This window comes from Aeromonas sp. RU39B, assembly GCF_900156095.1.
Lineage (GTDB): Bacteria > Pseudomonadota > Gammaproteobacteria > Enterobacterales > Aeromonadaceae > Aeromonas.
Genome location: NZ_FTMJ01000017.1, coordinates 1 through 57,671, shown reverse-complemented (window position 1 = coordinate 57,671; position 57,671 = coordinate 1). Strand labels below are relative to the sequence as shown.

Annotated in this window: 52 protein-coding genes and 1 other RNA gene (1 of these 53 running past the window's edge); 27 read left to right on the top strand and 26 right to left on the bottom strand. The window is 59.1% G+C overall.

The window, feature by feature from the left end:
• Together BW958_RS18600 and BW958_RS18595 are read right to left on the bottom strand one after the other, a co-directional pair.
• Positions 1-864, bottom strand: the 5' portion of a protein-coding gene (locus BW958_RS18600; protein ID WP_076577403.1) for an efflux transporter outer membrane subunit. Its footprint begins 573 nt before the window's first position; the window shows 864 of its 1,437 coding nt (coding positions 1-864); its start codon is at positions 862-864; the stop codon falls past the left edge of the window.
• Positions 865-881: 17 nt separating this feature from the next.
• On the bottom strand, positions 882-1,388 hold the full coding sequence (locus tag BW958_RS18595) for a MarR family winged helix-turn-helix transcriptional regulator (RefSeq protein ID WP_076577402.1): 507 nt from the start codon (positions 1,386-1,388) through the stop codon (positions 882-884).
• A 257-nt stretch (positions 1,389-1,645) separates the two neighbouring features.
• Between BW958_RS18595 and BW958_RS18590 the strand changes: the two genes are divergently transcribed.
• The 3 genes from BW958_RS18590 (at position 1,646) to BW958_RS18580 (ending at position 4,084) form a co-directional block, all read left to right on the top strand.
• Positions 1,646-2,347 carry a type 1 glutamine amidotransferase domain-containing protein gene (locus BW958_RS18590; protein ID WP_076577422.1) on the top strand — a complete coding sequence of 234 codons (702 nt, stop codon included), beginning with the start codon at positions 1,646-1,648 and terminating at the stop codon, positions 2,345-2,347.
• Between the two features lie 36 nt (positions 2,348-2,383).
• Positions 2,384-3,493 (top strand): NADH:flavin oxidoreductase/NADH oxidase, encoded by a 1,110-nt coding sequence (locus BW958_RS18585; protein ID WP_076577401.1) that lies wholly within the window; start codon positions 2,384-2,386, stop codon positions 3,491-3,493.
• 123 nt (positions 3,494-3,616) lie between these two features.
• Positions 3,617-4,084: a DMT family transporter gene (locus tag BW958_RS18580; RefSeq protein ID WP_143233145.1), complete on the top strand. Its 468-nt coding sequence runs from the start codon at positions 3,617-3,619 to the stop codon at positions 4,082-4,084.
• A 3-nt stretch (positions 4,085-4,087) separates the two neighbouring features.
• On the opposite strand, the gene BW958_RS18575 is transcribed toward BW958_RS18580, so the two are convergent.
• Positions 4,088-4,495 carry a winged helix-turn-helix transcriptional regulator gene (locus tag BW958_RS18575; RefSeq protein WP_076577400.1) on the bottom strand — a complete coding sequence of 136 codons (408 nt, stop codon included), beginning with the start codon at positions 4,493-4,495 and terminating at the stop codon, positions 4,088-4,090.
• Between the two features lie 87 nt (positions 4,496-4,582).
• Here BW958_RS18575 and BW958_RS18570 point away from each other — a divergent pair, with 87 nt between their 5' ends.
• On the top strand, positions 4,583-5,434 hold the full coding sequence (locus BW958_RS18570; RefSeq protein ID WP_076577399.1) for an SDR family oxidoreductase: 852 nt from the start codon (positions 4,583-4,585) through the stop codon (positions 5,432-5,434).
• Positions 5,435-5,494: 60 nt separating this feature from the next.
• Here BW958_RS18570 and BW958_RS18565 read toward each other — a convergent pair whose 3' ends face one another.
• Positions 5,495-6,715 (bottom strand): MFS transporter, encoded by a 1,221-nt coding sequence (locus BW958_RS18565; RefSeq protein ID WP_218641785.1) that lies wholly within the window; start codon positions 6,713-6,715, stop codon positions 5,495-5,497.
• 271 nt (positions 6,716-6,986) lie between these two features.
• On the opposite strand from BW958_RS18565, the gene BW958_RS18560 reads away from it, so the two are divergent.
• Together BW958_RS18560 and BW958_RS18555 are read left to right on the top strand one after the other, a co-directional pair.
• Entirely contained in the window at positions 6,987-7,970 is a 984-nt protein-coding gene (locus BW958_RS18560; RefSeq protein WP_083687404.1) for a quinone oxidoreductase family protein, read from the top strand.
• Between the two features lie 127 nt (positions 7,971-8,097).
• Complete coding sequence (locus BW958_RS18555) at positions 8,098-8,919, top strand: aldo/keto reductase (protein WP_076577398.1); 822 nt, start codon at positions 8,098-8,100, stop codon at positions 8,917-8,919.
• A gap of 75 nt (positions 8,920-8,994) precedes the next feature.
• On the opposite strand, the gene BW958_RS18550 is transcribed toward BW958_RS18555, so the two are convergent.
• From BW958_RS18550 to BW958_RS18510, 9 genes are all read right to left on the bottom strand, one after another.
• The gene (locus tag BW958_RS18550; RefSeq protein ID WP_076577397.1) at positions 8,995-10,017 is read right to left on the bottom strand and encodes an AraC family transcriptional regulator; all 1,023 of its coding nucleotides are present in this window, start codon (positions 10,015-10,017) and stop codon (positions 8,995-8,997) included.
• 403 nt (positions 10,018-10,420) lie between these two features.
• The gene (locus tag BW958_RS18545) at positions 10,421-11,890 is read right to left on the bottom strand and encodes an efflux transporter outer membrane subunit (RefSeq protein WP_076577396.1); all 1,470 of its coding nucleotides are present in this window, start codon (positions 11,888-11,890) and stop codon (positions 10,421-10,423) included.
• Positions 11,891-11,933: 43 nt separating this feature from the next.
• Entirely contained in the window at positions 11,934-15,101 is a 3,168-nt protein-coding gene (locus BW958_RS18540; RefSeq protein WP_076577395.1) for an efflux RND transporter permease subunit, read from the bottom strand.
• A 76-nt stretch (positions 15,102-15,177) separates the two neighbouring features.
• Positions 15,178-16,359 (bottom strand): efflux RND transporter periplasmic adaptor subunit, encoded by a 1,182-nt coding sequence (locus BW958_RS18535; protein WP_083687403.1) that lies wholly within the window; start codon positions 16,357-16,359, stop codon positions 15,178-15,180.
• A 354-nt stretch (positions 16,360-16,713) separates the two neighbouring features.
• Positions 16,714-17,463: an ABC transporter ATP-binding protein gene (locus BW958_RS18530; RefSeq protein ID WP_143233144.1), complete on the bottom strand. Its 750-nt coding sequence runs from the start codon at positions 17,461-17,463 to the stop codon at positions 16,714-16,716.
• Positions 17,456-18,307 carry an ABC transporter ATP-binding protein gene (locus BW958_RS18525; protein WP_076577394.1) on the bottom strand — a complete coding sequence of 284 codons (852 nt, stop codon included), beginning with the start codon at positions 18,305-18,307 and terminating at the stop codon, positions 17,456-17,458. Before BW958_RS18525 ends, BW958_RS18530 begins: the two co-directional genes overlap by 8 nt.
• On the bottom strand, positions 18,297-19,115 hold the full coding sequence (locus tag BW958_RS18520; protein ID WP_218641784.1) for an ABC transporter permease: 819 nt from the start codon (positions 19,113-19,115) through the stop codon (positions 18,297-18,299). Before BW958_RS18520 ends, BW958_RS18525 begins: the two co-directional genes overlap by 11 nt.
• A gap of 31 nt (positions 19,116-19,146) precedes the next feature.
• Positions 19,147-20,184: an ABC transporter permease gene (locus tag BW958_RS18515; RefSeq protein WP_076577392.1), complete on the bottom strand. Its 1,038-nt coding sequence runs from the start codon at positions 20,182-20,184 to the stop codon at positions 19,147-19,149.
• A complete protein-coding gene (locus BW958_RS18510) occupies positions 20,184-21,668 on the bottom strand; it encodes an ABC transporter substrate-binding protein (RefSeq protein WP_218641783.1) in 1,485 nt (494 codons plus the stop codon). The genes BW958_RS18515 and BW958_RS18510 overlap by 1 nt, the downstream gene beginning before the upstream one ends.
• Positions 21,669-22,170: 502 nt before the next feature.
• Between BW958_RS18510 and nudK the strand changes: the two genes are divergently transcribed.
• Entirely contained in the window at positions 22,171-22,749 is a 579-nt protein-coding gene (gene nudK / locus BW958_RS18505; protein ID WP_076577390.1) for a GDP-mannose pyrophosphatase NudK, read from the top strand.
• 252 nt (positions 22,750-23,001) lie between these two features.
• On the opposite strand, the gene ffs is transcribed toward nudK, so the two are convergent.
• The 3 genes from ffs to BW958_RS18490 form a co-directional block, all read right to left on the bottom strand.
• Positions 23,002-23,098: signal recognition particle sRNA small type (gene ffs / locus BW958_RS18500), an RNA gene on the bottom strand.
• A 108-nt stretch (positions 23,099-23,206) separates the two neighbouring features.
• Positions 23,207-23,995: a sulfite exporter TauE/SafE family protein gene (locus tag BW958_RS18495; RefSeq protein ID WP_076577389.1), complete on the bottom strand. Its 789-nt coding sequence runs from the start codon at positions 23,993-23,995 to the stop codon at positions 23,207-23,209.
• A gap of 56 nt (positions 23,996-24,051) precedes the next feature.
• Positions 24,052-25,488, bottom strand: a complete 1,437-nt coding sequence (locus BW958_RS18490) for a basic amino acid/polyamine antiporter (protein ID WP_076577388.1) — start codon at positions 25,486-25,488, stop codon at positions 24,052-24,054.
• Positions 25,489-25,957: 469 nt separating this feature from the next.
• Between BW958_RS18490 and BW958_RS18485 the strand changes: the two genes are divergently transcribed.
• Positions 25,958-28,930 (top strand): DUF748 domain-containing protein, encoded by a 2,973-nt coding sequence (locus BW958_RS18485; protein ID WP_179078882.1) that lies wholly within the window; start codon positions 25,958-25,960, stop codon positions 28,928-28,930.
• A 154-nt stretch (positions 28,931-29,084) separates the two neighbouring features.
• A complete protein-coding gene (locus BW958_RS18480; protein ID WP_076577386.1) occupies positions 29,085-29,678 on the top strand; it encodes an acetate uptake transporter in 594 nt (197 codons plus the stop codon).
• A 59-nt stretch (positions 29,679-29,737) separates the two neighbouring features.
• On the opposite strand, the gene BW958_RS18475 is transcribed toward BW958_RS18480, so the two are convergent.
• Positions 29,738-30,520 carry a M90 family metallopeptidase gene (locus BW958_RS18475; protein WP_143233143.1) on the bottom strand — a complete coding sequence of 261 codons (783 nt, stop codon included), beginning with the start codon at positions 30,518-30,520 and terminating at the stop codon, positions 29,738-29,740.
• On the bottom strand, positions 30,511-30,936 hold the full coding sequence (locus BW958_RS18470) for a GNAT family N-acetyltransferase (RefSeq protein WP_076577384.1): 426 nt from the start codon (positions 30,934-30,936) through the stop codon (positions 30,511-30,513). Before BW958_RS18470 ends, BW958_RS18475 begins: the two co-directional genes overlap by 10 nt.
• Before the next feature lie 283 nt (positions 30,937-31,219).
• Here BW958_RS18470 and BW958_RS18465 point away from each other — a divergent pair, with 283 nt between their 5' ends.
• Complete coding sequence (locus BW958_RS18465; RefSeq protein ID WP_076577383.1) at positions 31,220-32,713, top strand: alanine/glycine:cation symporter family protein; 1,494 nt, start codon at positions 31,220-31,222, stop codon at positions 32,711-32,713.
• Positions 32,714-32,775: 62 nt separating this feature from the next.
• Here BW958_RS18465 and BW958_RS18460 read toward each other — a convergent pair whose 3' ends face one another.
• A complete protein-coding gene (locus tag BW958_RS18460) occupies positions 32,776-33,582 on the bottom strand; it encodes a crotonase/enoyl-CoA hydratase family protein (RefSeq protein WP_076577382.1) in 807 nt (268 codons plus the stop codon).
• A gap of 205 nt (positions 33,583-33,787) precedes the next feature.
• On the opposite strand from BW958_RS18460, the gene BW958_RS18455 reads away from it, so the two are divergent.
• The 7 genes from BW958_RS18455 (at position 33,788) to BW958_RS18425 (ending at position 40,880) form a co-directional block, all read left to right on the top strand.
• The gene (locus tag BW958_RS18455; protein WP_076577381.1) at positions 33,788-35,581 is read left to right on the top strand and encodes a putative nucleotidyltransferase substrate binding domain-containing protein; all 1,794 of its coding nucleotides are present in this window, start codon (positions 33,788-33,790) and stop codon (positions 35,579-35,581) included.
• A gap of 2 nt (positions 35,582-35,583) precedes the next feature.
• Positions 35,584-36,210 (top strand): 3'-5' exonuclease, encoded by a 627-nt coding sequence (locus BW958_RS18450; protein ID WP_076577380.1) that lies wholly within the window; start codon positions 35,584-35,586, stop codon positions 36,208-36,210.
• A gap of 88 nt (positions 36,211-36,298) precedes the next feature.
• Positions 36,299-36,613 carry a DUF485 domain-containing protein gene (locus BW958_RS18445; RefSeq protein WP_076577379.1) on the top strand — a complete coding sequence of 105 codons (315 nt, stop codon included), beginning with the start codon at positions 36,299-36,301 and terminating at the stop codon, positions 36,611-36,613.
• Positions 36,610-38,268 carry a cation acetate symporter gene (locus BW958_RS18440; RefSeq protein WP_076577378.1) on the top strand — a complete coding sequence of 553 codons (1,659 nt, stop codon included), beginning with the start codon at positions 36,610-36,612 and terminating at the stop codon, positions 38,266-38,268. The genes BW958_RS18445 and BW958_RS18440 overlap by 4 nt, the downstream gene beginning before the upstream one ends.
• Positions 38,269-38,461: 193 nt before the next feature.
• Positions 38,462-38,674, top strand: a complete 213-nt coding sequence (locus tag BW958_RS18435; RefSeq protein ID WP_076577377.1) for a hypothetical protein — start codon at positions 38,462-38,464, stop codon at positions 38,672-38,674.
• Between the two features lie 63 nt (positions 38,675-38,737).
• Positions 38,738-39,184, top strand: a complete 447-nt coding sequence (locus BW958_RS18430; protein WP_076577376.1) for a hypothetical protein — start codon at positions 38,738-38,740, stop codon at positions 39,182-39,184.
• 103 nt (positions 39,185-39,287) lie between these two features.
• A complete protein-coding gene (locus BW958_RS18425; RefSeq protein ID WP_076577375.1) occupies positions 39,288-40,880 on the top strand; it encodes an ABC-F family ATPase in 1,593 nt (530 codons plus the stop codon).
• A 67-nt stretch (positions 40,881-40,947) separates the two neighbouring features.
• Here the strand turns inward: BW958_RS18425 and BW958_RS18420 are convergent, their stop codons facing one another.
• Entirely contained in the window at positions 40,948-41,283 is a 336-nt protein-coding gene (locus BW958_RS18420) for a tRNA-binding protein (protein WP_076577374.1), read from the bottom strand.
• A gap of 70 nt (positions 41,284-41,353) precedes the next feature.
• Complete coding sequence (locus BW958_RS18415) at positions 41,354-42,067, bottom strand: AraC family transcriptional regulator (protein ID WP_076577373.1); 714 nt, start codon at positions 42,065-42,067, stop codon at positions 41,354-41,356.
• A gap of 142 nt (positions 42,068-42,209) precedes the next feature.
• Between BW958_RS18415 and BW958_RS18410 the strand changes: the two genes are divergently transcribed.
• On the top strand, positions 42,210-42,590 hold the full coding sequence (locus tag BW958_RS18410; protein ID WP_076577372.1) for a RidA family protein: 381 nt from the start codon (positions 42,210-42,212) through the stop codon (positions 42,588-42,590).
• A 36-nt stretch (positions 42,591-42,626) separates the two neighbouring features.
• Here BW958_RS18410 and phoU read toward each other — a convergent pair whose 3' ends face one another.
• Genes phoU through BW958_RS18390 form a run of 4 tightly spaced genes read right to left on the bottom strand, consistent with a single transcriptional unit; the run spans position 42,627 to position 48,128 of the window.
• Positions 42,627-43,337 (bottom strand): phosphate signaling complex protein PhoU, encoded by a 711-nt coding sequence (gene phoU / locus BW958_RS18405; protein WP_076577371.1) that lies wholly within the window; start codon positions 43,335-43,337, stop codon positions 42,627-42,629.
• Between the two features lie 32 nt (positions 43,338-43,369).
• Positions 43,370-44,188 (bottom strand): phosphate ABC transporter ATP-binding protein PstB, encoded by an 819-nt coding sequence (gene pstB, locus BW958_RS18400; protein WP_076577370.1) that lies wholly within the window; start codon positions 44,186-44,188, stop codon positions 43,370-43,372.
• Positions 44,189-44,219: 31 nt separating this feature from the next.
• Entirely contained in the window at positions 44,220-45,872 is a 1,653-nt protein-coding gene (gene pstA, locus BW958_RS18395) for a phosphate ABC transporter permease PstA (protein ID WP_076577369.1), read from the bottom strand.
• Between the two features lie 18 nt (positions 45,873-45,890).
• Positions 45,891-48,128: an ABC transporter permease subunit gene (locus tag BW958_RS18390; RefSeq protein ID WP_076577368.1), complete on the bottom strand. Its 2,238-nt coding sequence runs from the start codon at positions 48,126-48,128 to the stop codon at positions 45,891-45,893.
• Between the two features lie 216 nt (positions 48,129-48,344).
• Here BW958_RS18390 and BW958_RS18385 point away from each other — a divergent pair, with 216 nt between their 5' ends.
• The 8 genes from BW958_RS18385 to BW958_RS18350 all read left to right on the top strand — a co-directional run bounded on the left by BW958_RS18385 (position 48,345) and on the right by BW958_RS18350 (position 56,422).
• Positions 48,345-48,551: a hypothetical protein gene (locus BW958_RS18385; protein ID WP_076577367.1), complete on the top strand. Its 207-nt coding sequence runs from the start codon at positions 48,345-48,347 to the stop codon at positions 48,549-48,551.
• 349 nt (positions 48,552-48,900) lie between these two features.
• A complete protein-coding gene (locus tag BW958_RS18380) occupies positions 48,901-49,851 on the top strand; it encodes an ABC transporter substrate-binding protein (RefSeq protein ID WP_306169668.1) in 951 nt (316 codons plus the stop codon).
• A 52-nt stretch (positions 49,852-49,903) separates the two neighbouring features.
• A complete protein-coding gene (locus BW958_RS18375) occupies positions 49,904-51,406 on the top strand; it encodes a sugar ABC transporter ATP-binding protein (protein WP_256702074.1) in 1,503 nt (500 codons plus the stop codon).
• Positions 51,403-52,470: an ABC transporter permease gene (locus BW958_RS18370; RefSeq protein ID WP_083687401.1), complete on the top strand. Its 1,068-nt coding sequence runs from the start codon at positions 51,403-51,405 to the stop codon at positions 52,468-52,470. The genes BW958_RS18375 and BW958_RS18370 overlap by 4 nt, the downstream gene beginning before the upstream one ends.
• On the top strand, positions 52,467-53,438 hold the full coding sequence (gene yjfF, locus BW958_RS18365) for a galactofuranose ABC transporter, permease protein YjfF (RefSeq protein WP_076577364.1): 972 nt from the start codon (positions 52,467-52,469) through the stop codon (positions 53,436-53,438). Before BW958_RS18370 ends, yjfF begins: the two co-directional genes overlap by 4 nt.
• A 138-nt stretch (positions 53,439-53,576) precedes the next feature.
• Complete coding sequence (locus tag BW958_RS18360; protein ID WP_076577363.1) at positions 53,577-54,797, top strand: RNA-guided endonuclease InsQ/TnpB family protein; 1,221 nt, start codon at positions 53,577-53,579, stop codon at positions 54,795-54,797.
• Between the two features lie 90 nt (positions 54,798-54,887).
• On the top strand, positions 54,888-55,124 hold the full coding sequence (locus BW958_RS18355; protein ID WP_076577362.1) for a hypothetical protein: 237 nt from the start codon (positions 54,888-54,890) through the stop codon (positions 55,122-55,124).
• A 143-nt stretch (positions 55,125-55,267) separates the two neighbouring features.
• Complete coding sequence (locus tag BW958_RS18350) at positions 55,268-56,422, top strand: 5-methyltetrahydropteroyltriglutamate--homocysteine S-methyltransferase (RefSeq protein ID WP_076577361.1); 1,155 nt, start codon at positions 55,268-55,270, stop codon at positions 56,420-56,422.
• Between the two features lies 1 nt (position 56,423).
• On the opposite strand, the gene BW958_RS18345 is transcribed toward BW958_RS18350, so the two are convergent.
• The gene (locus BW958_RS18345) at positions 56,424-56,846 is read right to left on the bottom strand and encodes a winged helix-turn-helix transcriptional regulator (protein ID WP_076577360.1); all 423 of its coding nucleotides are present in this window, start codon (positions 56,844-56,846) and stop codon (positions 56,424-56,426) included.
• 135 nt (positions 56,847-56,981) lie between these two features.
• On the opposite strand from BW958_RS18345, the gene BW958_RS18340 reads away from it, so the two are divergent.
• Positions 56,982-57,536 (top strand): flavodoxin family protein, encoded by a 555-nt coding sequence (locus BW958_RS18340; protein ID WP_076577359.1) that lies wholly within the window; start codon positions 56,982-56,984, stop codon positions 57,534-57,536.
• The last annotated feature ends 135 nt before the right edge of the window (positions 57,537-57,671 follow it).

The following is a 57,671-nucleotide window of genomic DNA, read 5'->3' as shown; positions in this document are numbered from 1 at the left end:
GCTCAACAGTTCAGCCGGCAGGTTGCCAGGCAGGGCCAGTGACGCATCGAGGGTCAGGGTCGGGCGGGCAATCGTCAGCGCGCGATCCGGGCCGGCACCGAGCAAGGCTGCCAGGGTGTTTTTGAACTGCTCGACACTTAAGCTGCGCTGCTTGAGCACCTGACGGGCCGACGCTTCGGCGCTTTGCGCAGTGTAGAGGCGGTCTTCCGAGGTCAGGCCGTTTTGCAGCAGACGCTCGGTGATAGAGGCCATGTTACCGGTGCGCTCCAGATCCTTTTTCGCCAGATCTTCCATCACATAGGCATTAGCCAGCTGCACATAGGTGCGCACTATGCTGCCAGTCAGCAGAATATCGGCGGCGCGGCGATCCACTTCGGCGGCCTTGGCGTTGTTTACGCTCGCTTCCCAGGCGGCACGCTTGCCACCCCACAGATCGAAGCTGTAGTTAAACGACAGGCCGAGATTGCGTTCGGTGCCGTAGACATGGCCAACCCCACGGTAGTCATCGAGCTTGGAGAGCCGCACTCGGGTCAGGCCGGCATTGGCGCCGAGCACCGGCTCAAGCAGGGCATCGCTGGCGTCGACACCGGCTTCGGCCTGGGCCAGCCGGGCATTGGCCAGCTGCAAGTCGGGGTTACTCTTGAGCGCCTCGGTAATCAGCGCATTGAGTTGGGTGTCGTGAAAACCGGACCACCACTGCTCATTGGGCCAGGCGGCCGCAGAGAGGTGAGAGAAGGATTGACCACTGGCCAGCTCGGTCATGGTCCCCGGCTGGTTGTGCGCCCGGATATTATCGGGGGCGGCACACCCTGCCAGAAGCAGGCTACCGGCAACCGCCGAAAGGAGAAAAATTCCACTACGCATGTGTCTCATCTGTCCTGTTAATTATCTGTTTCACTGTGATTGAGCGCAGCTTGAGCGGCGTGCTGGCAGTGGTGCGGGCCGCTAGCCCCTATCAACACTTTGCGTAGCAACTGCTTGAGCATGGCAAATTCATCGGGCTCGAGCCCGCGGGTCAGCTCGGCAAGGGCGTTTTGGGCCAGCGGCATCGACTGGCGCATGATGGCGTAGCCCTCGTCGGTGAGATCAATCAAGGTGGCCCGGCGATCTTCCGGTGACGGAATGCGCACCGTCAGCCCTTTTTTCTCAAGGCGATCGAGCATCCGGGTCACGGTGCTGGCATCGACCCCGAGGTAGTGGCCGATGTCACAGCCACGCGATTGGCCGCGATAGGCGATCATGAACAACACCTTGGCTTGAGCAGCCGTGATGCCCTGCGGGGCGAGGTGCTGATCGAGCAAGCGATCCTTGATCAGGTTGGTCTGCCCAAGCAGATAACCAATGCTTTCGGTCGGATCAATCAGAGGGAGGGACGTTTGCGTAGTCATCTTTTGCCTAATCATTAATTGACTATGCAAGTATTCTGCTCCTGCTCCTCACCAAGATCAATACGAATGTGATCTTTCTCTCACTTGGTTGTCGCAATAAAACCACCTGGTAACCTGTGACGGAAAAGAACCATCGGCGATCACCGATCGTGATATCAAAATTCGTGATAACGCCAATCAGAAATCAGCATTAGCCCCCGCCCTCCGACCTTTGCATGATGGCCCCCATCGCTAACCCCCACTGTCGGAGTATGACCATGATCAATACCGCTAAAATCCTGATAATCCTCACCTCTCACGCCACCTTGGGCAGCAGTGGGCAACCCACCGGCCTGTGGCTCGAAGAGTTCACCACCCCCTACTACGCCTTTATGGATGCCGGTGTGAAGGTGGATGTGGCCTCGGTGGCCGGCAATGTGGTGCCGGTGGATCCCCACTCCATCAAAGCGCAAGGACAAAACCCGGCCAGCGTCGAGCGCTACTTGAAAGACCCGGTCGCCACCGCACACCTAAAGCACTCGATTGCGCTTAAAGGGCTCAAGGCCGATGGCTATTCGGCTATCTTCCTGCCCGGTGGTCATGGCACCATGTGGGACCTGCCGAATAATCAGGATCTCGCCACCCTGCTCGGCAAAGCGTGGGCCGATGGCAAGGTGCTCTCTGCCGTCTGTCACGGTCCGGCCGGGCTGGTCAGCGTGAAAGATGAACACGGCAAGCCGCTGGTTGCCGGCCGCCACGTCGCGGCCTTTAGCAATAGCGAAGAGAAAATGGCCGGACTCGATCACACAGTGCCGTTTGCGCTGGAAACCCGCTTGCGTGAACTGGGTGCCCACTATGAATCCGGCCCGGACTTTGCCTCGTATGCGGTGCGCGATGGCCGCTTAGTCACAGGTCAAAACCCAGCGTCATCCGAGAAGGTGGCCGAGTTGGTCCTGCAGGCCCTGAGTGAGCAGAAGTAAGTCGTTATCGCATCAATATTGGAGACACAACACCCCATGAGTGCTCTGTTTACCCCGTTCAAACTCAAAGATGTCACCCTGCGTAACCGCATTGCCATCCCGCCCATGTGCCAATACAGCGCCGTCGATGGCATGACCAATGACTGGCACACGGTGCACTATGCCTCGCTGGCCCGCGGCGGCGCGGCGCTGGTGATTGTGGAAGCCACGGCCGTCTCGCCGGAGGGGCGTATCACCCCGGCCTGCCTGGGTCTGTGGGATGACAGCCAGATTGAAGGGTTGGCCCGTATCGCCCGCGCCATCAAAGCGGCCGGCGCCGTACCCGGCATTCAGATTGCCCACGCCGGACGCAAAGCCAATGCCCATCGGCCTTGGGAAGGCGATGATCATATCGCCAGCGATTCGCCCGATGCCTGGCAGACGCTGGCGCCATCAGCCATTGCTTACGGCGGCGGCCTGCCGCGCGTGCCCAAGGCCATGACGCTTGACGAAATTGCCCGGGTGCAGCGCGATTTTGCAGCCGCAGCCAAACGGGCCCGCGACGCCGGTTTTGAGTGGCTCGAGCTGCACTTTGCCCACGGTTATCTGGCCCAGAGCTTCTTCTCGGCGCACAGCAACCTGCGTGACGATAACTATGGGGGCAGCGTTGCCAACCGCAGCCGGTTTTTGCAAGAGAGCCTGGCCGCCGTGCGCGCCGTGTGGCCGGAGCACCTGCCGCTGACCGCCCGGTTTGGCGTGATTGAGTACGATGGACGCGATGAGCAGACGCTCACCGAATCCATTGAACTGGTGCGCTCACTCAAAGCGGGCGGGCTCGATTTTCTCAACGTCAGCGTCAATTTCACCATCGCCGAAACCCACATCCCGTGGGGACCGGCTTTCCTGGCGCCCATCTCGGAGCGAGTGCGCCGTGAGGCCGCGCTGCCGGTTGCCTCATCCTGGGGCATTGATGATCCCGCGTTGGCCGAGCAGGTGGTGGCCAACGGGCAGATGGATCTGGTGATGATTGGCCGCGCTCATCTGGCCAATCCGCACTACCCGCATCAGATGGCACTGGCGCTGGGTATCGAGCGGCCGGACTGGGTACTGCCCGCCCCTTATGCTCACTGGCTGGAGCGCTATAAGGGCAATGCCCGGCGCGCTTGATGTGACACACTTGAGCCAGCACTGATCGGAGTGGCATGATCGTGCATCCTGCCTATCAGTCTGACAGTCATTATGCGCAGGCGGCCTCGGGTCGCCTGCTTCATTTATTCCAAGGAGTGTTGCGTGAATCAGCTCTATTTGGTCATGGCGCTGGCCGGTGGCGCCGGTCTCTCCATTCAGGCCGCCATCAACAGCCGGCTCAGTGCCGGCGTGGGTGGCCAGCCACTGCTGGCGGCGCTTATTTCGTTTGCGGTCGGCACCCTGTGCCTTGGCGCCATCGCCTTGTGGCAGGCCGACTGGCAGAGTCTCGGCACGCAGCTTTCCAATCAGCCCTGGTGGCGTTGGCTCGGTGGTCTGCTGGGCGCCACCATCGTGTTTAGCTCGGTGTTTTTAGCGCCGCGCCTTGGGATCGCCAACACCATGTTCCTGTTTATTCTCGGGCAACTGGTGGCCGGCATGATCATCGACAGCCGCGGGCTGTTGCAGATGCCGGTGCGTCCACTCTATTGGTGGAAATTTGCCGGCCTTGGCATCATGTTTGGCGGACTGGCCCTGTTTATGTTTGGCGAGCGCTGGTTTGCCCGCAGCTGATGATTATGCCGAGGCTGCAGCCTCCCGACCGGCCAGCAGGCTCGGCAAATTAAGCTCAATCCAGTCGGCCAGCGCGGCCACGCGCTGCGCCGCCTCCTCGCCCAAGGGCGATAACGAATACTCCACGTGAGGCGGCACCACCGGATAAGCAATCCGGATCACTAACCCATCGCCTTCCAGCGCTTGCAGTGTCTGCGCCAGCATCTTCTCGCTCACCCCGTTAACCATGCGCCGCAGATCGCTAAAGCGCCGGGTATTTCCGCGCAGCGCCACCAGCACCAGTACGCCCCAGCGGCTGGTGATATGACGCAGGATCTCCCGTGACGGACACTCTTCGGCAAACACATTGCCCCGCGCCATCAGCTCGGCCAGGGTCAGCCCTTCTCTGTGGGTGTTCTCACTGTCACTCATTTCAATACTTACCTTTTTGTGCGTACTTGCTAAAAGTTAGTGTATCCAACATGCTGACCTCCGTCACCCATCTCAAGGAGTATTCACATGATTGTTGTTACTGGTGCGTCCGGCCAACTGGGCCGTCTGGTTATCGCCTCCCTGCTCAAGCGTGTCCCGGCCAACCAGATTGTGGCGGCGGTGCGCAGCCCCGAAAAAGTGGCCGATCTCGCCGCGCTGGGCGTTATCGTCAAGCAAGCCGATTACAGCCAACCGGACGCACTGGAGCAGGCCTTTGCTGGCGCCGATAAGGTGCTGCTGATCTCATCAAGCGAGGTCGGCCAGCGCTTGGCGCAGCACCGCAACGTGATTGATGCGGCCAAGCGCGCCGGGGTCTCGCTCATTGCCTACACCAGCTTGCTGCACGCCGACCGCTCCCCGTTGGCACTGGCCGATGAGCACAAGGCAACCGAAGCCTATCTCGCTGGCAGTGGCATACCCTTTGTGCTGCTGCGTAACGGCTGGTACAGCGAAAACTATCTGGCCAGTGTACCGGCGGCCCTGGCTCACGATGCCTTTATCGGTTGCGCCGGTGAAGGCCGTATCGCCTCCGCCGCCCGCGCCGACTATGCCGACGCGGCAGCCGTTGTGCTCACCCGTGCCGAGCAAGCCGGTAAGGTCTATGAGCTGGCCGGTGATGAGGCCTATACCCTGAGTGAGCTGGCCAGCGAGCTCAGCCGTCAGGCCGGCAAACCGGTGCCTTATGTCAATCTGCCGGAGGCTGAATTCAAGGGTGCCTTGCTCGGCGCCGGCCTGCCCGAGCCGCTGGCCGACCTGTTGGCCAACTCCGACAGCGGCGCCAGCCAGGGTGGTCTGTTCGATGACAGCCATACCCTGAGCGCCCTAATTGGCCGCCCCACCACGTCGCTCTCGACCCTCATCACGGCCGCACTGGCGTAACAGCCCAACAAGCAAAAGACCGGCGCAGGCCGGTCTTTTTCGTTGATATACAAAGGGCTATCACGCCGATTGCGCCGCGCTGGTTAAGGTCTGGCGCCGGGTCAGCAAGGGGAATATCTGCATCCAGACCCCCACCACCAGCAAGGTGCCAATGCCACCCAGCACAATGGCTGGCACCACACCAAACCAGGCTGCGGTCACACCCGATTCAAACTCCCCCAACTGGTTGGAGGTGCCGATGAAAATCGAGTTGGCGGCACTGACCCGCCCACGCATCTCATCGGGGGTCTCGAGTTGTACCAGCGAGGAGCGGATCACCACGCTCACCATGTCAGAGGCGCCAAGCACCAGCAGAGCCATCATCGACAGATAGAGGTTGCTGGACAGGCCAAAGACGATGGTGGCTACCCCAAACATCGCTACGGCGGCGAACATGATCTTGCCTACATTGCGTGTCAGCGGATGGCGCGCCAGATAGAGCGACATCAACACCGCCCCGAGCGCCGGCGAGCAGCGCAGCAGCCCCAGCCCCCACGGGCCGGTGTGCAGAATATCGCGCGCCACGATGGGCAGCAGCGCCGTAGCGCCCCCCAGCAGCACCGCCACCATGTCCAGCGAGATGGAGCCGAGGATCACCGGGTTACTGCGAATAAAGCGGATGCCACCAAACAGGGTGTCGAGGGTCACCGGTGTGCGGGCCCGCCCCTGATAGGCGTAGTGCAACTTGAACAAAAACAGCGACGAGATCAAAAAGCAGAGCGTGCTGGTGCCATACAGCACACCGGCGCCAAGCAGATAGATAAGCCCGCCCAGAGCTGGACCGGCAATGACAGTCGCTTCGCGGGCCGACGCATTGAGCGCCATAGCGCGTGGCAACACCTCGCGCTCGACCAGATTAGGCAGCAGCGCCTGAGTCGCCGGCATTTCAAAGGCGCGGGTCGCCCCAAGCATGGCGGCGCAGCCATAAATCAGGTGCGCCGAGATGGTGCCATTAAATGAGGTCACCGCCAGCACCAACACCGTCAACGCCATCACCACCCGGCACACCAACATGATGGTGCGGCGGTTGTACTGATCGATCACATGCCCGGCATAGAGGGTCAGCGCCAGTTGCGGTAAGAATTGGACCAAGCCGACCAGCCCCAGATTGAGCGCGCTGTTGGTCAGGTCATACATTTGCCAGCCGATGCCCACCACCAGCATCTGAAAGGCCAGCGAAGAAGCGATCTGGCCGAGCCAAAAGCGCATAAAGAGAGGGTGTTTAAACAGTGAGGAGTCCACAGCCATTCCATTGATGATCACGTCACAAGGTCGCTTAGTGTACTCCTCTGTCATACAAGTGAAACTATTCGATGCGCTTTCCTCATAGGCAGCGGCTCTGCGGGCTGACTCTTCTTATCGGGCCCCACTGATTATCAACTTGAAGTTGCAACCCCATAAACCTGGCCACACGTTCTCCAGAAAGGGGGATGCTGCGAAAATAAACGCATCGCCACTGCCCTGCCAAACATCAGCGCAGGAGGTGGCGCACCATTAATCCTCGCAACGGGTCATGACTATGCAACTGATGCAACGTGTTATCGTGCAAGCTCTCGGTGGACCCGAGAGCCTAACCCTCGAATCCGGGCTGGCCACGCCCACCCCAGCAGCCGGCGACATTCTGGTTGAGATCGAAGGGGCTGGCATCAACTTTCTGGACATCAATTTGCGCAAAGGTTCCGGGGTACATGCCCTGCCTGCCCCATTCACCCTGGGTCTTGAGGGGGTCGGCCGTATTCGCGCCATCGGCGCTGGCGTCTCGTTGTCGGTGGGGCAGCGGGTGGCCTGGATCAACGTGCGTGGTTCATACGCCAGCCATCTGACCATGAAGGCCGACGCCGTCGTCTTGCTGCCGGATCACTTCACTGTCTCGCAGGGGATGCTGTTTCAGGCCATGACAGCGCACTATCTGGCCACTGAATATGCCGCCATCAAACCGGGCGATCGCGTGTTGGTGCATGCGGCGGCGGGGGGCGTCGGGCAACTGCTGGTGCAGTGGCTCAAGCATCTGGGCGCCTGGGTGGTCGGCACGACATCCAGTGAGGAAAAAGCAGCGGTGGCACGCGCTGCCGGGGCCGATGCGGTGATCAACTACGGCCGTGACTACCAGTTTCTCGACGCGTTGCTGCGCCTGACCGACGGGCGCGGCGTCAACCTGGCATTTGATTCCGTTGGCGCAGCGACCTTTGCCAATTCGGTAAAAAGTCTCGCCCGCGGCGGCATGGCGGTCAGTTGCGGTATCTCGTCCGGCCCGCCCCCGGCCATCGCCCCTTCCCAATTGACGACGGCCTGCACCCGCATCGGCGCCGGTTCAGTGTTTAGCTATATCACCGAGCCGGGTGAGTACCAGCGCCGAGCTAACAGCATCATCGCTGGCATTCAAGACGGCTGGCTCAGGATGCCCGATGCCACCGCCTATCCGATGGAGCGGGTCAGCGATGCCCATCGGGATATAGAAAGTCGCTTGACTCATGGCAAGCTTTATTTGGTGCCGTAAACATAACGCGTTATTTTTACGTAGCAATTGCTCGGCTTAACCAACCTATTTTGATAATCTTTCAACACTCGTCATAAAGGGATGTTTGGCTCAATGTCCATTGTGCTAAATATCCCTTGGAGAACCTATGGAAAAACAGATTCGATTGGCTGATGGTCGTTATATTCCGGCATTAGGTATGGGATCATGGCACCTTGCTCAAGGGCGACATCCTATTTCGCAAGAGCTGGCTGCATTAAAACGTGGACTCGAGCTAAATATGTCTCTTATCGATACGGCGGAGGTGTATGGCAATGGCGAATCGGAAATCTTGGTCGGCAAAGCGATTGCTCGACAACGCGATGATGTTTTTTTAGTCAGCAAGATTGCCCCCAATAATGCGGGCAATCTGGAAAGTATCAAAAACGCCTGTATCCAGAGTCTGTCGCGTCTTGGCACCGATTATCTGGATCTCTATTTGCTGCACTGGCGCGCCGGGATCCGTCAACTGGATCTGCTGGTCGAGAGTTTTGAACAGCTCAAACGTGAGGGGCTGATCCGTGCCTGGGGTGTCTCCAACTTCGGGGTCAGGGATATGGAGGAGTTGCTAGAAACGCCGAACGGTCATGCCTGCGCCATCAACCAGATCTCCTACAGCCTGTTTGACCGCGCCGCCGAGCATCGATTGATCCCATGGAGCCAGCAGCATGGCATCCCTGTCATGGCCTACTCCCCCTTGGGCAGCAGCAGTCAATTTACCGAAGAGAGCGTGCTTGAGCGAATTGCGCAAAAGTACGCGGTGGCACCTTCCGCCATTGCCATTAACTGGTCCATGAGAAATGGGATGACCACCGCCATCCCCGAATCCGGCACGCCAGCGCATATAGAGGAAAACGCCCGGGCCCTGACCATTGAGCTCGATGAGCAGGATCTGGCCTTACTTAATCGCAGCTACCCGCTTTTGTCTTAACACTGCACGCCAACCGCCATACAAGAAAAAGCCCGCCGATAACGTGCGGGCTTTTCGTGCTCACCGGATGCCAGGCTATTGGCGGTAAACGGCGCCACTGGCGGCGCTGCGCTGTAACTCGCGCCACTCACCCGGAGACATCCCCTCCCAGCCATTGAATGCCCGATAAAACGAGTTGGTATCTTCGTAGCCAAGCAGGTACGCCGTTTCGTTGAGCTCAATCGTACTGTGCTGCAAATAGGAGCGGGCCAGCTCGCGGCGCGTCTCCTCCACCAATTGCTGAAAAGTGATGCCCTCATCGGTCAATCGCCGCTGCAAGGTTCGCGTGCTCATCGCCAGCTCTTTGGCCAGCGATTGCAGCGTCGGGCGCCGGCCTGCCAGTGTGCGTTTGAGCACCTGTTTGACGTTATGGCCGACCTTGGCATTGTGATCATGCTCCTGCAACTCGATATCAAGTTGCGGACCAATCACGGCGAGCAGCTCTTCATTGTGGGTATAAAAGGGGAAATCCAGATCGCGGGTGCGAAACACCAAGGCATTGCGCGGGGCATTAAAGGTGATCTCGCAGCCAAAGTGGCCCTCCAGTAACACGCGCTGCTCGGGGCCACGCGTCAATTCGATGCGCAACGGGCGGATATGCCCGTCCGAACCATGCCGCGCCACTCTGGCCATCCAAGAGAAAGCAGTATCAGTCATGATATGGGGCTGTGGCTCGCTCGCCTCGCTGTAGTAGATATCCATGATCGCTTCATCCCCTTTCACTTCGAGACGAATCTCTTCCGGACACACCAGACGTTTATAGCGTGCGATACGCTGCAGCGCATCACGCAAACAGCTGCTGCACACCGCCGCAATCGCCATGGGGTGGTGCCGCTCAAGGGGCGTTTCGGCGCCCAGTTTCAGACCAAACGCCACATCATTGCAGTTTTCTGCAATCGCCTTCCACAAGGAGAACAGCTCAGCCGTGGTCGCATAAATCTTGTCTTGCTGAAAAAACAGCTCGGGCAGCCCAGCTTTGCGCTGCAACAGATCCAAAGAGAGGCCCAGTTCAGTGATGCGCAGCATCCACTGTTTGGAAATGCGAAAGCGATCGTTCATCGTGTGGCGTACTCAATCAAAAAGAATAGTGAGACCCTCTCAGGTCGCTGATACAACGCGCAGAACATTTTGGTAGATACCGCGTTTTAGCAAACACCGTTATCTGACATAACCCCCTGCAGTCATTCATAGGGATGATATGTCACAGGCACCGTTAAAGGGTCATTCGAACCTGTTAATGAGATGACCTATGAAAATAGTATAGCCCATCACTTATCATTCCTTATTATTAAACACTTATTAGCTTATTGCTTTTTCATGGCAAGACTCATCAATATGTCATTATTGCCAGAGGCGGTCAGGTGCAGCAATAGACAGTGGCATCATTGCCGCACCTGTATCGATATTTCTTAATATGAATGCCGTGACTCATATTAATCTGTTATTGCAACACGCTGGCACCTCAGGTCTTGCTTGGCGCCTCATCAGCCACATATTCCGGCCAACCGCCCGCCATGGCCCGATATAATGACACAACGGCCAAGGTATATTCGACCCGACTCTGTGTCAGTGCATCCTGGCTTTGCAGACGCATATTTTGGGCATCCAGCAGCTCCAGCAGATCGATAGCACCCTGATCAAAGCGCACCTTGGCGACCTCAGCGGCACGCACGCTGGCGGCGGCAGCCTGCTCCAGATGCTGGCGTTGCTGCTCATTGCGTGACACCTGAACCAGCGCATTCTCGGTCTCTTCGAGCGCAGTGAGGACAGTTTTCTGATAGCTGGCCAGATCCCCGGCTGCCTGCGCATTGCTGGCGGCGATGCGGGCGCGAACCCGACCCACATTCAAAAATGACCCATCCACCCCGAGCGTCAGCGACCGTGTCTCGCTGTCTCGTGCAAACAGGGCGCCCGCATCCAGAGCCTGAGTACCGATCAAGCCCCCCAAGGTGAAGCGAGGGAAGAGATCGGCGGTGGCCACACCGATGCGCGCCGTCGCCGCGGCAAGGCGATGCTCGGCAGCAGCGACATCGGGACGCCGACGCAGCAGCTCACCGGGTGCCTGTATCGGCACATTGGCAGGCAACTGCGCGAGCGGCGCCGGCACCTCCAGCTCGCTAATCAACGCCTCGGGCACATTACCGGTCAGCACGCCGATGCGGTGGGTGGCCAGCGCAATTTGCGCTTCCAGCGGCGGGATGCTGGCGCGGGTGGTTTCGAGCTGGGCACGGCTTCTATCGACATCGAACGCGCTGGCCATCCCCGCCCCTTGCCGCAGTTGCAACAGCGTCAGGGTTTGCGCCTGGTTCGCCGCGTTGTCGCGGGCGATGCCCAGCTGATCCTGCCAGCCACGCAGCTGGAAGTAGGTCTGGGCCAGCTCCCCCACCACCGCCACCTGCATGGCCGCGATATCATCGGCACTGGCACGGGTGTCGGCGCGCTGCGCCTCCACAGAGCGCCGCACCCGGCCAAACAGATCCAGCTCCCAACTAAAGCCAACACTGCCCTGGTATTGGTGATAATCGCGATCGGCCGCCGCGACACCAGGCTGCTGACTGGCACTGTTACGCTCATTACTTGCCTGCGAGCTGGCGGTGAGGGTAGGCAGCAAGTCGTACTTTGCGCTCCCGAGCAGCGCATTAGCTTGCTGATAATTGGCCAGTGCCAGCTGCACATCCTGGTTATGACGCAGCGCCAGCTCGACCAGTTTGGTCAGCTCCGGGTCGTTAAAGCCGCGCCAGAATGCCGGCTCCGCATCAGGAGCCGGCTGTTGATGCACGCTGGCATCCACACGGGCATAGCGACTGACGGCCGGCAACTCTGGACGTTGATAGTCTGGCCCGACACTGCACGCGGATAGCAGTGCAGCGAGGCTCACCGTGAGCACGCTAAGCACGCTTGGGGATGGGTGGGTTTTCGAGTTTACATACATAGCAAAGTCACTCGTCCAAAAAGAGGTTGGAATGCGCCCGGGCTCAGAGCGGATCGCCAGCGAAGGTTGACTCGCCATGCTGGACCAAGGGCCGGCCGGAGAGTTTACGCAGCGCCACATAGAAGACCGGTGTCAGAAACAGGCCAAACAGCGTCACCCCGAGCATCCCGGCAAAGACCGTAATACCCGTTACCGAGCGCACTTCCGCCCCGGCGCCCGTGGAGAGCACCAACGGAATCGTGCCAGCGATAAAGGCAATGGATGTCATTACTATCGGACGCAGCCGCAGCCGGCATGCCTTCAACGCGGCCTCGACAATGCCACGACCGTTCATCTCCAGCTCGCGGGCAAACTCGACGATCAGGATGGCGTTCTTGCACGCCAGCCCCATCAGCACCACCAGCCCCACCTGAACGAAGACGTTGTTATCGCCACCGGTCATCCAGACTCCGAACAGCGCCGAGAGCAGCGTCATCGGCACAATCAGGATCACCGCCAGCGGCAGGGTCCAGCTTTCATACAGTGCCGCCAGCACCAGGAACACCAGCAAGATCGCCACCGGGAAGACGATAAAGGCGGCCTTGCCCTGGGTAGCCTGCTGATAGCTCAAGTCCGTCCACTCGGTGGTCATTCCCACCGGCAAGACCTGCCCGGCGATATCGGTCAGCTTGCCCATCACCTGCGCCGACGAGAGCATGCGCGGATCGGCCTCACCGGCCAGATCGGCGGCGGGATAGCCGTTAAAGCGCAGCACCGGGTCCGGACCGTAGGTCTCCTTGATGGTCACCATCGAGCCAATCGGCACCATCTCACCGCGCGCATTGCGGGTTTGCAGCTTGCCGATGTCCTCCACGCTATTGCGAAACTCCCCGTCCGCCTGCGCAATCACCTGCCAGGTGCGGCCAAACTGGTTGAAGTCGTTGACATAGGTCGAGCCCAGGTAGGTCTGCAGGGTATCAAACAGCTCGGTCAGCGCGACCCCTTGCGCCTTGGCTTTGACGCGATCCACATGAGCATCGAGTTGCGGCACATTGGCCTGATAACTGGTGATGGGATAGGCCATGCCCGGTGTCTGGACTACGGTGCCCTGCATCGCCTGCACCGCCTCTTGCAGTTTGCCGTAACCGAAGTTGCCACGGTCCTCGATAAACATCTGATAGCCATTACCGCTGCCAAGCCCGAGGATCGGGGGCGGCATCATCGAGAAGGCGAACCCCTCTTGCAGGCCGGCGATCTTCTGGTTTATCTCGGCATTGATCTGGGCGGCCGTGCGGCCATTACGCTCGGCAAACGGCTTGAGCGGAATGAACGCCACCCCGGTGTTGGGCGTGTTGGTAAACTGCAGCGCATTAAGCCCCGGGAACGAAATGGTGTGCGCCACCCCATCGGTCTCTTGTGCAATCTGGGCGACCTTGCGCAGCATCGCGTCAGTGCGGGCAATCGACGAGCCTTCCGGCAGTTTTACCCCGGCGATCAGATAGAGCTTGTCTTGAGTTGGAATAAATCCAGGCGGCACCAACTTGAACATCACACCGGTCGCGCCCAGCAGCAGGGCATAAACCACAAACACGGCGCCACGGCGGCCAAGAATGCGAGAGATGCTGCGCTCATAGCGCGCGGAGCTCGACGTAAAGACCCGGTTAAACGGACGGAACAGCCAACCGAGCAGGGTGTCAATCAGTCGGCTCGGACCATCCTTGGGTGCATCGTGCGGCTTGAGCAGGCGGGCGGCGAGCGCCGGCGACAGGGTCAAGGAGTTGATGGCCGAGATCACAGTCGAGATAGCGATCGTGACCGCGAACTGCTTGTAGAACTGACCCGTGACACCGGACAAAAACGCCATCGGCACAAATACTGCGCACAGCACCAGCGCGATCGCAATGATCGGCCCGGAGACTTCACGCATAGCTTGGTGCGCCGCCGCAACGGGTGAGAGCCCCTCTTCAATGTTACGCTCGACGTTCTCCACCACCACGATGGCATCGTCCACCACAATCCCGATGGCGAGCACCAGACCGAACAGGCTCAAGGTGTTGATAGAAAAACCCAACACATAGAGGGCCGCAAAGGTCCCCACCACCGAGACCGGCACCGCGATCAGCGGGATGATTGAGGCGCGCCAGGTCTGCAGGAACAGGATCACCACCAGCACCACTAGCAACACCGCTTCGAGCAGGGTGTGCACCACGGCGCTGATCGAATCGCGCACAAAAATGGTGGTGTCATAGACCGCTTCGTACTTCACATCAGACGGGAAGGTCTTCTGCATCTGGTTCATCGTATTGATGACCGCATCGCGGATCTCGAGTGCATTAGCCCCCGGCGACTGGAAGATACCGATACCGACCGCATTTTTGCCATCGAGCTGGGAGCGCAGGGTGTAATCACCGGCGCCGAGCTCAAGGCGAGCCACATCGGCCAGCCGCACCACCTCGCCGTTATCGCCATTTTTCAGCACGATATCGCCGAACTCCTGCTCGGTGCGCAGGCGCCCCTGGGCGTTGATCAGCGTGAGGAACTGGCTGTTTGGCATCGGCTCGGCACCCAGTTGGCCAGCCGACACCTGCACATTTTGCTCGCGCATGGCGCTGATCACATCACTGGCTGTCAGACCCAGCGCGGCGATCTTGTCCGGATCGAGCCAGGCTCGCATGGCATAGTCACCGCCACCGAACACCCGGGCATCACCGACTCCCGGGATCCGGGCCAGCGCATCTTTCACATTCAGACGCGCGTAGTTACGCAAGTACAGGGTGTCGTATTTGCCACCCGGCGAGGTCAAATGCACCACCATCAGAAAAGTCGGTGACTGCTTCTGGGTTGTGACCCCCTGACGGCGCACATCCTCTGGCAGACGGGCCTGGGCCTGCGCCACACGGTTTTGTACCTTGACCGCAGCCTCGTCGGGATCGGTGCCCGGACGGAAGGTGATGGTCATCTGCAACACGCCATCAGAGCCTGCGACCGACTTGAAGTACATCATGCCTTCGACGCCATTGATCGCCTCTTCCAGCGGCGTGGCCACGGTTTCGGCGATCACCTTGGGGTTGGCGCCCGGATAGACGGTGCGCACTACCACTGAAGGCGGCACTACTTCCGGGTACTCGCCCACCGGCAAGTTCGGTATGGTGATCAATCCCGCAGCGAAGATCACGATCGACAACACCGCCGCAAAGATTGGCCGATCAATAAAGAAACGGGAAAAGTCCATGGAATTGGTCCTTAAACAGACGGTTCGAGAGGCACCGCTCGTGTCAGCACACGCGCAGCGATGGACATTGGCTCGGTCATTTCACTGCCGCCGTCAATGCTGCCGCACCCTGCATCGGCACCTCTTTGGCGTTCACCGGCATGCCCGGCATGAACACCTTCTGATAGCCTTCGATAATCACGCGATCGCCAGCCACCAATCCTTTCTCGATGATGCGAAGCCCTTCGGCTTCTCGTCCCGGCACCACGTCACGGCGCTGGGCCTTGCCCTCCTTATCGACCACAAAGACATATTTGCGGTCCTGATCAGTGAGCAGAGCCTTGCCGTCAATCAGCACGGTACTGGGTAGGCGACCACCTTGCAGGCGCACACGGGCAAACAGACCGGGGGTCAAAACGCGATCTTGGTTGTCAAGAATGGCGCGAACGCGAAGGGTGCCGCTGCTGCGCTCCACCCGGTTGTCGAGAAAGTCGACCTCGCCACGATGGGGAAAGCCCTCCTCGTTGGAGAGCCCAACCTGCACCGGGATGGTGGCACTCTGGCCGCCAAGGCCAGTGCGGGCGCTCTGGGTGTAACGCAAGAAGGCATTCTCATCGATGTCGAAATAGGCATACATCTTGTCTTGCGACACCAAGGTGGTCAGCACGCTCGCAGCGCCATCTGCCGTGACCAGGTTGCCCTTGGTCACCAGCGCTCGCCCTGCCCGGCCGACGATCGGCGCGCGCACCTGGGTCCACGCCAGATTGAGCTTTGCGGTATCGACCGCAGCCTGAGCCGCCATCACATCGGCCTGCGCGGCTTGATCGGCGGCGTTGCGCTGCTCCCACAGCTCGGTCGAAATAGCGTGTTGCGCGACCAGAACCTTGGCGCGGCGGGCTTCATTACGGCTCTGGGCTGCCTCACTGGCCGCACGAGCGAGCTGCGCATTGGCGCGTGCCAGCTCGGCACGGTAATTTCGGGCGTCGATAGTGAACAGCACATCGCCTTTTTTCACCTCCTGACCCTCCCGATAGTTCACGCTCTCGAGGTAACCGGATACACGGGGACGCAGATCGACACTTTGAATGGCTTCAATGCGGCCACTGTATTCATCCCACTGGGTCACCGGCTTGACGACAACCTGCGCCGCGCTCACCTCGGGCGGAGCAACCGATACCGGGGCGGCATTGTCGTTGCAGCCTGCCAGCAACAGCGTGCCGAAGGTAAGCATGGCCAACAAAGGCGACTCGCTACGCCGCAAAAAATGGTGGTTTTTCATATGGATGATTCCAATGGTGGAACGGAAACGGGATATACCATGACAAAACAGACGCCCAAACGAGACTTGCATCACAGATTGAGCCAGAGCAGAACAATACAAGGGGCAACAAATAACCTATAGGCAGAACGCGCCAATCTACTTGCCAAACGCGCCAACCCGTTAAGATTGCGTTAATTGGGAAAATAGATGCGTTCTAATTAATTGAAATAATTGCTATTTATTGAGTAGACGGCCGTCAGATGACCGCAAATATTCGGTGAAAAGCAAACTGAAATCAGGTGGAAATATCACGCCAAGATGCCAAACGCGCCAAGCTGACCAGGCACCGTTTAGCACGGTGCCTGGTCACAACTAGCCCGCAACCAACGTAGGCGGCGCAGTCATCGACGCAACATTGCTCTGGGTTTGCCATGAAGACGGAGCCCCCAACAGACGACCTGCTTGCATATGCACAGCGCGATCACACATGTGATCGACCACATCCTGATCATGGCTCACCAGTAACAGGGTGAGCGACTGACTGCGTTTGAGGCTATTGAGCAGATTGAGGATCTCGGCCTGCACCGACATATCCAGCGCCGAGGTCGGCTCATCGAGCAGCAGCAATCTCGGTTGCAACAGCAAGGCCCGCACGATCGCCACCCGTTGCCGCTGGCCGCCAGATAACTGGTGGGGATAGCGATCTGCGATATCAGCTGGCAGCCCGACCTGCTCGAGCAAGCGATCAATCCGGGCGTCGATATCGGACTCGTTGAACACAATCAGCGGCTCACGCAAGGTGCGCCGAATTCGGTGCTTGGGATGCAGCGAAGCGTAAGGGTCCTGAAACACCATCTGCACATCACGGCGCAGCGCCCCCACAAAACGCTGGCCCGGTTGCAGCGTCTGACCAAACAGATCGAACTGGCCACGCCAGTGGCGGTTTAACCCCGCCAGCGTCCAAAGCAGCGATGACTTGCCGCAGCCAGAGGGACCAACTAACCCAAAGCACTCGCCGGCTTGCAGCGAGAGATCAACATCATGCACCACCTCACGCAGGCCATAGCCCACCGGATGGCTGACATGAAAATGCCGAAGAGTTACTGGAGCGACATTACTCATAGACAACCTCGTTGGCAGGACGCTGAAATACCGGCAGCGGCTGGCCATGGGTATGGCGGCCGGGACGGCAAGCCCAGAGCGTACGGGTATAGGGGTGCTCGGCATGAGCCAGCGTCGCTGCGTCACGCTCATCAACCAGCTCGCCCTGATACATCACCATCACCCGCTGGCAATAACGGGCCACTTGGGGCAGATCATGGCTGATCAGCAGCAGCCCGGTGTGATGCTCGCGAGTCAGGGTAATCATCAGTTGCAGCACCTGCTCACGCAGCACGGCATCGAGCGCCGAGGTCGGCTCATCGGCAATCAGCAAACGCGGCTCGGTAATCAGCGCCATGGCCAGCATCACCCGCTGTCCCATGCCACCGGAGAGCTGGTGCGGATAGGCATGTTGCAACTGCTGCACATTGGGCAACCCCACGGCATCGAGCATATGCAACATCTTTTCGTGCCGCTCACGGCGCCCAAGTCGGCTATGCAGTTGCAAAGGCTCTGCCACCTGAACGCCAATTGGCAGCACCGGATTAAGCGCATATTTGGGATCTTGCAGCACCATGGCGACCTGCTGGCCTCGCAGCGCTGACCAGCGCCGCTCGCTCATGCCCAGCAGTGACTGGCCACCTAATGACAGGTGCGTGGCACTGACCCGGCAGGCGGCGGGGAGCAGTCCCATCAAGGCTCTGGCGGTGAGTGATTTGCCCGAGCCCGACTCCCCCACCAGCGCCAGACATTCGGTCTGCATCTGAAAACTGATGCCGCGCACCAGGGCGCGCTGTGAGTCGGCCAGGGTGATGCGCAAATCCTGCACATCAAGCAAGGGAGAAAGAGCAGGTTCAGTGGCCATGTCGAGGATCCATCTTGTCGCGCAGGCCATCGCCCAGCAGATTAAAGGTAAGGCTGGTTAGCAAAATTGCAGCGCCGGGGCCGGCGGCCACCCACCACTGATCGAAGATAACCTTGCTGCCCTCAGCCACCATGGCGCCCCATTCGGCAAGCGGCGGCTTGACCCCCATACCCAAAAAGCCCAATCCGGCAGCGGCCAGAATGATGCCCCCGAGGCTCAAGGCTGCGCGCACAATGGCACCGGGCAGACACAGGGGCAGCATATGCCCAAGTAACAGTCGCAGCCCTGCAATACCCTGCATCTGGGCCGCAGCCAGATAGTCACTGCGGCGCAGTGTGACCACCTCGGCACGAGCCTGACGGGCAAACGCCGGCCAACTGGTCAGCGCCAGTGCCAATGCGCCATTGAGTAACCCCGGCCCCAGAATGGCGACAAATGCCAGTGCGATAACCAGGCTCGGCAGCGCCAAAAACGCATCAGTGATCCGCATCAGCACAAGTTCAACCCAGCCGCCGCGATAACCGGCCGTCATGCCCACCAGCAATCCAAGTGGTACGGTGAGCAGCAGAATCAGTGCCACCAACAGCAAGGTGGGACGGGTTCCAAACATCACCCGTGACAGCAGATCGCGGCCAAACCCGTCGGTTCCGAGCCAATGTTCGGCAGAAGGTGCCAGCAGACGCTGGTCGATATTCTGAATGTTGGGGTCGTAGCTGGTCAGCCAGGGGGCCAGTAGCGCGATCACTAGCAGTAGCGATAGAAGCGCGCTCCCAACTGATAACGTATTAATTCGTAACGGTTTTAACATGGCATTACTCTGTAGATGACCATCCATCGCATTAACGACTGCGCGGATCAACGGCGTGGGTCAGCGCATCGGCCAGTGCATTCATCAGCACAAAGGTGCTGCCAATAAGCAAGGTGGCACCGAGAATAGCCGGCGTGTCGGAGGCAAACAGTGCCGTGGTCAGATAACGGCCAATCCCCGGCCAGGCGAAGACGGTTTCGGTGAGCACGGCCCCTTCCAGCAAGCTGGTATAGGAAAGCGCCAGCACCGTGATGAGCGTCCCCAGCACATTGGGCAGCACATGGCGCAGCAGCAGACGAACCCGCCCCACCCCTTTGGCGCGCGCCAGCACCACGTATTCCTTGCCACACTCTTCGAGCAGCGCTGCGCGCAACAAGCGAGTGATCCCCGCCATCGAGAGCAGAGCCAAGATCACCGCTGGCAGCCAGAGGTGCTGTAGCGCATTGATAAACATCTCCCGATCACCGGATCGCCAGCTGTCGAGCAAAATAAAACCGCTTTGACGCTCTAGGGTGTAAAGGTAGACATCATCGAGCACACCAGGACCGGCCGACCAGTGCAGCTTGGCGTAAAACAGCAGCAGCCCGAGCAGGCTCATCCAAAATACCGGTACCGAATATCCCACCAGCGAGACGAGGCGCACTGTGTTATCGAGCCAGCTGCCGGGTTTCAATACGCACAACAATGCCAACAGCAGCCCACCGCTGGCGCTGAGGATGATGGCGCAGGTAGCAAGCTCTAGCGTGGCGGGAAAGGTTCTGAGCAGATCGCCCAGCACCGGCTGAGCGGTCGAGCGCGACATCCCCATGTCACCTTGCAGCAGATGCCGCAAGTAATCAGCAAACTGGACAAACAGCGGCTGATCCAGCCCCAGCTCTTTGCTGACCTTGGCATAGGTTTCCAGACTGGCGTGATCACCAGCCACCTGCAGCACCGGGTCAATCGGTGCCAGACGCGACAACAGAAAAGTAATCAGCAGTAGCACCAGCAAGGTGAGCAGCATGGAGATGCCCTTGACCAGCCACCATCGATTGCGGGCCATGTGGCCCGCAGTGCTGGAGAGCGCCATTACTTGCTCACCTTGTCATAGAACACCATGTCCGGGTTCACCCCTTGGACATATCCCTTCACGTCGTCCCGCACAGCAATCAGGCTGCGAGCCTGCAGGCCAATCACAAACGGCGAGCTTTGCTGCACCGAGCGCTGCAATGCCTGATAGGCAGCAACCCGTTTAGCCGGATCCGCTTGCGCAATCGCCGCCACAGTTTGTTGACTCAAGGCCGGGATCTGCCAGTTAGCACGCCAGGCCAGTGTTTTGCTGCCATCCTCCGGGTTGAAAGCAAAGGCCGAGGCATTGGTATGCGGGTCGAAGTAATCCGGGCCCCAGGAGGCGAGCGTCGCATCATAGGCATGTGACTTAACCTGGGTGGACACTTGCGCACTGATGCCCGGCACCAGCTCTACGTTAACGCCGCCTTGGGCAAAGCTGGCTTGCAAGGCTTGCGCGATATCCAGATACGGCGGCTGGTTGTTGACCACCAGCTTGAAGCTCACGTTATCAAGCCCGGCTTTGTGCAAAATGGCCTTGGCCTTTTCCGGATCAAAGCGATAGGGCTGGTCACTGAGTGCCCCCGGATAGCCCTCGGGCAGGAAAGCCTGATGGATCTGAAACTGGCCTTGCAACAGCTGGTTGGCAATCTTGTCGTAGTCAAACAGCCAGCGGGCGGCCTCCCAGAATGCCGGGTTACCCAGTGCGGCACTGGCCTTGCTATTGAACTGCAGGAAATAGAGCGAGGCATAAGGAATGGCCAGTGGCTTCACGCCGGCCTTCTCTTTCAGTGCCGCCATCTGATCGGCACCCAGATTACGGGCAATATCGGCATCACCCTGCTCGATAAGCAGACGACGAGCCGCGGCATCGGGCACGTTTTTGATCAGGATGCCCTTAAGCTTGGGCGCCCCCGCAGGCGACGTCGGGTTAGCATCGAGCACCAGCGCCTCATGCGGCACATAGTTGCGGATTGAGAACGGGCCGCTGCCTGCGGAGTGACTGGCCAGCCACTGATGGCCCAGATCGTTATTCTGCTGATGAGACAGCGCCACCTTGCTATCCACAATCGACGCCACCGGCGCCGAGAGCAGACGCAACACAAAATCGGGGCTGGCATTTGCCGGCCAGCTGAATTTCACCGTCGCATCATCCAGTTTGGTGATATGGCTGGCGATGTTTTTCTCGTCCAGCCCCAACTGGGTCAAAATAAATGCCGGCTCTTGATTGAGCGTGACCACACGCGAGAGAGAAAAAACCACATCATCGGCGGTGACTTTATTACCTGATGCAAAATGAGCATTGGGTTGTAATTTGAATACCAGGCTGCGGTTATCGGTGCCAGCGCTCCAGGATGCAGCTAAATCCGGTAATAATTGTGAGGGATTATTCACATCGGCTTTTACCAAACGCTGATAAAGATTATTAAATGCCTGCACCGTGGTCAGCTCAAAGCCCTGCGCCGGGTCAAAGCTGGATGTATCATCAATGGATTGGGCAATCACCAGTGTATTTGCTGGGGTAGATGCGACAGCATGCGTGGCCACAAGCACAGAGCCAATAATCAATGCTAATTTGGAGAGCTTTTTATTCATATGACAGCCTTTATTATAAATTTACATCAGGAAGACCAGTCTAGAGTCACCCCCCACTCAGCCATAACTGAGTTTTTTTGCTATCATTATCTAAAATTGTTCATACCGGCCGGTCAATTCACCGTGGTTATTTGTTATTCTTAATTTATATATAGACTCGTGTGTAACGTGTCCATGCGCTGCATTTATGACCAATAATAGACCGTGAACGCTATAAACTGTTAGCGTATTAATGTCGTTCTTGAGCAGCAATGCAGCGCGTGGGTCTGCCATGTCATAGAGCCCTGGCCAGCATCCTGTCTGGTCTGGGCCATCCCCCTGATTGGCGACTAGGCGCATCGCGTCTCTCGGTATAAAGTGAGTTGTTCCAGGCGCGAGCCGTCCTATCGTAATACGCCATCAAGGAACAAGCATGAATAACAAAATACGCCATATTGAAAAAACAGTGCTCTCCGACAACTGGTACACCCTGAACAAATACTCTTTTGAGTATCAAAACCACCAAGGATTATGGCAGCGCCAAGAGCGTGAAGCCTACGATCGCGGCAATGGTGCTACCATCTTGCTCTACAACAAACCGAAACGTACCGTTATCCTCACCCGGCAATTTCGCTTACCCACCTATATCAATGGTAATGTGGATGGCATGCTGATCGAGACATGTGCCGGCCTGTTGGATCAACACAATCCCGAAGCTTGCATTAAAAAAGAGACCGAAGAAGAGACGGGCTATCGTTTAAACAGCGTGCAGAAAGTGTTTGAAGCTTATATGTCGCCAGGATCAGTGACCGAAATATTGTACTTTTTTGTCGGAGAATATGACGACAGCATGAGGGTCTCATCCGGTGGTGGCTTGGTTGACGAGCAGGAAAACATTGAGGTGTTGGAGCTTGCATTGACTGAAGCGATTAATATGGTAGCCAATGGGGAAATAAAAGATGGCAAGACCATTATGCTGCTGCAATATGCCCAGCTAAATCAACTTTGTTAAATAAATCGCTCAATATTATGCTGATTATAGTTTAACGAAAGGGGCCAACTCAACGTTGGTCTCCTTTAAGTGAATCTAATGCAACTGGCGAGAGCCTTAACCGTAAAAAAGCCGTACTGCCGTTGCAGAATCTTAGACACTGAGAGATTGACGAAGGTCAGTTGAAGCGACTGACAAGACGTGAGTGATAAGACGTGAGTAATAAGAAAGCAGCGAGGAGATAACAGTGTGATGTGCTAGAAATGGAGGCGGCCCCACCAGCCACATCCCGGCACTCGAGTCCCCCGCCTTGGCTGCTCCCTTCCGGGCCTGACCAGGTTGACAGGTTATCGATGCGAGAGGACCAATGGGGCCACCATCGAACGCAGTGCAGTCTACCAGAGGTGCCCCTCAATGCAACGGCTTTATGCCCGTTGGCACACTGCTTGCGTGCTTTTTCAGCAAGTTGCGCTAATTCTCAGCTAAACAGCATAAATTTGGTACCCACCAGCAGCAACAGACAGGCAAACGCCTGCTTGAGCCGCTGTGGTGGCAGGCGATGGGCCAGACGTGCGCCGACACGAGCAAACGAGGTGCTGGTCAGCACAATGCCAAACAGTGCCGGCAGATAGATATAGCCCAGCGACCACTCGGGCAGATCCCGGTTGCCCCAACCGGCATAGAGATAACTCAGGCTGCCCGATAGCGCAATCGGCAGACTGCAGGCCGCCGAAACGGCCACTGCGCGACTCATGGGAACGCGGCACCAGGAGAGATAGGGCACCGTCAGTGAGCCGCCGCCGATGCCGAAGATAGCCGACATCCAGCCAATCACGGTGCCGGCAATGGCGTTGCCCACCCGTCCTGGCAGAGCGCGTCCCCCTTTGGGCTGCAGGGATAGCCCCATCTGCAGCGCCATGGCCCAGGCAAAGGTGCCGATAATCATATTCAGGATATTGGCAGGGAGCTGGCTGGCAGTCAGCCCACCGAGCCAACCGCCAATGATCATCCCGGCGCCCAGTTGCCGGATCACGGTCCAGTCCACGGCGCCGGTTTGCTGATGAGCCCGCAGCGAGCTGACACCGGTGAAGATCATGGTCAGCATGGAAGTACCCAGCGCAAGATGCGTCACCACATCGGGCGCAATATGCTGGGCATGAAACGAGGCCACCAGCACCGGGACAATGATCAATCCGCCACCGATGCCAAACAGACCCGCCAGCAGACCGGCGCAGGCCCCCAGCAGCAGATAGCCAACAAACAGCATGCAGCAATCCTTTGAAAACAAACGGGGTGGCTCATGCCACCCCGTTATTGTGCCGCCTAGTTCAGCGCAATGGTACCGTTAATGACCTCGTACAGCGCCAGCACGGCAAATCCGAGCAGCGCGATGGTCATGCCCTGCTCAACCCGGGTCAGGCCACGCAGCCCATGATGCTGACGCGCCTTCCAATAGATAAACACGCCCGGGCTATAGAGCAGTGCCACCAGCAGCAGGTATTCGATACCGGCGGCATAGACCAGCCAGCAACCATAGGCCGTGGCGATGGTCGCCAGCAGCATGTCACGCTTGCGCTGATGGGGCTGACCTTCATAGGTTTTACCGCTCAGGGCAAGCTTGAGCCCATAAGCGCCGGAGAAGACATAGGGCACCAACGCTGCGGCAGTGGTGATGTTCACCAGGGCCAGATAGGTGGAGCTCTGGAAGTAGATAATGATGAGAAACAGCTGGATCAGGGCCGCCGAGCACCACAGCGAGACCTGCGGTGAACCATGGCTGTTTTCACGGGCAAACCAGGCCGGAAACACGCCGGTCTTGCCAGCGATAAACGGCACTTCAGCCGCCAGCACGGTCCAGCTCAGCAGTGCGCCCATCACCGAGATCACCAGGCCAATGTTGATAAGCCAGGCGCCCCAAGGGCCAACCACATGCTCAAGGATCAGCGCAGTAGACGGGTTTTTGAGCGCTGCAATTTCGGGCTGACTCATCACGCCCAGAGCAAACAGACTGACCATGACATACAGCGCCAGTGCGCCGAGCAGCGCCAGTACGGTAGCGCGGCCTACATCACGGCGGTGACGAGCACGCGCCGAAACCACAACCGCCCCTTCAATACCGATAAAGACCCACAAGGTGACCTTCATGGTGGATTTCACCTGATCGAGCACAGAGCCAAGCTCAGGCGTCTGGGTGCCCCAGATATCCAGAGTAAAGGTATCCATATGGAAGGCGAGCAGCAGCGCCACGCAGAACACGATCAGCGGCACCATCTTGGCGATGGTGGTCACCACGTTGACCATGGCCGCCATCTTGACGCCGCGCAGCACCAGACCGTTGACCGACCAGATCAGCACCGAGGCCAGCACAATCGCAGCCGGCGTGTTGCCGTCGCCAAACAGTACGTGTTCGGGGGTGTCGAAGAAGTAGCTTAAGGCACTGAACACCACCACGGCGTAGGAGACGTTGGCGAGGAGTTGGCAGATCCAGTAACCCCAGGCCGCATTAAAGCCGATGAAGTCACCAAAACCCGCTTTGGCATAAGTAAAGATACCGCCATCCAGATCAGGGCGGCGCATCGACAGCGTCTGATAGACCAGTGCCAGGCAGATCATGCCAAGGCCGGTTATCACCCATCCGATGGTGACAGCACCCACCCCGGCATGAGCGGCGATATTTTGCGGCAGACTGAAAACGCCGGCACCGACCATGGAGCCGATCACCAGTGAGATGAGGGCAGCGAGCCCCAGCTTGTTGTCCATCTCTGTCCTGTTTTTTGATTATTCTGGCAGTGATCGACCATCCCTATTCAATCGACCTACCCTCGCGACTCGGAGCCCGCTCCCGGGTCCATGAAAAGGGCGGCAACTATATTGCATGATTATTCCTGCTGCAATGGCCGTCGCCACAAATCCCACTCTCTTTGACGGGGCTCAATTCTACAGGAGTGGACGAGAATGCTTGTGACAGGGGTCAAATTAGGGATGATCCCCTGACAAATCACATAATTACCGACATTTTTCCTGAGCTCGGTCGGCACCCGCCTGCATGAACATGCGTCGCAGCCTGCGAGACAGGAAAGGTTTTCGTATGAAAACTACATCCTAACTCTGTCGCATCGCTCACGCTCTCCCCTATCGGTCGCTGGTGAGCCCCAACGACCGGTGCCATAATGGCCCCGTTAAACAGTTATTCGGGGTGGTGATGACTCTTTCGCTGCGCGGACGTCGGGTGTTATACGGAGTGACCTTGCTACTGGTGGCTCTGGGACTGTTTATCTGGCAGTTACCCAGTCTGATCCAACATCAGCTGCCCACCTGGCTGCAAAAACACTATGGCCTGCAGCTCAGCATGAGCAAGCCACGCCTCGAAGAGGGCGCCCTGCTGCTCAATGATGTCAATCTGCGCGACAAACAAGGCGCTCCCCTGCTCGCCTGGCACTCCCTGCGGATTACGCCGCGCTGGTGGGACTCTGTGCGCGAACAGGCGCTGCTGCTCGATTCGGTACACCTGTTTGGCCCGGTGGTGACACTCACCCGCCATGACGGCGATCACTTCTCCCTCAATGACGCCTTTGCGCCCCTGTTTGCTGGCAAGAGCGACCCCAGCGAGGGCAGCGATGCGCCGCCCACGCTGCATATCGGCAAGATTTATCTCTCCGGCGGGATTTTCGATTATCAGGATGCCCGCAAGCTGCCCGCCGGAAAAAAAGATCCGGCCCTGCTGCTGCGCGCTATCGACCTGACCCTCGGCGATCTGACGCTGGCGCCCAACACCCGCCTGCCCTTCACCCTTGATGCTCACCTCAAGGAGGCCAAGCTGGGGGCCAGCGGCACGTTGATCCTCACCCCCTGGCAAGTCGAGGGCAAAGCGCAGATCGACCAGTTACCGGTCAATCTGTTTGCCCCCTGGTGGCACCCCTGGGTGGCCATGAACGTGCCCAAGGGCAGTGCCAGCGCCAGTGCCAAGGTGCTGGTCAACCAGCAGCAGTGGCAAGTTAAAGAAGGGGAGCTGACTCTCGATAATTGGCAAGTCACCCGCGCCCATCCCATGGGGACACTGCCAGCCGAGATCGGCCGCTTTGCGCGCCTTGGGGCCAAAGGGGTAAGCCTCGATGGACAGAAACGCCAGCTCAGCATCGCCGGCATAACCTGGAGCGAGCCAGTTTTTACCACTCGTCTTGATGAGCAGTATCTGCCCGATTTGATGCCGCTTATTCTGCCCGCACGTACGCAGCCTACGTTGAATAATGCCTCAAGCAAGCCAGCCAACGCCTCGAAGCCTGCTGCGCAGCACGCACAGGCTGCGCCAAGCGTGACAAAAGCGTCGGTCAAACCCGCGGCCAGTCACCAGAACACCGCCCCCCATCACAGCGAATCTACTGGCCCCTGGCAGTGGCGAATTGACAAGATTGCCGTGCAAAACGGGACCGTCAATTTAAATGAGCCGAGCTCAGGTAAATGGCGCTCGCGGCATATCAGTGCGCTGTCGGCCACCTTTTCCCCCCTCTCCGGGGCGCTGGAAAAACCGGCCAACGTAAGCTTTAAAAGCCGGGTAGATAATCTTGCCAACTTGGGCTTTGACGGGCAGATGACGCTCTACCCCTTCTCGTTCGACGGCCATATCGAGCAGCAAACCGTGCCGCTTGGCTGGGCTCAGGCCTACTTGCAAAACTGGCTGCGCACCCGCATTGACAGCGGCAATCTCAATGGCCGCCAACAGTTGGTGCTTGCCACCGACAAGAGCGGTAACTGGCAACGCGCCAGCCTTAAGGGCGATCTGAAGATCGACAGCTTCAAGATGGTCGACAAGCGCGACAATCAGCGGCTGCTCACTTTTGATGGACTGGCGGCCAACAACATCAGCGGCGATCTGGTCAAACGCAGCATCAGCGTCGAACGAGTGCTGGTCAATCACGGCTATGGCCGACTGGAAGTCAACAAAGATGGCAGTACCAACCTGCAATCTTTGCTTTTGCCAGGGCCTGCACCCAGTGCCTCTGCCCAGCACAGTCGTGATACATCGCCACCGCTTACCCTGCGCATCGATGAGGTGGCCACCCGTGATGGCGAGCTGCTGTTTGCCGACCGGCGCCTGAGCCGCGATTTTGTGGTCAATATCGCCAGCCTTAACGGCCAGACCCGCCATATCAGCAACACCCCGGGACGGCGCTCGGAGATTGCCCTGCAAGGCAAGGTTGATAGCTATGCCCCGGTCAGCATCGAGGGGACGGCCAATCTACTGGTGGCCCAGCCGGTGCTGGACATGACGGCCGCGTTCAAGAATCTGGAGCTCACCACCTTCACCCCCTACTCGGCCAACTACGCCGGCTATGCCATCGACAAGGGCCAAATCTCGATGCGCCTGCAGTACAAGCTGGTGGGTAGCAAACTCGAAGGCAGTAACGACATTCGCATCACCAAGTTGCAGCTTGGCGACAAGGTTGAAAGTCCCGATGCCATGGATTTGCCGCTCAAGCTGGCGGTGGCACTGCTGTCGGACTCCAAGGGGGAGATTAACCTCGATCTCAAGGTGAAAGGAGATCTGGACAACCCGGATTTCAGCGTCGGCAAACTGTTTTGGAACGTATTGGGCAATACCCTCTCCAAGGCCATTACGTCGCCCTTTAGCCTGCTGGCCTCCCTCACAGGAAGTCAGGCACCGGTTGAGCAGGTCAATTTCCCGGCCGGAGAGAGCGAGCTGGCGCCGCAAACCCAAGCGCAGCTCTCGCAGCTGGCCGATGCCCTGCATCAACGGCCGCAGCTTGGTATCAATTTGCGCGGTGAAGTGGATCATCATGGCGATCTGCTGGCCCTGCAGCGGCTGCAGCTGGAAAACCAGCTCGGCAAGGAGCTCGATCGCCCCACCTCGCTGGAACAGATTGGCAGCGACAGCGAGTTGCAAGCGGCGCTCGATACCCTCTACAGCAGCACCTTTGCCGGCGATATCAAGGCGTTGGCCCTGAGCCACCAATTGGTGCCCGGCAGCAACAGCGCCTGGACGCTTGGGATCGATACGCTGGCCGCGCGTCAACGTGTCAGTGACAAGAGTCTGCGCCGGCTGGCGATTCGCCGCGCCCAATACATCAAGGCGCAATTTGTGGAGCATTACAACATTTCGCCCGAGCGGGTGTTCGTGCTCGACAGCAAAAGTGGCGATGAGAAGAGCGAGGCGCGCGTGCTGTTTTCTCTGGAGGTAGAGTAAACAAGAGAGTACTCAAAAACGGGCACTCTCTGTGGCCCGCCTCCCAGTGTCGTTTTTTTTCATCATTTCCCACCCCTTCCCTCTTGCCTAGGCGATATCGCCTGTCTAGAATCGCGCAACTTCTACACACCCCCACTGTTTCGGAGATATCCAAGTGAGTGAAAAACTGGCCAACCCGGCTCCGCTCGGTCTGATGGGCTTCGGTATGACCACCGTGCTGCTGAACATCCATAACGCAGGCTTCTTCCCCATGAGTGCCATGATCCTGGCCATGGGCCTGTGCTACGGCGGCATCGCCCAGATCATCGCCGGCATCATGGAATACAAGCACGGCAACACCTTCGGTGTGACCGCGTTCGTCTCCTACGGTTTCTTCTGGTTGAGCCTGGTTGCCCTGGTCGTCATGCCGACTATGGGTCTGGCTGCACCGACACCAGAAGGTTACATGGGCTGCTACCTGCTGATGTGGGGTGTGTTCACCTTCTTCATGATGCTCGGCACGGTAAACTTCCCGCGCGTTAAACAGTTCGTGTTCGCCTCCCTGACCGTACTGTTCTTCCTGCTGGCCGCCCGTGATTTCACTGGCAACGCCCTGATCGGCACCATCGCCGGTTTCGAAGGGATCATCTGCGGTGCCAGCGCCATCTATCTGGCCATGGCAACCGTTATCAACGAGCAGTATGGCCGTGTGGTCCTGCCGATCGGTCAAAAGCCGAAGGCCGCTGCCGTGCTCAAAGCTGCTGCCTAACTCAGGTAACGGCTGAGAAGAAAGGGCTCCCATCGGAGCTCTTTTTTATTGTCTGATGATCAGTCACTCGCGCCATCTTCCGGCTGCCGCGAACGCGGATCCTGACCAAATAACGCCTTGAGTTCATCGTATACCGCCGGATAGACCCGTTGCAGCGTCGCTGGTCGGGTAAAAAACAGCTCGCTGCAAACCGCCAAAAACTCGGCCGGATGGCTGGCGGCATAGGGATCAATCGAGGGCTCTTCACCCCGCGCAAGTTGAGCGTTCAAGGCATCAAACGCCGCCTGAAAATGGCGCCGCCAGCGCTGCATCGACATGCCGAGGCGCATCGGCGGTGCGCCATCGGCCTCCCCGCCCAGCATATCGATTTTGTGCACCAGTTCGTGGATCACCAGGTTGTAGCCATCCCAGCCGCCATCTTGTGCCAGCTCACTCCAGGCCAGCACCAGCGGCCCCTGCTGCCATGACTCGCCGGCATGCTCCTCTTCGATGTCGCTGACCAGTCCGAATTCGTCTTGCAGGGTTTCACGCCGCACCACCGGCTCGGGAATGAGGATGATCTCGTGAAAACCGCGGTACCACTGCAGATCCAGATGCAAAATCGGCAGCACCGCCTGCAGCGCCAGCGCGGCGCGATCCTCAGGGCTCAACGACACACCAAGCTCGGTCAGGCTTTTTTGTCTCAGTAGCGCCGCCGCCAGCTCACACAGACGGGTCTGCTCATGCTCATTCAGCCCTTGCAGGATGGGGATGGCCAAGAGCACCTCTCGCCAAGGCAGAGCGTCATCGGGGTTACTTGGCCTTGTCCCAAGCAGGCGCTGCAGCCAGCTCATCACTCCCATCGCTTGACCAGACGCTTGCGCCGCTCCTCGTAGCCCTCGCGCGCATAAAAGCGGTGGGCATCGACGCGCCGCTCGCCGCTCGAGAGTTCAAGCTGCACGCAACCGGCAGCCCGCGCCTGTTGCTCGGCGGCGGCCAGCAGGGCGGCCCCCACCCCTTGCGAGCGCACCGTATCACTGACCACCAGCGCGCTGACCCGTCCCCACCGCTCATCCACATGCAAAGGAGACTGCAACTGCCAAACCAGTACGCCCACGACCGTCCCCTCTACCTGTGCCACCAACACTTCACGTCCGGGCACCGTCTCTTGCAGCCGGGTCGCCAGATCACGTCCCTTGGGCGGATAACCGAGCTCCACAAACAGGCGTTGCAGGGCGGCCACATCGTCGAACCCGGCAGGACGAATCATGAGACTCATAACAGCTCCTTTTCACTATCAACCCCGTCAGCTACGGGATGAAAAACAACCAAGTTCACCTTTTTGCAACATTAACGCAAAAACAGACTAGGAAGTGAGAACACAAATCGCTATCTTAGCGCGGTCAATCCTGCCAAACGGCAACATGACCGCTTTTTATGGCACCGAAGTGCGACTTTACAGTGGATCTGTGAGTCGTCAACGCATCGCCCCTCGAAGGGCCGGGCCTGACCAACGCGATGACAGACACAATACAACACAACATGACAAGGAGCCGTTGACCATGAATGATTTGGTCAATGCCATTAATGGCATTATCTGGAGCCCCGCGCTCGTCTATCTGTGCCTCGGTGTAGGCCTGTACTTTTCCCTGCGAACCCGCTTTTTGCAACTGCGCCACCTCAAGGAGATGGTGCGCCTGATGTTTGATGGCAAGAGCACCGATGCCGGTGTCTCCTCCTTCCAGGCGCTGGCCATGACCTTGGCTGGGCGAGTGGGAACCGGGAACATCGCTGGTGTGGCAACCGCCATCACCTTCGGCGGTCCTGGCGCGCTGTTCTGGATGTGGATGGTGGCCTTTTTGGGCGCGAGTTCGGCGTTTGTCGAATCGACCTTAGGTCAAATCTACAAAGAGAAGATCAACGGTGAATACCGCGGCGGTCCGGCCTTTTATATCGAAAAAGGTCTGGGCATGAAGTGGTACGCCTGGCTCTTCTCGATTGCCACCATCTTCGCCTGCGGCGTGTTGCTGCCGGGGGTGCAAGCCAACTCGATTGCCAACGGTCTGCAAAACGCCCTGGCCATCGATCCGAACGTAACTGCTGCCGGTCTGGCGCTGCTGCTTGGCTTTATCATCTTTGGTGGCGTCAAGCGCATCGCTAACTTCGCCAGTATGGTCGTGCCCTTTATGGCGCTCGGTTACATCATCGTAGCCTGCGTCATCATTGCGCTGAACATCGAGCAACTGCCGGGCGTACTGGCCCTGATCCTGCGCAGCGCCCTGGGCGTTGATGCCGGCTTTGGCGCTATTTTGGGTCTGGCCATCATGTGGGGCGTCAAACGCGGCGTCTACTCCAACGAAGCCGGCCAAGGCTCCGGCCCGCACGCCTCGTCGGCCGCCGCCGTCAGCCACCCGGCCAAGCAGGGTCTGGTACAGGCCTTCTCGGTCTATATCGACACCCTGTTTGTCTGCTCGGCCACCGGTTTCATGCTGCTCATCACCGGTCTTTACAACGTACAGGGGCCGGACGGTGCTGCCATCCACACCGGCATTGCCGGTGTGGCCGCAGGCCCGGGCTACGTGCAGACCGCGATGGAAACCATGATGCCGGGCTTTGGCAACGTGTTTGTGGCGATTGCGCTGTTCTTCTTCGCCTTTACCACCATCGTGGCCTACTACTACATCGCCGAGACCAACATCGCTTATATCAACCGCACCATTCGCATGAACTGGCTGAATCTGGTGCTCAAGATCGCCATGATGGCTTCGACCGTGTATGGCACCGTCAAGACGGCGGAGCTTGCCTGGGGCATGGGGGACATCGGCGTGGGTCTGATGGCCTGGCTCAATATCGGTGCCATTTTGCTGCTGCAAAAACCGGCGCTGCTGGCGCTGCGCGATTATGAGCAACAGCAAAAGCAGGGGTTGGATCCGGTGTTCCATCCGGAGAAGCTGGGTATCAAGAATGCCGACTACTGGGGCGGCCAGCGCTCTGAGCACAACCTGGAGCTGGAAAAAGAGGGTCACGGCTTCGAGCCGGATCAACCGGCCAGCTAAGCATGTTTATTTCATGACCACCTCATATGGCAGCCCACGGGCTGCCATTTTTTATCGTCAACCTAACCGCGAAAGCGACTGGGGCCAAAGGCCAGATGGCGGCCAAACAAGCTGTTGATGGTGGCCCGCCACTGATTGGGCCGCCCGAGGATCTGCCTTTGCAGGCGGGTCTCTTCCTGCATCACCTGCGCATCGCTGCGGGCCCAGGCGTCGTGATACAGCTGCTTGATGCCCGCCAGCGCATCGGGGGATTTGGTGAGCAGCACCCGCACAAAGGCCTCGGCCTCCTGCATCGGTTGATCGCACACCCGACTGATCAGCCCCAGTTTTTGCGCTTCGTCAGCAGGCACCTCACGCCCGGTCATGGCCAGCTCCATGGCGGTGTCCATGCCGACCAGATTGCGCAGGGTGGCCGCGCCGCTCATGTCGGGGATGATACCCCACTTGATCTCCATCACCGAGAAACGGCAATCGGGCGCCGAGAAACGAAAATCAGCCCCGAGCGCGATCTGCAGGCCGCCGCCAAAGCAGACCCCGTGGGTCACCGCAATCACCGGCACTGGCAACTGGTGCCAGCCATAGGCCACCCGCTGCGCCAAATTGGTGGCATCATCGGCTTCGCGCTTGAGGATCTCGAGCGCCGCCAGCGGGCTTTTCATCATGGATTTCACATCCAGCCCGGCACAAAAGGCGCGACCCTCCCCACTTAAAATCACCGCCCGCAGCCCCTTCTCCTGCCCCAGCCGGGTCAGCACACTGTCGAGCGCATCAAACATGGGACGGTCCAGCGCATTGAGTTTTTCGGCCCGACTCAGACTCACCCGGGCAACCCCGCCATCAAGGTGACACTGTACCCGCTCTGTGCTCATCATCCTCTCCTTGCTCGCAACAGGTCAGACCTCTATGTTAACCACTGGTTAATCCATTAACAATCTTTAGCCGAGCGCCTTTCTCACCGCTGACGTGTCAGCCAGCCACCTTCGCCCCCTTGGTTTGACCCCCTCTCTTCGACCAAAGTCCTGTGGCTGCCGGCCCGGCTTGCCTGCCACACTGAATAAAAAAGTGGAGACCGGTATGACGCCCCTGTTTAATCCAGAGCGCCCCCCGTTTGACAGGCTCGATGGCCCGCAGCGCGAGCGCCTCGAGCGCAGCCTGCAGCTCATTTATGTCCGTGCCCATGCGGTGCTGCTCGAGCCCGGCGCCCCGGTCGAAGGGGTACTGTTGATGGCCAAAGGGGCCGCCGAGGAGCGCAGCCCCGACGGTCATACCCACGTTGCCGACTACGGCCCCGATGATCTGTTTGATCTGCGCGCCCAGTTTGACGGCCAGCATCGTCACCGTTTTATCGCGCTGGAAGATTGCCTCTGTTTTTTGATCCCGCGAACGCTGTTTCTGGCGTTGTGCGATGAGACGCCAGCCTTTGCCGACTATTTTCGTGGCAGCTTGAGTGAACACCAAGCGGTGGCCGAGCGCCGTTCTGAGCCCGGCCAGCAAAACCTGTCGGAATTTCTGCTCACCCGCATTGACCTGACCCATCTGCAGCCGCCCTTGCTGCTACCGGCCGGCACCACGCTGGAGTGCGCCACCCGCACCATGGCGGCCGCCGGCTGTGACTGCCTGCTCTGGCAACAGGGCGAGCGCTGGCAACTGGCAACCCGCACCACCTTGCTCCATGCACTGGTGCTCTCGGGCATCTCGCAAAGTGCGCCGCTCTCGGCACTGCCCGCCGAGGTGCCGCTCATCTCCCTGCCCCTTGGCGAATACCTGTTCGACGCGCTGATCCTGATGACCCGCCATCAGATCAAACGCATCGTGATCACCGATGGGGAACGTATATGCGGCATCTTGCACCTGACCCGGGTGTTGGGGCTGTTTTCCACCCACTCCCATGTGCTGACCCTTCGCATCAACCGGGCCAACGATGAGTCCGCGCTGGAGGCGGTGGCGCGAGAGCAGGGCAGACTGACCGCCAATCTGTTTGCTCAGGGCATTCACACCGCCTTCTTGCTGCGCCTGATGTCCGCCGTTAACGAGCAGTTGATGGCCAAGGCGTTTGCTCTGTGCATACCTGCGGCCATCCATCAGCGCGTCTGCCTGCTGGTGCTGGGCTCTGAGGGGCGCGGCGAGCAGATGGTCAAAACCGATCAGGATAACGCCCTGATCTTGCCCGATGATCTCGATTGGCCGACCCAAGCGGTTGATCTGGCCCGCTTTGCCGCCCTGCTCGAGCGTCTTGGTTACCCACCTTGTCCGGGCAATGTGATGGTGACCAATCCCCAGTGGGTTAAAACCTGCGAGCAGTGGCACGATGCCATCGATTCGGCCTTGCTAAACGCGGCGCCCGAGGATCTGTTGTGGCTCGCAACCTTGAGCGATGCGCACGCCGTGGCCGGGGATGCAGGCTTGCTTACCCCTATCCGGCGCGCCTTGCTGGTTAAACTGGGGGATCGCACCGACCTGCTGGCCGACATGGCGCGCGCCGCCGTGGCCTTTCACACCCCGCTCACCCTGTTTGGCCGGCTTGAGCGCGAACCGGATGGGTTAGATCTTAAGCGCGGCGGCCTCTTTTCACTGGTGCACGGCACCCGCTTGCTGGCCATTGAAGCCGGTATTACGGCGACCTCAACGCTAGAGCGCATCGAGCAACTGGCGGCCAGCTCACGCTTGAGCCGCGAGTTTGCCAGCGATCTGGCCGAGGCATTTCGTCTGCTGACCCGCCTGCGGCTGGCTGGGCAACTCAAAGACGGCAGCAACCGGGTCAAGGTCAGTGAGCTACCCACGTCACAGCGTGACCTGCTGCGCCACAGCCTCGGCGTGGTTAAAAAATACCAGCAGTGGCTCGCCATGCACTTTCGCGTCAGGCAATAACCATGCTGCGCCGCCTGCATCGCTATTGGCTGGGACGCCCGTTTCAAGCGGGCGAGTTTGCACCGCTGTTTACCGCGCCCCCGCGTGATGAGTGGGTGGCGCTGGATTTTGAAACCACCAGCCTGGATCCGGCCAAGGCCGAGATCGTGTCGATGGGGGCGCTACGCATCCAGGGCTCACGCCTGATGGTCGGGGATGCCTTGTCGCTTAAGGTGAGACCGCCCGATTCCCTCACGGCGCAATCGGTGGTGATCCACGGCCTTCGTCATCAGGATCTTGACGATGGCCTGCCGCTGGAAGATGCCCTGCGCCAACTGCTCGCGTTTATCGGTGCGCGGCCACTGGTGGGCTATCACATCGCCTACGACCGGGCCATTTTGCAGCGCCACTGCAAACGGCTGTGGCGCCTGCCCCTGCCCCACCCGGCCATCGAAGTCAGCCGGCTCTACTTTGATGCCATCAGTCGGCGCCTTGATGGCGCACACATCGATCTGCATCTTGCCGCCATCTGCGAGCACCTTGGACTACCGGCCCTACCTGCCCATGACGCACTGACCGACGCCTTGACCGCCGCCCTGGTGTTCGTCCGTCTGCGCTATGGCGCTGCGCCGGATTATCCCAAAGTCTAATTGTTGAAACACAACAAATTATTCACATTTCAATAACAAGGTCGCAGGTAGCGACCAGGCAACGGGATTTCACAAGGAGAGAGAACCAATGGACGAACAGATCTATCAGCGTATCCAGCAGGATCCGCACTTCCAAGAGCTGGTGGACCGTCGCCAGCGTTTTGCCTGGGTGTTGTCAGCCATCATGCTGGGACTGTACCTGGCGTTCATTCTGCTGATTGCCTTCGACCCGGCCTGGCTCGGCACGCCGCTGTCGGAAGGCTCCACCATTACCCGCGGTATCCCGGTCGGTGTCGGCATCATCGTGGCCGCCTTCGTACTGACCGGTATCTATGTCTCCAAGGCCAATGGCGAGTTCGACGAACTCAACCAGAAGATCATTCAGGGAGTACAAAAGAAATGATGCACTCACTCTTGCTGCTCTGTCTGGGTCTGTTCACCTCTCCCCTGCTGCTGGCTGCCGGTGCCATCGAAGGCGAGGTCAAACAGCAACCGCTCAACCTGTCGGCGATCCTGATGTTCCTGGTGTTTGTGGCCGCCACCTTGATGATTACCTGGTGGGCCGCCAAGCGTAACCGCTCGGCCGCTGACTACTACGCCGCCGGTGGCCGCATCACCGGCTTTCAAAATGGACTGGCGATTGCCGGTGACTACATGTCCGCCGCCTCGTTTCTCGGGATCTCGGCGCTGGTCTACACCTCGGGGTACGATGGGCTCATCTACTCCATCGGCTTTCTGGTCGGCTGGCCCATCATCCTGTTCTTAATTGCCGAACGTCTGCGTAACCTTGGCAAATACACCTTTGCCGACGTGGCCTCCTATCGCCTTGGCCAAACCCCGGTGCGCAGCCTCTCGGCCTGCGGCTCGCTGGTGGTGGTGGCGCTCTACCTTATCGCCCAGATGGTGGGGGCAGGTAAGCTGATTGAACTCCTGTTTGGTCTGAACTATCACGTCGCGGTGGTGCTGGTCGGTATTCTGATGGTGCTCTACGTGCTGTTTGGCGGCATGCTGGCAACCACCTGGGTGCAGATCATCAAGGCCGTGATGCTGCTCTCGGGCGCCACCTTTATGGCAATCATGGTGATGAAGTCAGTTAACTTCGACGTCAACACCCTGTTTGCCGAAGCGGTCAAGGTGCACGCCAAGGGCGCCGCCATCATGAGCCCCGGCGGCTTGGTCGCCGACCCCATCTCGGCCATCTCGCTCGGTTTGGCGCTGATGTTCGGTACTGCCGGGCTCCCTCATATCCTGATGCGTTTCTTCACCGTGAGCGACGCCAAGGAAGCGCGCAAGAGCGTGTTCTTTGCCACCGGGTTTATCGGCTACTTCTACATCCTGACCTTTATCATCGGCTTTGGCGCCATCCTGCTGGTCAGCACCAACCCGGAGTTTAAGGACGCCACCGGCGCCCTGCTCGGCGGTAACAACATGGCGGCCATTCACCTGGCCAACGCGGTCGGCGGCAGCTTGTTCCTCGGCTTTATCAGCGCCGTGGCATTTGCCACCATTTTGGCGGTGGTGGCAGGTCTCACGTTGGCCGGCGCGTCAGCGGTCTCTCATGATCTCTATGCCAGCGTGTTTCGTCACGGTCAGGCCAATGAAGCTGACGAGCTGCGGGTCTCCAAGCTCACAACCCTTGGGCTTGGGGTCGTCGCCATCGGACTTGGCATCCTGTTTGAGAAGCAGAACATCGCCTTCATGGTGGGTCTGGCCTTCTCGATCGCCGCCAGCTGCAACTTCCCGGTGCTGTTCCTCTCCATGTTCTGGTCGCGTCTGACCACTCGTGGCGCGGTCTGGGGTGGCGGTCTGGGTCTGGTCAGCGCCGTGGCGCTGATGGTGATGGGGCCGACAGTGTGGGTGAAGGTACTGGGCCATGCCGAAGCTATCTTCCCCTACGAGTACCCGGCCCTGTTCTCGATGGCGATTGCCTTTATCGGCATCTGGTTCTTCTCGGTGACCGACAAGTCGATTGCCGCCGCCGAAGAGCACGCTCGCTTCCTGCCACAATTTGTCAGATCGCAAACCGGTATTGGCGCCGCCAAGGCCGCGTCGCACTGATAACGGATTGAATCTTGCCACGCGCCGGCTTGATGCCGGCGCTGCTTTTTTATCTTCCTGGTGATCGGTCGCATCAATCCGTCGAAAACGCGCTGCGACAGGGCCAAATCATGAGCTAACCCACTGAATCACAACCAAGATAGATCTAGTGTGATATTGCGCCTTAACCAAGGCGAGCGCCCGGAGGCCCCCTATGCATATCCGTTACTGCGAAGCCTGCAACCAGGAAACCGAGCACAAGGAGGCAGCGCGCGCCCCTCGCACCCCCCGCTCAGCCAGCACCCAGGGCACACCACGCGAACAGGCCAACGAGGCGCAGGCGTATCCGGCGCGGCCAAAGAGCTATATCATCTGCCAGGAGTGCGGCAACGAAACCCTCGATAACGAGGAGGGTGCCTTTCGTTAGCACGCCAGCAAGGCACGGGCGCAGGGTCGCGCCCGACATGGCATAACAGGAGTCACAGGTCGCATGGATGTCGACAGATTGCAGTCCCACTCTGCCCGTTTTCGCTCGGCGCTCGATGCGCTCTCTCCCAAACTGGGCCTCTCGTTTTGCCGCTTTCCCCTCGGCGCCTGCGCCGACAGCTCGCTGCTGTTAGGCACCTATCTTGCCGAGCAAGGCTTTGGAGCGTTTAACTACATGCTGGGCAGCTACGGCGATGAGTTTCGCGGCAATTTCAGCTCCCACGCCTGGCTGCAGCAAGGTGAGCTGATTGTGGATGTCACCGCTGATCAATTCCCCGACATCACGGCGCCAGTCATCGTGACGCACGACTCGCACTGGCACCGCATGCTGCGCGGCGAGCGTCACCACATCGCCGATTATCGCCGCTATGGCGCCAGCGTCGATGCCGAGTTGGCCCCGCACTACGCACTTATCTGCCAATGGCTGCAGCAGCACGCTCCAGACGAGTGATGCTGTCATCAAGCCGTCAAGGATAAGACTCACAATTTGGCTAAAAAAATGCGCCGTTGTGTGCCATAATCTGCGCCCTTTGTGATCAACCGGGACATCCACTGTGCTCTCTTGCAACAACATCACCATGCAGTTTGGCGCCAAGCCGCTGTTCGAGAACATCAGCATCAAGTTTGGCGAAGGCAACCGTTATGGCCTGATCGGCGCGAATGGCTGCGGCAAGTCCACCTTCATGAAGATTCTGGGCGGCGATCTCGAGCCGTCTGGCGGCAATGTCAGCCTGGATGTCAACGAGCGGATCGGTAAGCTTAAACAGGATCAGTTCGCCTACGAAGAGATGCGCGTGCTGGACGTGGTCATGATGGGCCACGCCGAGATGTGGGCCGCCATGCAAGAGCGCGATGCTATCTATGCCAACCTCGAGGCCAGCGACGACGATTACATGCGCGCCGCCGAGCTCGAAGGCAAGGTAGCCGAGTATGACGGTTACACCGCCGAAGCCCGCGCTGGCGAGCTGCTGCTCGGCGCCGGTATTCCGCTGGAGCAACACAGTGGCCCGATGAGCGCCGTCGCCCCGGGCTGGAAGCTGCGGGTGCTGCTGGCTCAGGCGCTCTTCTCGAGCCCCGATATCCTGCTGCTCGACGAACCGACCAACAACCTGGACATCAACACCATCCGCTGGTTGGAAGAGGTGCTCAACGCCCGCGATTGCACCATGATCATCATCTCGCACGACCGTCACTTCCTGAACATGGTCTGCACCCACATGGCGGATCTGGATTACGGCGAGCTGCGCGTCTACCCGGGCAACTATGACGAATACATGCTGGCCGCAACCCAGGCCCGTGAGCGTCTGATTGCCGACAACGCCAAGAAGAAAGCCCAGATTGCCGACCTGCAATCGTTCGTGTCACGCTTTAGCGCCAACGCCTCCAAGTCGCGTCAGGCCACCTCGCGCCTCAAGCAGATCGACAAGATCAAGATTGAAGAGGTCAAAGCCTCCAGCCGCCAGAACCCCTTTATTCGTTTTGATCAGGACAAGCAGCTCTATCGCAACATCCTCGAAATGGAAGGCGTGGCCAAGGGCTACGGTGACGGCCCGCTGTTTAAAGGGCTCAGCATGCTGCTGGAAGTGGGCGAAAAAGTGGCCATCCTCGGTACCAACGGTATCGGTAAGTCCACCCTGATCAAGACCCTGGTCGGCGAGTTTGCACCGGATGCCGGCACCATCAAGTGGTCTGAAAATGCCCAGATTGGCTATTACGCCCAGGACCATGCTGAAGATTTCGACACCGATCTCAGCGTCTTCGACTGGATGGCCCAGTGGAAGAAGGAAGGGGATGACGAGCAAGCCGTGCGCTCTGTGCTCGGTCGCCTGCTGTTCTCCCAAGATGACATCAGAAAGCCGGTGCGCGTACTCTCCGGTGGCGAGCAGGGCCGCATGATTTTCGGCAAGCTCATCATGCAGCGCCCCAACATCCTTATCATGGATGAACCGACCAACCACCTGGACATGGAATCTATCGAATCCTTGAACCTGGCGCTGGAGATGTTCAAGGGCACCCTGATCTTCGTCTCCCACGACCGTGAGTTCGTCTCGTCGTTGGCAACCCGGATTCTGGAGCTGACCGAAAACGGTATTCGTGACTTTAGCGGCACCTATGATGACTACCTGCGCAGCCAGGGCATCGTCTAACCGACGTACCACGCATACCACAAGGCCCCAGCACGGGGCCTTGTCTTTTGCTTTAGAGCTTAACGACTTAACATAGCCGCGCCCCGTTGGCGACCGGCTGATCCGGCACCGCCAGCACAATGCCGTCGTCACTGGCAAAACCGGTCAGCAAGAACTCGGAGCGAAACGGACCAATCTGTTTGGCCGGGAAATTTACTACGCCGACAATCTGCCGCCCCAGCAGCGACTCGGGGGTGTAACGCCGGGTGATTTGGGCGCTGCTTTTACGCTCGCCAATCTCGGGGCCAAAATCGACCCATACCTTGTAGGCCGGGTTGCGCGCCTCGGGAAAGGGCTCGACCCGCACTATGGTGCCGACGCACAGCGCCACTTTTTCAAAATCCTGCCAGCTAATCTGATCCATGGTCTCTCCTTGCGGTTAACCTAGATAGCGTAATGATGAGACGAGCAGTCCGCGCCGGTCACACACCGCTTTATTGCGGCGAGCCACCGTTTGCTGCGTCATTGCGCTGACGCCAGCGGCTCGGCGTAAAACCATACTCGCGGGCAAAGCGCTCGGCAAAGGCGGACGGATTGTCATAGCCCACCCGGGCGGCCACCTCGCTCACCGGTAAACCGGTTTCGATGAGCAGTCGTGCCGCCATTGCCAGTCGGCGCTGCTGCACATAATGCTGAGGACTCATCCCCAGCTCACGGCGAAAACGCTGGTTAAACTGACTGAGGCCAAGGCAGGCCTCGGCCGCCAGCTCATGGCTGCCAAGCGAGGCTCCGAGATGCAGCTCGATATGGCGCTGCACGCGGCGAATGCGCGCACTGACACCATTAGGCGCAGCCAGTAGCGACAGCCACAGCTCTCCCATTCCCAGCAGCGAACGTCCGTGGGCCAGCGCGCTCTGCACAAACGACAGGTAGGCGCGCTGGGTGGCATCGAGCGTGATAAAGACCTGCTCCCCCACCCCGTCCGGCAGCCACTGGCTGTCATGGACCAGAAAGGCACTCTTGGGATCGGCAGCAAAATCGTGGCGTTCACCGGGCAAGATGATGCAAGCCTGACCGACGTTGAGTGCGGCGGCCTTGCCTGCCACCTCGATATCGAGGGCGCCATCAATGGGCATCACCAGTTGCGCATAGTCATGGTGATGGGTGGTGGTGTCACGTTGATAATGACGAAGTGAAAAAGGGGTCATGTCTGCTCCACATTCAGGTCACCAGTGTAACCCGCGCCCATCCGGCGACAAGTCTGCCGATGTAAGGCTTCGCCAATGAATTGCCCGCCTGCACGCGGCGGCGTAGCATGACGGGCTCGTTGCACTGCTTGCTGGAGCTCTTATGCCAACCCGCCTTCACTACGACTGCCTGCCACCGATTGCCGGCCCCTATGTGCATGCGATTCGCCATCGCGGCGTGCTCTATCTCTCCGGCCTTACCGCCATGGGCACTGCCGCCGAGCAAGGATCGCTTCGCGAGCAGACCCGCGCCATTTTAGCGCTGATTGGCAAGGTACTGGCTCAGGAAGGGCGCACGGTGAGCGATCTTATCCGCATCAATATGTATGTGTGCGATATCGGTGCGCTGGCCGAGCTGCGCGATGTGCTGCGGGAGTTTTACCAAGGCGTGCTGCCGGCAAGTACCCTGCTCGAGGTCTCTGCCTTGATCAAGCCGGAGCTAAACATCGAGATTGAGGCGACCATTGCGATCGAGGATGAATGAACACGGGGCCTGACGGCCCCGTGATAGCGAGATGGCTTATGGCTTGTTCACCAGATTGGTGAACTCGTCGCCCTTGGCATGGCGCACGTCCTTGCCCTTGACGTAATAGATGATGTATTCGCAGATGTGCTGGCAACGATCGCCCACCCGCTCGATGGCGCGCGCGGCCCACAGCACGTTGAGCACCTGCGGGATGGTGCGCGGATCTTCCATCATGTAGGTCATCAGCTCACGGATCACCGACTCGTACTCACGATCGACCTTGTCATCTTCCTGATAGACCTCGACTGCGGCGTCCAGATCCATACGGGCAAAGGCGTCAAGCACATCGTGCAGCATCTTGATGGTGCGTCGGCCCATGTTCTCGAGCGACACCAGCGGAGGCTGCGGCTTGTTGGCGTTATCGGTCAGCATGCGGGCGATGCGCTCGGCCACGTCCCCGATCCGCTCCAGCTCGGCGATGGTCTTGATGATGGCCATCACCAGACGCAAGTCAGAGGCGGTCGGTTGGCGCTTGGCGATGATGCGGGTGCACTCTTCATCGATGGCCACTTCCATGGCGTTGACCTTGTGATCAGTGCCGACGATGCGGCGGGCGGCATCCAGATCCTGATCATGAATGGCCGCCAGTGCGTCGGTCAGCTGTTGCTCGACCAGCCCTCCCATCACCAGCACCTGATTGCGCACGTTTTCCAGCTCGGTGTTGAACTGCCCCGAGATGTGTTTGCCAAGATTCATATTGTCCATGTCGAAATCCTTAAACTGGGAGCGGTAAAGCCTTAGCCGTAGCGGCCGGTGATATAGTCCTCGGTCTTTTTCTTGGCCGGGGTAGTGAAAATGGTATTGGTGTCGGCGTATTCAATCAGCTCACCCATATACATAAAGGCGGTCTGATCCGACACCCGCGCCGCCTGTTGCATGTTGTGGGTCACGATCACTACGGTGAACTGCTTCTTAAGCTCATTGATAAGCTCTTCGATGGTCAGGGTGGAGATGGGGTCAAGCGCCGAAGTCGGCTCATCGAGCAGCAGCACTTCCGGCTCGATGGCAATCGCCCGGGCAATCACCAGACGTTGCTGCTGACCACCGGAAAGACCAAAGGCGTTTTCATACAGACGGTCTTTCACTTCATCCCACAGGGCGGCGCCGCGCAGCGAACGCTCGACCGCGTCATCGAGACTGCGGCGATCATTAATACCCTGCAGACGCAGGCCATAGACCACGTTCTCGTAAATGGACTTGGGGAACGGGTTGGGACGCTGGAACACCATGCCCACCCGGCGCCGCAGGGCGGCCACATCCACCCCCTTGTCATAGATATTGTTGCCATGCAGCAAGATCTCACCCTCGATACGGCAGGTTTCCACCAGATCGTTCATCCGGTTGATGCAGCGCAGCAAGGTCGATTTACCGCAGCCCGATGGGCCGATAAATGCAGTCACCTGCCCCTTGGGGATCTTCATCTCGATGTTGTATAGCGCCTGTTTGTCACCGTAAAAGAGATCCAGCCCCTTGACCTCGAGCGTGGTGAGCTCGGCCGGCAGGTTGGCCAGATCCAGCGCCTTGGTCTGGTGCATCATGGTATTGACGTTAAGCATTCAGGTCCTCAAATCACGCTAGGGGGCCGGATCAATTATCCAGCGCCTTGAATTTTTCACGCAGATGATTGCGAATACCGATGGCGGTCAGGTTCAACCCCACGATCACGGTCACCAGCAAGAAGGAGGTGGCATACACCAGGGGCCGTGCCGCCTCCACGTTCGGGCTCTGAAAGCCCACGTCGTAAATATGAAAGCCCAAGTGCATGAACTTGCGCTCCACATGCAGATAGGGGAAGTTGCCATCCACCGGCAGGGTCGGCGCCAGTTTCACCACCCCCACCAGCATCAGCGGCGCCACTTCACCGGCGGCGCGGGCAATCGCCAGAATAAGTCCGGTCATGATCGCGGGGCTGGCCATCGGCAGCACGATGCGCCACAGAGTTTCGGCCTGGGTCGCCCCCAGCGCCAGCGAGCCATGGCGAATCGCGCTGGGAATGCGCGCCAATCCCTCTTCGGTCGAGACAATCACCACCGGCAAGGTCAAAATAGCCAGGGTCAGGGCCGACCAGATCACGCCGGGCGAGCCAAAGGTCGGGCTGGGCAGCGCCTCGGGATAGAAGATCCGGTCGATGGAGCCACCCAGGGTATAGACGAAAAAGCCCAGACCAAACACGCCATAGACAATCGAGGGCACCCCGGCGAGGTTGATGACCGCAATGCGGATAAACTTGGTCATCACGTTCTTGCCGGCATATTCGTGCAGGTACACCGCCGCCACCACCCCCAGGGGCATCACGATGATCGCCATCAGGATCACCATAAACACGGTGCCAAAGATGGCCGGGAATACGCCGCCCTCGGTGTTGGCCTCGCGGGGATCGCCGCTGATAAATTTGCCAATCTGGTGGAACCAGTAACCTATCTTGGCAAACAGTCCCATCTCGTTGGGCCAGGTCACATCCAGCACCTTGGAAAGCGGCATGGTCACCGCCTCCCCGCGCATGTCGGTCACCGTCACACTGTCACGACCGGCATCGGCGCGCAGGCGAAACAGCTCTTTTTCCAGCACCAGATAATCGGCCTGCAACTTATCGCGCTCGGCTTGCAGCTCGGATTTAAGCTGATCGGTCAGCTCATGGTTAAGCTCGGCCTTGCGCTCTTTAAGGCGCAGCTTTTCCAGCTGATAGTTGATGGCGCCAATCTCGCCTTTTTGCAGCGAATCGGCCTGGCTATTGAGATCAACCGCCCGATCAATGGCCTCACGCAAAGGGCCATGCAGATCGCCGGTCACCACCTTACCCGCCACGTTCACACCGCTCACGCGGCCATAGAAGTTGCCATTGGTGGTGCGCTCAAGCAGCGCCAGCTCAGCGGGCGTTGAGCGAGCCTTGATGTCGGTTTCCAGCACCCAGCGAAAATCGAGATCGACAAACTCGCGGTTGCCAGTCTTGATAAGGTAGCGGGTGAGCCACTCACGCTCTTCATCCGAAGGCAACGGATGACCCGCGGCGCGCAGCCGCTCGACCGGCACCTGCTCCTGGTCATACAGCTCACCGATAATGCGCTGATTGTTGCCACCTACGCCCTGCACATCCCACTGATAAATAGGATGGGGCCAGAAATAGACCAGACCGCGCCAGCCAATGAGCAGCAGCAACCCCACGACCGCTACCAGACTCATGCTGACCGTACCGGCTGTCATCCAGATCCAGGGGGCACCCGATTTGAACCACTTTCCCATTACATCGATTCCTTGCCCTTACAGGGAGCTGTACTTTTCACGCAGCCGCTGACGGATAAACTCGGCCAGCGTGTTGAAGACGAAGGTGAAGACAAACAGCACGAAGGCCGCGAGGAAGAGCACCCGGTAGTGGGAGCTGCCGACCTCGGATTCGGGCATTTCCACGGCGATGTTCGCCGCTAAGGTACGCAGCCCCTGGAACATGGAGAAATCCATGATGGGGGTGTTACCGGTTGCCATCAGCACAATCATTGTCTCGCCCACGGCGCGGCCAAGCCCCATCATCACCGCCGAGAAGATGCCGGGGCTGGCAGTGAGGATCACCACCCGGCTTAAGGTCTGCCAGGGGGTGGCGCCGAGCGCCAGAGAGCCTTGGGTCAGGTGCTTGGGCACCGAGAACACCGCATCTTCGGCAATCGAGAAGATGGTCGGGATCACCGCAAAGCCCATGGCGATGCCCACCACCAGGGAGTTGCGCTGGTCAAACTTGATGCCGGCATCATTGGTGAGCCAGCTGCGGGTATCGCCGTGAAACAGCCAGGTCTCGAGCAGCGGGCTAAGCGCCACCGCCCCCCAGCCAAGCAGCAGCAACACCGGGATAAGGACAATGGCGTGCCACCCTTCCGGCACCCATTGGCGCAGCCTCGCCGGTAGACCCTGCCAACTCATGGCCGTGAGCAACATGCCAAGGGGCAGCAGCACTAACATCAGCAAGATACCGGGCAGGTGATCTTCAATAAGTGGCGCCAGCCAGAGACCAGCCAGAAAGCCCAAGATCACGGTCGGCAGCGCCGCCATGATCTCGACTGTGGGTTTGACCACCTTGCGCAGGCCCGCCGACATGAAATAAGCGGTGTAGATGGCACCCGCCACGCCCAGTGGCACGGCAAACAGCATGGCGTAGAACGACGCCTTGAGAGTCCCGAATGCCAGCGGCACCAGACTCAGTTTCGGCTCAAAATCGTTGCTGGCCGAGGTGGATTGCCAGACAAACTGCGGCTCGGGATAGCCTTCGTACCACACCTCGTGCCACAGGGCCGACCAGGTCACCTCCGGGTGCTCGTTATCCACCTTGAACAGGTGAATGGCGTTGCCTTGCTCGAGCATCAGCAGGTTGTTGCGCGGCGACAGTGCCACGCCGTTCAGCTCATGGGTATCGAGAGTTTCACTCAGCAGCCGGGTGGCGCCGGTGGTATGGAAAAACTCCACCTTGCCGTTGGTGGTGGTGGCCACAAACCCCTTGCGGTGGGTCTCCATCGCCAGCTCGCTGACCGGACCGGAGGCGTTAAAATCGCGGATATGGGTAAATTCACGCTTGCCGTCGCGACTCACTTCAAACCACTGGGAGATCACGCCGTTGTCATTGCCCACCAGCAGGGATGACGCACCGGAGAGCAGTTCAACACGGGTCACCTTGCCATCACGGCTACCGATCTCCAGCACAGTGCGCAAGGTGATCTCATCAGGGTTACGGATGTCATAGACCGACAAGCGGTTGCCATCGCGCAAAAACAGGGTGCGCAGGTTGGGGGTCATCAACACCTGCTCCACATGCCGCGGCAAAGAGGGAATCGCGTATTGGCTGCTGCTCCACTCAATCTCGCCGGTCAGGAAATTCTGCTCGCCGCCGAGCACCGACAAGACGCCGCGCCCATCCTCAGTCATGGCAGCGATCACCACCTTGCTGCCATCTGATTCAAATGCCACCTGGCTGAGCGCTTTCCCCTGCGGGTCAACGGCGATCGGCGCCTCACCAAACGGGTATTTGAGCTCAGGGGTGATCAGCCGCTTGTCATGGGGGTAAGAGACGGCGAAACCGGGGCGAACCAGTTGCACCTGACCGTCACGGCGGCCAAAAACCATGCTCGGCTCATCACCGTGGGAGCGTGAAAAGGCCGTCAGTTCGCCATCGAGTTGGAACTGTTTAATCAGCTGCCCGCTCTGATAGCCATTATTCTGCTTGATGGCAAAAAAGCTCACCTGACCACTGTCGCCAATCCGATAGCCAATCTCGTTTTGCTCTTCACTCCCCAGCAACAGCGTGTTGTCCTGCACCGGCAAGGTGACGGCGCCGGTGGCATCCATGCTGGCGCCATGAAAAATCGGCTTCACCACATAGAGCAGGTAAAAGAAGATAAGCAGCAGCGCCACCAGCACCAGGGCGCCCCCTGTGGTGACACTGTATTTAACCAGCTTGTCCTTGAACCGGCGGGCTTTACTGCCGGCGATGGACAAGGCAACGGATTCGGACGACATCAACAACCCCGGATAAATGTGGCTAGTCTGGATTATATGGCGGTTAGATGACACTAGTGTTACAGAAAGCGCCCTTGCACCGATAGTCCCGCCCACAATTGAAACCAAAGTGAAAAGGGTTTCAAAAACTGATCTCCGTCAACGATATGTCACTTATCAGCAACACTTCGGTGACATCGTGCTTTAATGGACCAGCAACACAAGGAGGAGCCAGCCATGACAGTACGACTGACCGAAATCGGGAATGCCAGCCAGTTTCATGAATATCTCTCGGTGCTCGGTATCCACAAGCCCCCCATGGAGAGCATCAATGGGGCCTGGGAGTTCAGCCAACGGGATGAAGTCATCGCCCGCGTGCAGATCCAGCGAGACGGCTCGGCCCGATTTTTCCTGAATGTTCACCGTTTGTGTCAGCATCATTGAATCATCTTCCCCACATTTTACCGAAGGCCTTCCTCGTGAAGGCCTTCTGTTTTTAGCCATCCAGCCATCATGCCCTCTTAGATATCGCGCTCAAATAACCCGCAATAGCGGGATTATATTGCTGAATACATAGACAAATTTGCCTTCCTTGCAGCGTGTGAAGCGGCTCACGTCCTGCCATTGCTGGACTCATTCATACTCGGCTCCGTCGACCTCGCCCCACTTGGGCGATGTTGGTGGCGTTGCAACACCGTTATGTTTTTGTTGCCTTCGCCCTCGCCCGTTTTAGCTGTCGGGCCCCAGCTGGACTTGAGTCACTTACAGATAATCAACATGTGGGGTAACTGATATGCCGTCGTTCAAACCTGGATTACTGGCCTGCCTGATGAGTGCTGCTCTGGGCTTTAGCGCTGCCGCTAGCGCCACCACGGTCGGTTTTTCACAAATCGGCTCCGAAAGTGGCTGGCGCACCTCGGAAACCGAAGCCATCAAGGCCGAAGCGGCCAAGCGTGGCATCGACTTGAAATTCTCTGATGCCCAGCAAAAGCAGGAGAACCAGATCAAGGCACTGCGCTCCTTTATTGCCCAAGGGGTGGATGCCATCCTGCTGGCCCCGGTAGTAGAAACCGGCTGGGATCAGGTGCTAAAAGAAGCCAAGGAAGCCAAGATCCCGGTGGTACTGGTTGACCGTGGCGTTAAGGTCAAAGATGAGAGCCTCTATCTGACCAAGGTCGCCTCCGACTTCGTTGAAGAGGGTCGTCTGGCTGCCGCCTGGCTGGCAGCTGCCACCAGCGGCAAGTGCGATCTGGTTGAGTTGCAAGGAACCGTCGGCTCCAGCGCCGCCATCGATCGCAAGACCGGTTTTGGTGAAGTGGTCAAACTGTTCCCGCGCATGAAGGTACTGCGCTCCCAGAGCGGCGACTTCACCCGTGCTGGTGGCAAGGTGGTGATGGAGAGCTTCCTCAAGGCAGAAAATGGTGGCAAGAACCTCTGCGCCGTTTACTCCCACAATGACGACATGGCGCTCGGTGCCATTCAGGCCATTAAGGAAGCCGGCCTCAAACCGGGTCAGGATCTGAAGATCATCTCGATTGACGCCGTACCGGATATCTTCAAGGCCATGGCCGATGGGGAAACCAACGCCACCATCGAGCTCTCCCCCTACCTCGGCGGCCCCGCCTTCGATGCCATCGATGCCCACAAGGCGGGCAAGGATGTCGCCAAGTGGATCAAGGTTCAAGGCCCGCTCTATCTGCCGGCCACCGCTGCCGAGGAGTATAAGAAGCGCAGCGCCAAGTAACCTGCCTGCCCGGTCCTTCGGGGCCGGGCCTGTTCACGTCATGGAGGTTATCGTGTCCACAGCGGCAATCCTGTCACTTCGCCAGATTGGCATCAGCTTTGGCGATTTTCGCGCCCTGGACGGCGTCAACATCGATATCTATCCCGGTGAGGTGCATGCCCTGCTCGGGGAAAACGGCGCCGGAAAATCCACGCTGATCAAAGTCATGACCGGGGTGTATCAGAAAAATCAGGGCGAGATGCTGTTTGCAGGCCAATCCTGCCAACCGCGCTCGTCGGCCGAGGCGCAGGCACTCGGGATCAGTACCGTCTATCAGGAAGTCAACCTCATCCCCACCCTGTCGGTTGCCAAGAATTTATCACTGGAGCGCCAACCACGGCGTTTCGGTTTTATCAACTGGCGGGCTGCCGAGCAGCAGGCGCGTGACTTGCTCGCCCGCCTTGAACTCGATATCGATGTGTCACGCCCGCTCGGCTCCTTTTCCATCGCTATTCAGCAGCTGATCGCCATTGCCCGGGCGCTGGCGGTGGATGCGCGCGTGCTGATCCTCGACGAGCCGACCGCCAGTCTCGATGCCCACGAGGTCGATGTGCTGTTTCGCCTGTTAAGGCAACTGCGCGCTGAAGGCATGGCCATTGTGTTCGTTACCCACTTTCTCGACCAGGTCTATGCCTTGTGCGATCGCATCACGGTGCTGCGCAATGGCCATCACATCATCAGCGCGCCGATTGGTGAGCTACCACGCCTGCAACTGGTCGAGAAGATGCTCGGCCGCAAACTCGACGAGTCGCAGGCCAAACCGGTCAGCGCGTCCCATCAGGCCAAGCAGGACAATCCGGTGCTGCTGACCGTCAATCAACTGGGGCGGCGGCGCATGCTCAACCCGCTCGATTTCACCCTGCATCAGGGGGAGACCGTGGGGCTGGCCGGCCTGCTTGGCTCGGGGCGCACCGAAACCATCAAGCTGCTGTTTGGCGCCGAGCGCGCCGACAGTGGCGCACTGAGCATTGATGGCCAGCCGATCAAGATCCGCTCTCCCCGTCAGGCCATTCGTCTTGGTATGGGCTTTTGCCCGGAGGATCGCAAACGCGAGGGGTTGGTGCTGGAGCTCTCGGTGCGTGAAAACCTGATTTTGGCGCTGCAGGCTCGCCGTGGCTGGCTGCATCCCATCAGTGAGGCGCGCCAGCTCGAGCTGGCCGAGCAGATGATCGCAGCCCTTGGCATCGCGACGCCGGATACCGAAAAGCCGGTGGGACAGTTAAGCGGCGGCAACCAACAGAAGGTGATCCTGGGCCGCTGGCTGATTGCCGAGCCGAGGCTACTGATCCTCGACGAGCCGACCCGGGGCATCGATGTGGGCGCTCATGCCGAAATCGTGAACCTGATCCGCACCCTGTGCGAGCGCGGCATGGCGCTGCTGGTGGTCTCGTCCGAGCTTGATGAAGTGGTCACCTTCAGCGACCGCATTCTGGTGATGCGGGATCGCTACAAGGTCGCCGAGCTCAGCGGCGAGCAGCTGCATCCGAATGACATCATAGAGGCGATAGCATCATGACAGTGCCTATGTCGGTGACGACTCCTTCCGGTCAACGCAAGCCGGCCAGTGTGAAGGCCGAGCGGCAACGCCTGATCCTGCCGGTGACGGCTCTGCTACTGATCTTGCTGGTCAATGCCGTGCTCTCACCGGGCTTTTTTGCCCTGAGCATGGTCGATGGCCACCTCTACGGCAGCCTGGTGGACATCCTGCACCGCGGTGCGCCCCTGGCGCTGCTGGCCATCGGTATGTCGATTGTGATCGGCACTGGCGGCATCGATCTCTCGGTCGGCGCGATTATCGCCATCTGCGGCAGCGTGATGGCGGTGCTGATCCAAGATGGCCACCTCTCTTCCCCGATCATCGCCCTGCTGACGCTGGGTTGCGGCCTGCTGTGCGGTCTGTGGAATGGTGTGCTGGTCGCCGTGCTGCGCATCCAACCCATCGTGGCCACCCTGATCCTGATGGTGGCCGGACGCGGCATCGCCCAGATGATCACCGGCGGCCAGATTGTCACCTTCCACAGCGACGTGTTTGGCGTACTGGGCAGCGGCTACCTGTGGCTGCTGCCGATGCGGGTGATTCTGACCGCACTGGTGCTAATTGCCCTGATTGCACTGATCCGCCGCACCGCCCTTGGGCTGTTTATCGAGGCGGTGGGCGGTAACAGCGAAGCCAGCCGACTGGCCGGCATCGAGAGCCGCAGCGTGCTGATTGGCGCGTATATGCTGTCGGGCTTTTGCGCTGCCTGCGCCGGCATGATCATCGCCGCCGACATCAGCGGCGCCGATGCCAATAACGCCGGACTGTGGCTGGAGATGGACGCCATTTTGGCGGTGGTGATTGGCGGCGCATCACTGGCGGGTGGGCGCTTCTACTTGGGATTAACCCTGCTCGGCACGCTAGTGATCCAGAGCCTGACCACCTCGATTCTGGTCAGCGGCCTGCCAGCCCAATATACCCTGCTGGTCAAGGCCGTGGTCATCATTGTGTTTTTGCTGATCCAGTCCACGCCGGTTAAAACCCGCATTTTGCGCGTGTTGGAGCGGCGCAGCCCCGCTGCCAAAAAGGGAGAAAAAGCATGAAAAACGAACGCTGGATCCCGGTGCTGGCCACCCTGCTGGTCCTGCTGCTGCTCTACGCCTTTGGCATCAGCCAGTACAACAACTTTGCCTCCACCCTGGTGCTGGGCAACCTCTTGACCGACAACGCCTTTGTCATTATCGCCGGGGTCGGCATGACGCTGGTGATCCTCTCTGGCGGGATTGATCTCTCGGTCGGCTCGATGATCGCCTTTGTCGGCATCTTGATTGCCTTGCTGGTCAACAACGCCGGATGGCACCCGCTGGCGGCCATTGCGGTGGCGCTGGTGCTCGGCACCTTGATTGGCGCGCTGATGGGGTGGCTGATAGATGCGTTTGAGCTACAACCCTTTATCGTAACCCTGGCCGTGATGTTCTTTCTGCGCGGGCTGGCCTTTTTGCTCAGCCTGGAGTCGGTGCCCATCAACCACGGTTTTGTCGATGGGTTTGCCAACTTTCGCATCCCGCTGCCGGGCCGTGGCAGCCTGACGGCCTCGGCACTGGTGATGCTGGCAGTGCTCGCCATCGGGATCGTGATCGCCCACTACACCCGCTTTGGCACCAACGTCTACGCCATCGGCGGTGACAAACACTCGGCCGGTCTGCTCGGCGTACCGGTGCGCGGCACGCTGGTCGGAGTCTACGCCTTCTCGGGCTTTACCAGCGCCATGGCGGGCGTGGTCTACACCCTCTATACCGCGTCGGGTTATCCTCTGGCGGCCATCGGGGTTGAGCTCGATGTGATTGCAGCGGTGGTGATTGGCGGCACCCTGCTCACCGGCGGCGTGGGCTTTGTCATCGGGACCCTGCTCGGCGGCTTGATCCAGGGAGTGATCCAGACCCTGATCGCCTTTGACGGCTCACTAAACAGTTGGTGGACCAAGATAGTGATCGGTCTGCTGCTGTTTATCTTTATCTTGCTGCAACGACTGCTCAGTCGCTCCTTTGGTGCGACGCTTGCCCGAGCGTAACGGGCAGCCTCACGCCCGTCAGGCTGCCCGGTTTGACCCGGTTCGCGACAAGCCCCGCCGTTCAGGGCGAGGAAGGATAGCGTGGACGGCGTAGCCGTCCTATAATCCAACCACTGTATATATGAACAGTGCAAAATCATGCGGCGACTTCAAGCCTTCAAATTCGAACTGCGGCCAGACGCTCAGCAAGCGCGGCAAATGCGCCGCTTTGCGGGCTCGTGCCGGTTCGTCTTTAACAAGGCGCTGGCGTTGCAAAAAGAGCGCTTCGAGCAGGGCGAGAAGAAGCTCGGCTACGCCGGACTGTGCAAGCTGCTCACCGGGTGGCGCAACAGCGCAGAAACCGCCTGGCTGTCCGATGCGCCGGTTCATCCTTTGCAACAAACGCTCAAGGATTTGGAGCGGGCCTACGGCAACTTTTTCGCCAAGCGGGCAGACTTCCCTCGCTTCAAGAAGAAGGGTAAGTCGGACAGCTTCCGTTATCCCGACCCGAAACAGATCAAGCTCGACCAAGCCAACAGCCGCCTGCTCTTGCCAAAGCTGGGCTGGCTGCGCTACCGCAACAGTCGCGAGGTGCTGGGCATGGTGAAGAATGTCACCGTGAGCCAGTCATGCGGCAAGTGGTTCGTGAGTATCCAGACCGAGCGGGACGTTGACACTCCCGTGCATCAAGGTGACGCCATCGGGGTCGATATGGGGATTGCCCGGTTCGCCACGCTCTCGGACGGCACGTTCTACGCCCCGCTTAACAGCTTCAAATGGCATGAAGCCGCCTTGCGCAAGGCGCAGCAGGCGATGAGCCGCAAGCAAAAATTCAGCGCTAACTGGAAGAAGGCCAAAGCCCGCGTCCAGCGCCTCTATTCCCGCATCGGTAATGCCCGCCGCGATTATCTGCACAAGTGCTCCACCACGATCAGCAAAAACCACGCGATGGTGTGTATCGAGGACTTGCAGGTGCGGAACATGTCCAAGTCGGCGGCAGGCAGCACTGAAAAGCCGGGGAAGCAGGTTCGGGCCAAGTCTGGTCTGAACAAAGCGATCCTCGACCAAGGGTGGTTCGAGTTCCGCCGCCAACTGGACTACAAGCTGGCGTGGAGCGGCGGGCATCTCATTGCCGTGCTGCCCCGGAACACCAGCCGCACCTGTCCTTGCTGTGGCCATGTGTCGGCGGACAACCGCCAGACACAAGCCCGGTTCGAGTGTGTGGAGTGTGGTTTCGAGGAAAACGCCGATGTGGTCGGCGCCATCAATGTATTAAGGGCGGGGCACGCCCGGTTAGCCTGTGAAGTGAGCGGTGCAATCATGCCGCCAGCAGCAGGAACCCACCGAGGTGAGCTAGGCGTTTTCGCCTGGCCACGGTAGGAATCCTCGTCGTTTACGGCGAGGAGGATGTCAAAGTTTCTCTGGCACTGTGGGAGAGTCTTGGCTCTCCCTTTTTTCGCCGAGCGCCCTATGCCCATCACCCTGCTCATCCCGGATGACTATCAGCGCATTGCCACGACCCTCCCCTTTTTGCAGCAAGACCCGGCCCATCCGCTGTTAGCCTTGCCCAATGTGCTCTGTACGCCGCATCTTGGCTATGCCGAGCAGCGCAGCTATGAGCTCTATTTCCACAGCGCCTTTGCCAATGTGCAGCGCTTTTTGGCGGGGGACTGCAGCATGGTGCTTAACCCGGCCGCATTGGGCTAGGGCGATGACGCGCCGTTACCCTCACGGCGCTGAGTCGGGCCAACTTGAAATTTGCTACAGAAGCAGGTGAAGAATCCTCACTTACCACAACAAGGCCAGACGTCTAGACTTCTAATAACACCCACTTGTCGAGATGACCCGCCATGTCCAAAGAGCTGATCCCACCGTTTCGCGCCGATGTTGTTGGCAGCTATCTGCGCCCTGACTATCTGCACCAGGCCCGCCGCCAGTTTGCCAGCGGCGAGATTGACCAAACGGCCCTGACCCAGGTTGAAGATCGCGCCATTCGCGAGCTGGTCGCCCAGCAAAAAGCAGCGGGTCTTAAAGTCATTACCGATGGGGAATTTCGCCGCAGCTGGTGGCATCTTGATTTTATGTGGGGCCTTGGCGGCGTGGAAAAATCCGCGCTGGAGCAGGGTTATCACTTCTCGGGCACCCATACCCGCGCCGAGAGCTGCCGCCTGACCGGCCGCATTTGCGGTGACCACCACCCCTTTGTCGAGCATTTTCGCTTTCTGGCCACGCTGGCCGAGCCCGGCTTGGTTCCGCGCTTGACCATTCCGGCGCCCGCCCAGTTTTTACGCGAGCTGCAACGTCCGGCCAACCTTGCTCATACGCAAGCCATCTATCCCGATCAGCAAGCACTGCTCGATGACATTGCAGCGGCGTATCGCACCGTGATCCGCGATGTCTATGCCGCCGGTTGCCGCAATCTGCAGCTCGATGACTGCACCTGGGGCATGCTGACCGATCCCAAGGTCACCGCCAACACCACGGGCTGCGGCTGTGGCAGCAGTCATGGCGATGTGCCGCACAGCGAGCAGATCCGCCCGCTGCTGGAAACCTTGCTCAGCGTGAACAACGCCGCACTGGCAGACGCGCCGGCCGATCTGGTGCTCACCACCCACATCTGCCGTGGCAACTACCGCTCCACCTGGGCGGCCAGCGGTGGCTATGGTCCGGTGGCCGATGTGGTGTTTGCCCGCTCACAGGTCGATGCGTTTTATCTGGAGTTTGATACCGAGCGCGCCGGTGATTTTTCCCCGCTGGCCCATCTGGCCAAGGGCAAGAAGGTGGTACTGGGGCTGGTGTCTTCCAAAGTGCCCGAGCTCGAATCGGCCGATGCCATCATTGAGCGCATTCATGAAGCAAGCCGCGTTGTGCCGCTCGATCAACTCTATCTCAGCACCCAGTGCGGCTTTGCCTCTACCGAAGAGGGCAATGCCTTAAGCGAAGCGCAGCAGTGGGCCAAGATAGCGCTGGTGACCGAGGTCGCGAAACGGGTTTGGGGCGAATAGCTCACGGTTGAGTGACAAAACGCAGAGGAGGCAAATCAGCCTCCTCGCTGGCATTGGTATTTTGCACATCATAAGCCTGCTGGGCAGTGAGCATGGTCTCCACATGTTGCTGTGACCAGAGCGACACCTGCTCGATGATCCCGGCAAACGAGCCACCGAGCGCGGTCAGCCGATATTCCACCCGCACCGGCACACAAGGGTAAACCTGGCGCTCAACCATCCCGTCGCGCTCAAGTTGCTTGAGTTTTTGCGATAACACCTTTTGCGAAATCCCCTCCACTTCCCGCTTGATCTCGTTGAAACGCAGGGTGTCATGCTGGCGCAGTGCGCCGATGATCAACATGGTCCAGCGCTCGGCTAACCGGTCGAAAAACATCCGCGCCGGGCAATGGCGGGAATAGACGTTATAAGCAAGAATTGCCATGGGGTTTCCTCCGGGTAACCAACGCACTTTGCTGCCACTTATTGTTAAGGCGGTTTCTCAAAGATACCATCTTCGAATCGGATGACCTTAGAGTATGAGGTTGTCTTTACAGGGAAAAACCAAGCGAGGATTGATATGGCCAAGACTGTCGTTGTCTACTTTTCCGGATACGGTCACACCAAGCGCATTGCCGAGGTGGTTGCCGAAGGCGCGGGTGCCGACACCATCGTGATCAATGAGCAAGGTGAGATCAGCGACGCCGATTTCGCGGCGCTCGGCGCAGCCGATGCCATCATCTTCGGCGCACCGACTTACATGGGCGGCGCTCCGTGGCAATTCAAGAAATTTGCCGATGCCACCTCCAAGGCCTGGTTTACCGGCGCCTGGAGCGGCAAGGTCTTTGGCGGCTTTACCATGAGCGCCAGCTTGAACGGTGACAAGCAAGTGACCCTCATCTATCTGCAAACCCTGGCATCGCAACATGGCGGTATCTGGGTCAGCCTCGGCCAAGCGCCGGCCAATGCCTCGGCCTCGTCTCGCGCCGATGCCAACAGTCTGGGGGGCTCGGTCGGTCTGCTGACTCAATGCCCGTCCGATGCGGGCGCCGATGCCATCCCGGCGGGCGATCTGGAAAGTGCCCGCCTCTATGGCGCGCGCGTGTCCCAGATTGCCGCCAAGCTGCACGGCTAACGACACGCTTCTTTACCAGAAATAACAAGGCCCCGCAGATTGAACTGACCCCATAAAGTTGGACAGTTAAAGATACGGGTTAAATCAAGAAGGCCTGAGTTCGGTACTGCACCGGACTCAGGCCTTTCAATTTTG

What these genes read in the sequence shown, in the direction of transcription:
- BW958_RS18445 (WP_076577379.1), top strand. Translation starts at nt 36,299, where the DNA reads ATGGACGAACAGATCTATCAGCGTATCCAGCAGGATCCGCACTTCCAA.
- BW958_RS18520 (WP_218641784.1), bottom strand. Translation starts at nt 19,115, where the DNA reads ATGTTAAAACCGTTACGAATTAATACGTTATCAGTTGGGAGCGCGCTT.
- BW958_RS18540 (WP_076577395.1), bottom strand. Translation starts at nt 15,101, where the DNA reads ATGGACTTTTCCCGTTTCTTTATTGATCGGCCAATCTTTGCGGCGGTG.
- BW958_RS18525 (WP_076577394.1), bottom strand. Translation starts at nt 18,307, where the DNA reads ATGGCCACTGAACCTGCTCTTTCTCCCTTGCTTGATGTGCAGGATTTG.
- BW958_RS18575 (WP_076577400.1), bottom strand. Translation starts at nt 4,495, where the DNA reads ATGAGTGACAGTGAGAACACCCACAGAGAAGGGCTGACCCTGGCCGAG.
- BW958_RS18545 (WP_076577396.1), bottom strand. Translation starts at nt 11,890, where the DNA reads ATGTATGTAAACTCGAAAACCCACCCATCCCCAAGCGTGCTTAGCGTG.
- BW958_RS18450 (WP_076577380.1), top strand. Translation starts at nt 35,584, where the DNA reads ATGCTGCGCCGCCTGCATCGCTATTGGCTGGGACGCCCGTTTCAAGCG.
- BW958_RS18490 (WP_076577388.1), bottom strand. Translation starts at nt 25,488, where the DNA reads ATGGACAACAAGCTGGGGCTCGCTGCCCTCATCTCACTGGTGATCGGC.
- BW958_RS18460 (WP_076577382.1), bottom strand. Translation starts at nt 33,582, where the DNA reads ATGAGCACAGAGCGGGTACAGTGTCACCTTGATGGCGGGGTTGCCCGG.
- pstA (WP_076577369.1), bottom strand. Translation starts at nt 45,872, where the DNA reads ATGGGAAAGTGGTTCAAATCGGGTGCCCCCTGGATCTGGATGACAGCC.
- BW958_RS18435 (WP_076577377.1), top strand. Translation starts at nt 38,462, where the DNA reads ATGCATATCCGTTACTGCGAAGCCTGCAACCAGGAAACCGAGCACAAG.
- BW958_RS18390 (WP_076577368.1), bottom strand. Translation starts at nt 48,128, where the DNA reads ATGTCGTCCGAATCCGTTGCCTTGTCCATCGCCGGCAGTAAAGCCCGC.
- BW958_RS18470 (WP_076577384.1), bottom strand. Translation starts at nt 30,936, where the DNA reads ATGAGTCTCATGATTCGTCCTGCCGGGTTCGACGATGTGGCCGCCCTG.
- BW958_RS18385 (WP_076577367.1), top strand. Translation starts at nt 48,345, where the DNA reads ATGACAGTACGACTGACCGAAATCGGGAATGCCAGCCAGTTTCATGAA.
- pstB (WP_076577370.1), bottom strand. Translation starts at nt 44,188, where the DNA reads ATGCTTAACGTCAATACCATGATGCACCAGACCAAGGCGCTGGATCTG.
- BW958_RS18475 (WP_143233143.1), bottom strand. Translation starts at nt 30,520, where the DNA reads ATGGGAGTGATGAGCTGGCTGCAGCGCCTGCTTGGGACAAGGCCAAGT.
- BW958_RS18555 (WP_076577398.1), top strand. Translation starts at nt 8,098, where the DNA reads ATGGAAAAACAGATTCGATTGGCTGATGGTCGTTATATTCCGGCATTA.
- BW958_RS18560 (WP_083687404.1), top strand. Translation starts at nt 6,987, where the DNA reads ATGACTATGCAACTGATGCAACGTGTTATCGTGCAAGCTCTCGGTGGA.
- BW958_RS18345 (WP_076577360.1), bottom strand. Translation starts at nt 56,846, where the DNA reads ATGGCAATTCTTGCTTATAACGTCTATTCCCGCCATTGCCCGGCGCGG.
- phoU (WP_076577371.1), bottom strand. Translation starts at nt 43,337, where the DNA reads ATGGACAATATGAATCTTGGCAAACACATCTCGGGGCAGTTCAACACC.
- BW958_RS18355 (WP_076577362.1), top strand. Translation starts at nt 54,888, where the DNA reads ATGCCCATCACCCTGCTCATCCCGGATGACTATCAGCGCATTGCCACG.
- BW958_RS18455 (WP_076577381.1), top strand. Translation starts at nt 33,788, where the DNA reads ATGACGCCCCTGTTTAATCCAGAGCGCCCCCCGTTTGACAGGCTCGAT.
- BW958_RS18360 (WP_076577363.1), top strand. Translation starts at nt 53,577, where the DNA reads ATGCGGCGACTTCAAGCCTTCAAATTCGAACTGCGGCCAGACGCTCAG.
- BW958_RS18420 (WP_076577374.1), bottom strand. Translation starts at nt 41,283, where the DNA reads ATGGATCAGATTAGCTGGCAGGATTTTGAAAAAGTGGCGCTGTGCGTC.
- BW958_RS18350 (WP_076577361.1), top strand. Translation starts at nt 55,268, where the DNA reads ATGTCCAAAGAGCTGATCCCACCGTTTCGCGCCGATGTTGTTGGCAGC.
- BW958_RS18570 (WP_076577399.1), top strand. Translation starts at nt 4,583, where the DNA reads ATGATTGTTGTTACTGGTGCGTCCGGCCAACTGGGCCGTCTGGTTATC.
- BW958_RS18415 (WP_076577373.1), bottom strand. Translation starts at nt 42,067, where the DNA reads ATGACCCCTTTTTCACTTCGTCATTATCAACGTGACACCACCACCCAT.
- nudK (WP_076577390.1), top strand. Translation starts at nt 22,171, where the DNA reads ATGAATAACAAAATACGCCATATTGAAAAAACAGTGCTCTCCGACAAC.
- BW958_RS18535 (WP_083687403.1), bottom strand. Translation starts at nt 16,359, where the DNA reads ATGAAAAACCACCATTTTTTGCGGCGTAGCGAGTCGCCTTTGTTGGCC.
- BW958_RS18495 (WP_076577389.1), bottom strand. Translation starts at nt 23,995, where the DNA reads ATGCTGTTTGTTGGCTATCTGCTGCTGGGGGCCTGCGCCGGTCTGCTG.
- BW958_RS18515 (WP_076577392.1), bottom strand. Translation starts at nt 20,184, where the DNA reads ATGGCGCTCTCCAGCACTGCGGGCCACATGGCCCGCAATCGATGGTGG.
- BW958_RS18410 (WP_076577372.1), top strand. Translation starts at nt 42,210, where the DNA reads ATGCCAACCCGCCTTCACTACGACTGCCTGCCACCGATTGCCGGCCCC.
- BW958_RS18430 (WP_076577376.1), top strand. Translation starts at nt 38,738, where the DNA reads ATGGATGTCGACAGATTGCAGTCCCACTCTGCCCGTTTTCGCTCGGCG.
- BW958_RS18380 (WP_306169668.1), top strand. Translation starts at nt 48,901, where the DNA reads ATGCCGTCGTTCAAACCTGGATTACTGGCCTGCCTGATGAGTGCTGCT.
- BW958_RS18530 (WP_143233144.1), bottom strand. Translation starts at nt 17,463, where the DNA reads ATGAGTAATGTCGCTCCAGTAACTCTTCGGCATTTTCATGTCAGCCAT.
- BW958_RS18440 (WP_076577378.1), top strand. Translation starts at nt 36,610, where the DNA reads ATGATGCACTCACTCTTGCTGCTCTGTCTGGGTCTGTTCACCTCTCCC.
- BW958_RS18340 (WP_076577359.1), top strand. Translation starts at nt 56,982, where the DNA reads ATGGCCAAGACTGTCGTTGTCTACTTTTCCGGATACGGTCACACCAAG.
- yjfF (WP_076577364.1), top strand. Translation starts at nt 52,467, where the DNA reads ATGAAAAACGAACGCTGGATCCCGGTGCTGGCCACCCTGCTGGTCCTG.
- BW958_RS18585 (WP_076577401.1), top strand. Translation starts at nt 2,384, where the DNA reads ATGAGTGCTCTGTTTACCCCGTTCAAACTCAAAGATGTCACCCTGCGT.
- BW958_RS18595 (WP_076577402.1), bottom strand. Translation starts at nt 1,388, where the DNA reads ATGACTACGCAAACGTCCCTCCCTCTGATTGATCCGACCGAAAGCATT.
- BW958_RS18590 (WP_076577422.1), top strand. Translation starts at nt 1,646, where the DNA reads ATGATCAATACCGCTAAAATCCTGATAATCCTCACCTCTCACGCCACC.
- BW958_RS18370 (WP_083687401.1), top strand. Translation starts at nt 51,403, where the DNA reads ATGACAGTGCCTATGTCGGTGACGACTCCTTCCGGTCAACGCAAGCCG.
- BW958_RS18550 (WP_076577397.1), bottom strand. Translation starts at nt 10,017, where the DNA reads ATGAACGATCGCTTTCGCATTTCCAAACAGTGGATGCTGCGCATCACT.
- BW958_RS18465 (WP_076577383.1), top strand. Translation starts at nt 31,220, where the DNA reads ATGAATGATTTGGTCAATGCCATTAATGGCATTATCTGGAGCCCCGCG.